The organism is Streptomyces sp. NPDC056231, assembly GCF_048270745.1.
GTDB lineage: Bacteria > Actinomycetota > Actinomycetes > Streptomycetales > Streptomycetaceae > Streptomyces.
Map to the genome: position 1 here is coordinate 1 of NZ_JBLVKW010000031.1, position 57,671 is coordinate 57,671.

The following is a 57,671-nucleotide window of genomic DNA, read 5'->3' on the forward strand; positions in this document are numbered from 1 at the left end:
CCTCCTGGCCACCTGGACCGGCGCCTGCTCGATATGCGGCCAATCCGCACCGACACCAGAACCACACCACAGGACCTAACAAAGCCCTACTAGGGTCGGCCCTATGAAAGCAGACCTGGTCCAGGACTCATGGACTCGCATCGACGCGTGGCTGCGCGAGCACGCGCCCCGCACTTTCGCCACGCTTCGGCCGCCCGCAGGAGACGAGGAGATCGCGGCAGCGCAGGAGGAACTGGGTGTCACCTTTCCTCCGGACCTGGTCGCTTCACTCCTCCGACACAATGGGGCGTTGGAGGGACCTGAGGCTTTCCGGTTCAGCACGGGCGACCGGCTGCTCGGAGTGAGCGGGATCCTCGGGGATACCGGGTTCATGCGCGGCATCGACCAAGGCCTCGGCGGGGAGGCCGAGGGCTACTGGCTTCGCGGCTACGTAAAGTTCGGTTCTTATGACGTGACGTCGGACGGTCTCCTGATGGATTGCCGTACTGGGCGGGACTCCTATGGTGCGATCGGACGGTTCTTCGACGAGACCGGCACCAGTTTCGGGGAGGCCGACTCGCTGGGTGGGTATCTTGCCGAATTGGCCGGCAAGCTTGAGCGCGGCCAGGACGCTGGTGTCGTCACGTTCAACGGCCGGCTGTTCTGGGAGGGGCCTCTGCCTGCCAGGCCGGAGTGCAGTGCCGACGAGCCCCTTCCCGCACCGGATGAGCAGCTGCCAGAGCTGGACCTGTCCCAGAGTCCCACCGACCTCCTCCACGCGAGCTACCTGGACGGACATGAGGAACTCGGTGCACTGATCGCGATCCTGCCGTATGAGCAGGTGGTTGAGGCCGCGCGGAAGCAGCTGCGCAGACTGGCGGTCGAAACGGGCCTGAACAACTACCCGGAGGTCAAGGCAGCCCTGGACGCGTGGGAGCGCGGTGTGGCCCCACCACGGCCGGACCAGACCGAGCCGCTCGCCTTGCGACTCCGCGCGGTGCTCGCGCAGGCCAACACTGGCCGAGACATCACTCGCAGGTGGGCCGCGGAGAAGATAGCCCTCGGGATCTGGGGGTCCCCCTACAGGTCCGTGTGCGAGAGCGCGCAGACCCGGAGTCACTTCACTCTCGACTGGCGTGCGGATCTGCATGCCGACCTGGGCAATCCGCCACTGCCACCGATACCTGACGACCGATTCTGGGGGTCCCTGCGCAACCCCGCCATCGACTCCAGCTGGTACGCAGCTCAGTACACCCAAGATCAGGACTGACCGTTCCTAAAGACTGAGCGGGGGTGAGTCCTGTTGCCAGGACCCATGCTCAGCCGGACGTCCCGAACGGTGTTGGGCGTCCTGGTTCCCCGCGTTCTCGCCACACCCGGCGTCAGCGCATCGTGTGCGTGGTCCGGGGATGCGGGGGCGGGGTTCCTCACGCCCTGGGATACCCGAGTCGGCCTGGACGGTCCGATGCCCCGCACGATCGCTCTGGTCGTGCGGGGGCGGTGCCATCCGTCGCCGGATCGGGTGCCCCAGGGCGCGCCTTCCGATCGCCACCGCTGCCGCGTGATGGCGAGTGGTCTTCCTGGTCTTGCTGGTGAGGGGCTTCTGCCAGTGCTGGGCGCCCCATCTGGAGGTGTAGGCCGGGTCCACGGCGACGACGGTGATACCGAGCTCGACTGCCATTGATACGAGCCGTGCCCGCAGCTTGGACACGGGCATGCCGGAGATCAGCTTGCGGAACCGCTTCCTGTGGCCGTGCTTCTCGCGGGACTTCTCCGCTGCGAAATCCAGGTCTTCGATCGCAATGGACAGGCCGCGCCGTGCGGCCCAGTGCAGGAGGCGGATGATCGCGTGCCGGACCTGGGCGTCGCGGTGGTCCGCGCTGCCGGACAGGTCGTAGTCGAATCGTCGCGGCTGGCCGACCGGGTTGCCGTGCTTGTCCAGCCGCCAGGCCGCCAGGTGGTCGGCGTTGGTGTCCACGCCGATCAGCCCACCAGCGCGGGCCGTCTCCAGCGGAACCGTCTTGACCGGCGGGATCGCCCACGACGCAGTGAGGTACCAGCGCCCGCGAATGGTGTCTTCGTGGATGCGGTAGGCCACAGCCCGGTTCGCCTCGACACGGTCGCGCCACTGTTCGCCCCGGTGCGGAAACGACACTCTCGCGGCGAGCACGTACCGGCCGTGCTGTGCGTTAGCCAGATGCTCCAGCGGCGCGGGCAGCTTGAGGGAGACCTCTCCGGCGGGTGTGACGCGGATGGTTTCGTTGCCGTAGCGCTTCCCGGACTCGCCGTCCGCGGCGAGGAACCGGCGCTCGGCCTCCCAGCGCTGCCGCCACTCCTGCTCGGTCAACTGGGCAGCGGCTAGGTTGCGGCGGTTGTTGATCAGCCGTTTACCGCCGCGCACTACGCGCACCCGCCCGGCCTCGCGGTCGGCCCGCTCGGTGGCCAACCGGTCCTCCAGCACGTGCAGGCGTCGGGTCTTGGCGAACCATTCCTGCGCGGTGCGGTATCCGCCCGGCGCCCGCCCGGTGCCCTTCTCTCCCACAGGCAGCGACAGGCGGTGCGCAATCGTGCGGATACCAGCCTCAAGGCACTGGATGTGAGCAAGCTGGCAGCGCCGGGCCAGCGCCCACTGATCGTGCGTCGCCTTCGTGATGCTGCCCGCCCACCGCGACGACGACCGTCCGGTCAAGGCGCGCTTGCGCTCCGCCCACTGATCGCTGTCGTGGTCGAACGCGGCCGCAGCACGCGTCTTGAGGTCCTTCCCTGCGAGCGAACCGAGCAGGTCACCGACTGCGCGGAGAACCGTCTCATCCTCGGCCGTCAGCTCTTTGAGCCGGTCGCGGATCGCCACGCCCGAAGGTCCGAGAGCGACGAACGGCGGATCGATCGTGCGCAGCTTGGTGTCAACCATGCTCGGCTGCCTCCAGCGCCTTCCGAGCGCGGTTCTTGGCTGAGCGGCGGCCGTACAAGCGAGCACAGAAGGAGGTCAGAACCTCCACCATGTCGTGTACGAGGTCGTCTTCGACCTCGCCATTGTCCAGCACCACCAGACGCCGCCCGCTGGCGGACAGTGCGGCCTCAACCAGTTCGACGTTCATGCGGCCGAGCCGGTCTTTATGCTCCACCACCAGGCAGGTCACGGCAGGATCGGCTAGCAGCCGCTTCGCCTTCGACCGGGAACCGTTCATGCCCGAGCCGATCTCCGACTCCACACGGACGACGCGGTGACCAGACGTTGCAGCCCAACGGGACAGCCGGGCGACCTGACGTTCCAGATCGGTCTTCTGGTCATGGGAAGAGACGCGGGCATACAGACCGATCCCACCGGTCACCTCCGGTGCGGTACTGGCCTCGATGTTCACCAGGATCGTGCGTGGACCAACCCGCTGAGCCGGTACCGGCAGCGTCCCCTCACGGAACCAGCGATACGCGGTCTGCGGATGCACGCCCTGCGTCTTCGCCCATTCCGTCAGATTCACACTCTGACAACGACACTCACCCATACATGGTTACGTTCACTTACCCGACTTCGAAGGCCAGCAGTTGAAGACCCCAGGGGCTCCGGGTCCGCGTGAGCGCTTCATGTGGCGTGTATCGCCAAATGAAGCGCTCAGTCACAGTGATGGACCGTGAAGCGCAACGAGCTGCCCCCGGGCTGTTGATCGAGATGTCTGACGTCTCAATCACGTTGCTCGGAGGTCTCGTTGGTCGCCCATCCTGCCGCACTCGACCTGCCGCATGCACTCGTGGAGTGGGTCACCATGCTGATCGTCACCCGTGAGGGCAACTGCCGCTGCAAGCTCCGTCCGTCTCAACGCGCAATGGTGGCACTGGTGTACCTGCGCGAGCACACCACTTTGGCGAAGATCGCAGCCGGTTTCGGGATTAGCGAGTCCACCGCCCACGCCTACACCAACGCGGTCGTCGATCTGCTCGCCGACCAGGCGCCGGGCCTGCTGAAGACGCTGCGCGAGCACGAACCGGACTTCGTTCTGCTGGACGGCACCCTCGTCGAGTGCGACCGGGTCGGCGATGGCCGGGCCGACTACTCCGCCAAGCACCGGCGGCACGGCGTAAACGTGCAGGTCGTCACCGACCCGGGCGGCCGGCTGCTGTGGCTCTCGCCCGCCCTGCCAGGCCGAGCCCACGACCTGACCGCCGCTCGGACCCACCGAATCATCCGGATTTGCGAGCGCCAGGACGTTGCCATCGTGGCCGATCTCGCTTACCAAGGTGCTGGCCCATGGCTGACGACCGGCATCAAACGCAGACCTCTGCAGGAACTCACCCCCACCGAGAAGAGCCTCAACCAAGCACTGGCCGCAGCACGAGCACCCGTCGAACGCGGCGTCGCGAGGCTGAAGTCCTGGCGAATCTTCCGCAGGTCCCGATGCAGCCCCAACCGCATGACGTCAATCGCCAAGGCCATCCTCACACTGGAGCGGCAACGCTGAAGAAGCTCACTGAGCCACGACCATCTGCCGCGACTCGGCTGCGTGTCGGCCGGCCTGTCGGGGCCACGTCGGCACACACCGCCGCCGCAGCCGACAGGCGGCGATGACGGCCTGGTTGGCGGCGACGGCGTTGTCGACGTCGGCGTTATAGGACAGGACGACCTCGGTGACCCAGTCGACGCCCCACGGCGCGTAGGCCCGGATCGCGGCATCCGGGTCGCCGGTGTCCAGGCGACGGCGTGGGACACGACGGCCGGGTCGACGCGGTCGTGCAGGCCGCTGATCCGGCTCACCCGATGGTGCCGCCCGGCTCGGTGTGTTCCGGCCCGTCCTGTTCCTGATCATTCTTCATGAGGTGACACGGGGCAGAGGGAGGCCAGCCGTCTCCAGGCCGAGGCCGAAGTTGCCGCTGCTGTCTGCAGCGGTCATCTCGTGCGCGCTCTGCGACTCGCATGACGTGTTCACCCAAGACTGCCCACGAGGAGGAAGGATACGAGACCAGCGAAAACAGACAGCATCGCGCTTGCCGCTACTCCGGGCGATCTTCCCAGGAGCCTCGTGAGCCCAATGAACACAAAAAGAGGCCAGAGCGTGTAGTTCACAACCCATATCGCGTGAAATTCGGAACTGGCCAGGCCACCGAGGAACGACCCGCCCAACGCCCCACCTGCAACAATACTCGCCGAGAGCCATCGGATCTCGAGCAGCTTGCGGGTGCGCCCCTGCGCGTGGTTCTTCCGGGACATGCGCTCGCGAACCTCTGCCGCGATTTGCAGAATTGCTCCCAGGAGCCAGGGCAGTGCGTAGATGAACGTGTGTGATTGCATGTCAATCCGTCCTTGCGTTTCTCTACTTGTACCGTTTATGAGACTCTTCGCTGATGCGGCCTCGCATGCAGCTGTTCCCAGCCGGAGGCACGTACGCCCTCCGACCGGGAACAGCATGGCTCACGCCGACCCGTCAGATAAGGAACGGTTGGGTCGGCGAGGTCTGCGAGGTGGCGGCGCGCGACGCCAGCGCCATGGCTCGATCAGGCCGGTCCTGATGGCGTAGCAGGTGAGTTCGCCCCGGTCGCACATGCCCGGTTTCTGCAGCAGGTTGGCGCGATGGCGGTCGACGGTCTTCACGCTGATCACCAGCAGCTCGGCGATGTCTCTCGCTGAGCGGACCTCGGCGAAGAGTTTGAGGATCTCCTCCTCGCGCCCGGTGATCGGCTTCCTCGGCAGGCCCTCGCCGCGCCGGACCTGGTCCGGGTGGTGGCGGATCAGCACGGAGTGCCCGGGAGAGGAACGGGCTCGTCCCGCATCGCCGCTTGCCAGGCGTCCACCAGGTCCCGGTCGGCCATCGACTTCAGGACGTGTCTGCAGGCGCCAACCGTCAGCGCCTGCCGACGTCGTCCCCCGTGAGGATGTCGAGCTTGACTCGTGCGTTTCAGCTTGGCGCGGGTGCGGGGGTAGTCCGCGTGCTCGGGCAGGTCCGGTCAGGCGGCCCGGGTGGGGATCCGGTCGGCGAGGGCAATGACGGTCTTCCGGGTGTCGCGGTAGGAGGACGTCGCGATGACCAGGACAGTCACCAGGTACTAGAGCGGCATGTTGTCCGAGTAGAAGACGCCGCGCTCGCGCAACCGAGCGTTGGCCAGGAGGCCGGCGGCACCACCGGTACCGCGCCACGTGCCGACTCAACAGACACCCGCCGGAGCCCGGGTCACGGGGCTTCAGCCGTCCGAGCCCGCCCACCACGGCACACGGGACAGCAGCGAACACCTAAGATGGCAAAGCCGATGTACAGGGCACCAGGTACCCGCCGCGCACCCGTACCACCGCCCCGAACAGGCACCCGCCCACAGGCGCCCCCACGCCGGAAACCCCGGCCCGATTCCGACGGGCCGGGGTTTCCTTATGACGCAAGCGGTCTGTTACCACTCGCCCCCGTCGCCGCCGTAGCCCTCGTCGCCGCCGTAGCCCTCGTCGCCCCGGCCGCCCCGGTCGCCCCAGTGGTCGCGGACCACCCGGAAGCTGCCCACGACACCGTTGCGGACCATCACGCCGCCGCGGATGTGACGACGGGTGAAGACGCCGTTGCTGGTGCTCCACGGGCCGACCGTCGCGACCGGGGAACCGTTGTCGCAGGTCGCGCCCTGGAAGAACTCAACGGTCCGGCGGCTGTCGTTACGGACGTTGAAGCTCTTGGCACCCAGACCGCTCACCACCGTGATGCAGCCGTCCTCCCCACGGGCGGAGTACGACCGCTCGTTGATGAAGATCCGACCCTCCCGGTGGAAGCGGAATTCCTTCTTGCCACCACGCTCGTTACCGCCGTAGCCGCCGTAGCCGCCTCCCTCGTTCCCCTTGCCGCCACCGCCGTTCCCGTAACCGTTCCCGTTACCGAACCCGTTGCCGTTCCCGAACCCGTTCCCGTTGCCGAACCCGTTCCCGTTCCCGTTGCCGTTCCCGTTCCCGTTCCCGTTCCCGTTCCCGTTCCCGTTGCCGTTGCCCTTCCCGCCGTCACCACTCAGCGGAGCAGCCTGCTGAGCGGACGCAGCAGCCGGAGCCGAGCCGGCAGCCGAGGCATACGTAATGCCAGTAGTAGCCAGAACCGCTGCGCCTACTACGGCAGCGGTCACAGCGACAGTGCGCGTGGTCATGTCACTTCTTCCTGTCTCAGAGACGTCGGCTGGGCAGCCGACCTGAAACGAACGTACTTACAACCCCCTTACCTGTCATATCGGACAGATCCACAGCGCCCCCCCCACAGGGCCGACCGGGTGTAAACACCCCACTCCCCACACCCTTCACAATCAACTGATACACCGTCAAATAACAACAAAATAAGCCCTCCTGGCACACCACTAGCCCACCCGAGCGACAAACCTCCACCCCCTCACCCACCCGGCAGCACCCCACCCCAACCCGCCACCACCCCGAACACCCATCACTCAACCCAGCCAACACATCCTCACCACCCCAACCCCGCCGCACCCGCACCCGCACCGGCACCGGCACCGGCACCGGCACCGGCACCAACCGACGCAACATGGAGCCACTAAGGCGTGTATCGAAAGTGCCTGGTGAGGATGACGGAGAGCCCATTTGTGATCCAGAATGATCGGATGGTCACGCTTGAGACTCCCCGTTTGATCCTGCGTCGCTGGCGCGAGGAAGACGTTGCGCCCATGGCTGCCGTCAATGCCGACCCCGAGGTCATGCGGTGGATCCGTGACGGCAGCGTCCGTGGCGAACAGCAGACTCGCGGTGGGATCCAGGCATGGGAGAGCGAGTGGGAGTCACAGGGCTTCGGCCTGTTCGCCGTAGAGATCCGGTCCACTGGCGAACTGGCCGGGTTCACCGGCCTTTCGGTGCCCGACTTCTTGCCGGAGGTACTGCCGGCGGTTGAGGTCGGCTGGCGGCTGGGACGTTCCCACTGGGGGCAGGGCTTGGCCACCGAGGCAGCTGCGGCCGCTGTACGGTTCGGGTTCGAAGAGCGAGGGCTGGAGCGGATCGTCAGCATCGCCCAAGTGGGCAACGACGCCTCCGAACGGATCATGACCAAACTGGGGATGCATCCGGTCCGTGAGACCGTCAATCCCACCTGCGGTCGGCGAGTACGGGTGTTCGAGTTGTCGTCGGACCAGTACGTCACAACCATTCGTTGATGGCGGCAACGAGGACGGCAGCCTCGTAGCAGAGCGCGAATTTGTCGTACCTGGTGGCCACGGCTCGATGTCACTGGAGGCGATTGATGCCGCACTCGACCGCGTGCCGGGCCTTGTAGTCCTGGGTCGAACTTCGGTGGCCGGCCACCGCTGGACCCGCGCTTCTTGCGGTTGCGGACCTGGTCGGCCTTGTCCGGAATGGTGCAGCGGTCACCGCGACGCCGCAGGTAGGCGCGGTTCTTGCGGGACGCGTACGCCTTGTCCGCCCGCACCCGTCGCGGGCGCACGCGGGGCCTGCCGCACCCCAGTCGGGGCACCTGGATGCGGCCCAGAAGCTGGTGCCCCTCCCAGCAAGCTCTGCCGGGAAGGGCACTGGTTGTCCGTTGATGGGCCGTGGGCACGCCTTGGGGGATCGTGCCGGACGAGCCGCGGGGGGCAAATCGAGCCGCCGCGCCCGAAGCGGGAGCACAGGTCTCGCCACCCGGGCCGGCCTGGGACATCGGAGCGCCGAGGCCGCGCCACCGCAGACGCCCGTGAGAAGATCCCTTCGCCGAGTGCGCTGATACCGACCGTGAATGGTGACGTTGTACGCGACACCCCTGGACAACGACGGTGCCGAGATGCGCCGGCTCGAGCCGTGGCGGGCCGAAGAGTTCCTGGCCCACATCGACCGAGGACGGGAGTTCATCGGGCAGCACAACGCGCTCCCCGACGTCGTCACTGACCTGGATCGAGCCGGGCGTTCCTCCAGGCGTACGCAGACAGGACCGCGCCCTATACCGGCCGACTCCACGGCATCCGGATGGACGGCGAGTTGGTCGGCGCGGTCCTCTTTCGGACTCTGGACGTCGAGCAGGGCACCGCAGAGGCGAGCTGCTGGGGCTGGAGCCGTCGGCGGTGGGCAAGGGCCTGGCGACCCGGGCCGCGCGTGATCACCGATTGAGCGATCGAGGAACAGGGCATCCACCGCGTGGAGTGGTGGGTCTCGGCAGCGAATGAGGTTGGCATCGCTGTGGCCAGGCGGCTCGGGATGACCAAAGACGGCGTGCTGCGGGAGAGCTGTCTTTATTGGGGGAAGCGGCCCGACGAGGAGGTCTGGTCGGTGCTCGCGCCGGAATGGACAGGCAGGCAAGCAGGCGTCTTGAGCTCGTCACGCAAGGGGGACGCAGGCGATGCCGGCAGCTGATCGCGCAGCCAGGGGCGAGGAAGGCTTGATTGGGCTCCCGGTTTGCTCGCGGCGGCAACGAACAAATCGGTGAACGCGACCACCCGGTCACCGACAGTGGAGCTCACGCCGCTGCGACAGCGGCTCGCCCGGCGCCACCGGCATCAACGTGCGAGACGGGCCGGACGAGAAGAATGGCTCCTTCCTGACCATCGCACAGACCGCCGCCTCCGCCATGACCAGCGCCTTCGCACCAGCCCGGCGGCCGACGGATCACCGCAGATCCAGCCGTTCCGGACGCCGCGCGGCCCCTAGGCTCAACTCCAGGCACGGAATGAGCTCGGACGGCTACTCCTCGCGTTCGTACTCAGCCTGCGCCCGCTCCTTGTCGAGTTCGTCCTGGGCGGCGCGGTAAATGTCGTTGACGACCTTGCGGACAGCCTTCACATCGGACCCGGACGAGGCGTCCCGGATGCGGTCGGCCCATTCATCCACGTCATGCAGATTTTCTGATTTCTCACTCATATGACATTTGTACTCTTTTGGGGCTTCGCTTGCCTCCCTTGCCCGTAGATGAAGCGGCAGCGGTGACCGCCATCGACAGACCACGGCGACGTAGACGGTGCCGTGGTTCGGGAAGTCGCGCGGGAGGCATATTCAGGGAACTCCGGTGCAGTTGACGTACAGGATCACATTGAATACGTCGCGTAGTTCGACCGAGCTGGCTGGCCGGTGGATCTGCGGTCGAGTCGGGCTTCCCTCCAGCCCGTCAACGTCGCTTCGATCAAGGCCCATCAGGCTTGTGCGTGGGTACGACCGTGCCGTTCCGGGTGTCTGCTGGGGATTGCCGCCGTATGCCGGAGACCCCGGCCCGATTCCGACGGGCCGGGGTCTCCTTGTGATGCATGCGGCTGTCTTACCACTCGCCCCCGTAGCCCTCATCGCCGCGGCCGCCCCGGTCGTCCCGGTCGCCCCAGTGGTCGCGGACCACGCGGAAGCTGCCCACGACACCATTGCGGACCTTCACGCCGCCGCGGATGTGGCGATGGGTGAAGACATTGTTGCTGGTGCTCCAGGGACCGACCGTCGCGACCGGGGAACCGTTGTCGCAGGTCGCGCCCTGGAAGAACTCAACGGTCCGGCGGCTGTCGTTACGGACGTTGAAGCTCTTGGAGCCCAGACCGCTCACCACCGTGATGCAGCCGTCCTCCCCACGGGCGGAGTACGACCGCTCGTTGATGAAGATCCGGCCCTCCCGGTGGAAGCGGAATTCCTTCTTGCCACCACGCTCGTTACCGCCGTAGCCGCCGTAGCCGCCTCCCTCGTTCCCCTTGCCGCCACCGCCGTTCCCGCCGCCCTCACCACCCAGCGGAGCCGCGTCAGGAGCGGCCTGCTGAACAGCAGGAGCAGCCTGCTGGTAGGACGGGGCAGCCTGGGTGGATCCGGCAGCCGAGGCATAGGTGATGCCAGTGGTGGCGATGACCGCGGCGCCCACTGCGGCAGCGGTCACGGCGACGGTACGCGTCTTCATGTCACTTCTCCCTTGTCTCTGAGGGGCAGCCGGGCAACCGGCCTGCAATGAACGTACTTATGGCGCCTTTAGCTGTCATATCGGACGTATCGCTAGGGGGCCGACCGGGTGTACGAACGACCCCCACCGCACGCCGATCGGCGCATGACACACCGTCAATCCGTATGAAAGTAAGCTTATTTGGTGCATGATTAGGCCTTCTGGGCGACTTGATGACGCCCGATCACCCTCTCGGCAGCATGAACGCCGGATCCCGCACACCCACGCCCCCCCACCACCCTGAACAACCGTCCTCGCCGTCCACCCGCCGCCCCGGCCGCCACACCGACCCACCACACCGTTTCTCGCGGACCAAGAAGGCATCGGCATGTCACGCAGGCCTGCGGTCGCCCCCACGACCCGGGCCGTCGAGCGAAACAGTCACTGGCCCGATCTGGCGGCACAGCTCGGCCAGGCCATCGGCCAGGCGCCTGGCGGATCCATCGCCCGCAAGAGGTCACGTCGCTTCGAACGCGCGTGTCTCTTACATCCCCTCTGCGGCAATGTGCTAGACAACTGCAGTAATCCGGTGCCCCACGCCGGACCCGCGGGACGGCCCTGATACCACGCCGATGGTGTCAGGGCCGTCGACGTTCAGGAGATCGCGGTCACGAAGACCGTGACCTGCCGGGCTGGTGTGATCGAGTCGCTGCAGACAGCACTCGAACGTGGCAACGCTACAGGCGGGGTGCAGTGGGCAGCTGACGAGGCAGTCAGAAGTGGGCGGAGAACGGCGGAGCTGCTGGCTGAGGACGATGTCCATAGGGCGAGGGTGGCGGCTCAGGAGCTGTTGGCGGCGGTGCACCATCGTCGCTGCGGCTGCTGCACCCCTTACTGATACTTGTCGGCTGTTCCCTCGCGGTCCGCCGACACCCCCGGAAACACCCTGGACGGGAAACGGCCCGGAATCCGGGCTCGGATCTGCCGCTGTCGGCCGGTGGGGGGACGATGGACACACTGGAAGGTATACAGGGAAGCCACGGCGGCGAGGCGGTTCGCGCGGGCGGTGTGGGCCTCTGAGGGGAAGGAGGGTCCGGCCGTGACTGAGGCCGACGGCCTGCTCGGCCACACTGACCTGGGGGCGGCTGATCCTTCGGCCACGCCGGGCGGGCTGCTCGATGTGCTGGGTGTGGCTGCGGTCGTCCTGAACGCCGAGGGCCGGATCGCTCTGTGGAGCCCGCAGGCCGAGGAACTGTTCGGCTACACCGCCAGGGAGGCACTGGGCCGCAGCGCGATGTACCTGCTCGTCGAGGAACGGCATCGGGAGCGGGTGAAGTCCCTGTTCGCGCAGGTCATGGCGGGCTGCGGGGCTTGGGCCGGCGTATTTCCGGTGCGCCACAAGGACGGAAGCACCCGGCTGGCCGAATTCCGCAACATGCGTCTTGAGGACGAGCACGGCCGTCTCTACGCGCTGGGCATCGCGTCCGACCACGCCACGCTGCAACGCGTGGAGCGGGATCTGGCCTTGTCTGTGCGATTGGTGTCGCAATCCCCGATGGGTCTTGCGGTCATGGACTCCGACCTGCGGTACGTGCTGGTCAACCCGGCGCTGGAGCGCATCAACGGCCTGCCCGCCAAGCAACACCTGGGCCGGCACGTCGGCGAGGTGCTGTCGTTCCTGGACGCCGACGCCACCAAATCGGCGATGCGGCGCGTACTTGCGGACGGCGTCCCTCGGCTGAACCAGTTCACTACCGGCCGCACCGCGGCCGACCCTGACACGGAGCACGCCTGGCGTGTGTCGTTCTACCGGCTGGAGGACGCTTCCGGGCAGGTGATCGGCCTGGCCACCTCGGTCGTGGACGTCACCGAGCAGCTGCAGGCGGCTGCCGCCGCCGTCCGGACTCGGCGGCGCCTGGCCCTGATCGCCGACGCGTCTGCGCGGATCGGCACCTCCTTCGACCTTGAGGTCACCGCCCGGGAGCTGGCGGACATAGTCGTGCCGGAGTTCGCCGACATTGTCGCCGTCGACGTCCTCGACTCCGTGCTGGGGGGCACGCAACCCTACGTCGCCGGCGACACTGCGTCGTTTCGTGCGCTCGCGGTGAAGACCGCCTACCCCACGTCGGCAGTCCGGGCCGCCGACCCGGTCGGCGAGCTGGCGAGTTACGACGCCACCCGGCTGGTCACCCAGTGCGCGAGATCCGCCCGACCCGTCCTGGTGTCCCGGGTGAGGGAGAGCGACTTTGCCCGTATCGCCCGCGACGCACACGCCGCCACCCTCCTGAATGAGGCGGGCCTGCACTCCTACCTGGCGGTGCCGCTGATCGCCCGCGGTGAGGTCCTCGGCGTCCTGGACCTCAAACGCACTCGCAACCTGCAGCCCTTCGACCACGACGACCAAGTGCTCGCTGTCGAACTCGCCGCCCGTGCGGCGGTATCCATCGACAACGCCCGCTGGTACCAGCGTCAACGCCGCGCCGTGCTCACCCTGCAACGCCACCTGCTGCCCTCCCAGCCCGCCCCCAGGCCCGGGCTGGAGATCGCCTACCGATACCAGCCCGCTGCGGCGGCCGACGAGGCCGGCGGGGACTGGTTCGACGTCATCCCGCTGCACGGTGAGCAGACCGCGCTGGTGGTCGGCGATGTGATGGGCAGCGGCATCAACGCGGCCGCGACCATGGGCCAGCTGCGCATCGCCGCCCGCACCCTGGCCGCACTCGGGCTGGAACCCGATGCTGTCCTCGCTCAGCTCGACGACATCGCCGTGGGTCTGGACAGCGCCATGGCCACCTGCGTCTTCGCCGTCTACGACCCGCACCTCCTGCGCTGCCGCATGGCAACCGCAGGCCATCTGCCTCCTGTGCTGACCCGGCCGGGTCACATGCCGCAATTGCTGGAACTGCCCACCGGAGCCCCTCTGGGTGTCGGCGGCGTCCCCTTCGAGACGGTCGAGTTCCATCTGGGTATCAGCGACGAACTGGTCCTCTACACCGACGGGCTGGTCGAGACCCGCGACGAGGACATCGACGTCCGCCTCCAGGCGCTCACCGACCTGCTCAGCAACCCCCGCCGCCCCCTGGAAGAGACCTGCGACTTCCTGCTGGGCGCACTGCGCCACCGGGACGACCACGACGACGTAGCCCTGCTCATCGCCCGGACCCGGCATCTGCAGTCCGGGCACAAGCCGTGAAGCCGCGGCGCGGCGTCCTGACGATCTCGTCCGGCTGCGAGGCGGCGCAAGCCGAGTCTTGCGCGTCCGGCCTGGTCAGTCCGCCGGCTTTGTGCCGCCGTTCGTCAAGGGCGACCGGGTAGTACTCACGCAGCAGTGAACGGACTTGATTGGCGATCTGCTACCGGTTCCAGGCGGATTCCTGGTGGGCGCGAGCGAGGACAGCGATGGCCTGGGTCAGATCGGTGTCGGCAGGCAGCGGCCGGAGCACCGGCATGTCGGTACGGATGACGTTCGCCAGGACCAGGGCGTCGCCGGGGTCGGACTTCTTGCCGGAACACCGGGTCACTGTAGCGGTAGGCCGCCATCGGGTTGATCGCGAAGACCTGCCGTGCCCCGGTCCTCAGGGTGGCGACGAGCAGGCCGCGGCTGATCTCGATGGCCACCCGGATCGGAGTCGCCGCGCCGTCGCCGTGGTCAGCCGTCTCATACCCACCCTTGGAAGGGAGGACAGGCTCAGGATGAACCGTAGGCCTGAACGGGCCGGATCTTGCTGCCAGCCCACCCACACCACCATGCACCAGCCTGGGACCGCCTCGAGGGTGACGCAGACCGCCGCAAGCGTGTCGTCGCGTGCGGCAGACCGGGGCCGGGAAAAACTGTCTGTCGAGGGAACCCCGCTCTCTGGAAGGGACCGCAAGATGACCACGGACGTTGGCCCGGCTCCCGTTCGGGTTCTTGTATTCGGTGCGGCCCGGCGCGCCGGGTCCACCAACGCGCAGTTGGCCTCGCTGGCGTCGGGCCTGGTCGCCGAGGCCGGTGCCGAGGTCGACATGGCCAGCATGCGGGATTTCGACATGCCGCTGTACGACGGGGATGTGGAGGCCTCCGAGGGGCTGCCCGCGGGTGCCCTGGCCCTGTGTGAGCGGATCAAGCGCTGCGATGCGTTCGTGATCTCGTCTCCCGAGTACAACGGCTCCGTCCCGGGGCTGCTGAAGAACGCCATCGACTGGGTGTCGCGGGTACGGCCGCAGCCGTTCAAGACCAGGCACGCGCTGCTGCTGTCGGCCTCCCCGTCACTGATCGGTGGCAACCGCGGCCTGTGGGCCCTACGGATCCCGCTGGAGCACCTGGGGACGCGGGTCTACCCCGACATGTTCAGCCTGCCCCGCGCGCACGAGGGCTTCACCGAGGACGGCCGGCTCGCCCACCCGGAAGCGCAGGAGCGGCTCACCGAGATCATCTCCGGGTTCATGCAGCTGGTACAGGCCGACGTGCAGTTCGTCTGCCTGCAGCGCCGCTGGTACGAGTTCCCTGGCGACCGCACCGACGCACCAGTCACCCAGCGGGCCGAGGACTGACTTCGGGACTGGCAGCGCCACGCCTCGACGGGGCAAAGGTGCCTGTTCCTCAAGGCGCCGGCCCGCTCGGTGGGCGGGAAGGGCGAGGGTAGGTGTGCTCGGGGTCACTATCTGGCTACGTATCCAGGTTGAAGGCCGTCACGTCGTACTGGTGTGTACAGCCAGTCCACGTGCAAGGAGTCACGAAGAGATGCCTCAGCCCGATCCGTCGTCCCCAGCCGGCGTCCTGCCGCAGCCCATGCTGGAGACCGCCCAAGCCGCGCGCCGTGAGTTTCTGGGCGCTCTGGAACCGCTGCGGGGCGAGTTGTTCCGGTACTGCCGTCGCCTGACCGGCAACGTGTGGGACGCCGAGGACCTGGCCCAGGAGACGCTCGCCCGGGCGTTCACCCGGGCTGCGCAGACCCACCAGCCGGTCGAGCGCCCCATGGCGTGGCTGGTGCGGATCGCGACGAACGCCTATCTCGACCAGGTCCGCCGTCCGGCCCTGCTTCTCGTGGAGCCGTCCGAACGTGCGGCCCCTCCTGTCACCGACCCCGTCGAGGTTCGGGACGCGCTCGCCGAAGTGACCACCCTGCTGGCGCCCCAGGAGCGTGCCGCTGTCGTTCTCAAGGACGTCTTCGACCTGCCGTTGAAGGAGATCGCCGCCATGCTGAGCACCACCGAGGGGGCGGTCAAGGCCGCATTGCACCGTGGCCGTGGACGACTGGCCGACCCTGAGCGGGCCACCGCGCTCGCCCGTCGTGCTGCTCCCGACCGTGACACTCTCGATGCCGTCGCGAAGGCGTTCACCGCGTACGACCTGAATGGACTGACCAGGCTCTTCGTCGAGGACGCCGTCAGCGACGTCATCGGGATGGCCCACGAAGTCGGGCGAGCCCAGATCGCGGCCGGCTCGCTGCACCACACACTGCACCTGGAGGCCTCCGTCCGGTGGCGCGCCGAAGTCCGGGAGCTGGACGGCGACCCACTGATCCTGATGTGGGCCACCCTGACCGACGGCGACGGGACCGAGGCGGTCGAGGACATCCTCCGAGCGGAGACAGCCGGCGGCGGGATCACGCGCCTGCTCTGGTACTACTTCTGCCCGGACGTCCTCGCCGAGGTCGGCGACCGGCTGGGCGTTCCCTACCGAACGCACGGACACGTCCTGTAAGAGCGTCCGCCGGTAGGTGACGGCAGAGCAGGCGCGGCCCCCGATCATGGAGCTCTCAACGCTTCGTGATCACCGAGGGATCCGTGCCTGCTGTCCCATCACGCATTCTCGACCCGATTCAAGCCCAGTTCCTCGCCCTGCTGCCCACCCGTGAAGACCGGCACCCGCTGGGCTGCCACAACCCGCGGATCGACGACGCTGTGGTGTTCGACCGGCTGGCCTGGCATCTGAAGCGCTGGGCCGAGCCCGCCCGAGGGCGAGCAGGGCCGCAGGCGGCAGGCCGTCGCAGGAAGCCGTGCATGTGTGCGGCGGGCGCGTTGCGCGGCTCGTGGGCGTCGATCGCCACCACGTTGCGGCGGGCGCGGCCAAGGAGCAGGGCGGCGTTGAGGCCAGCCGCTCCGGCGCCGACCACCACTATGTCGTGGACCTCGTCGACGTCGCCGTCCTGTCCCCTGCTGTTCCTGTCGTTCGTCGTTTTGATCAAGGGAACAACCTCCTGCCGCGACAGTGCGCGCCTGACACTGGAGCGACAACCCTGGTTGCCATTTCTGGGACGCGAGAGGTGGAATGGGGGTATGGACGAACAATCACCGATCGCCGCCACTCTGGCCCAGGTCGGCTCCCGCCTCAGGCGCATCCGCGCCCAGCGCGGCGTGTCCCTGTCGGCGCTGGCCGAGGTCACTGGCATCTCCAAGAGCACACTGTCGAGACTGGAGTCGGGGCAGCGCCGCCCGAGCCTGGAGCTGTTGCTGCCCATCGCGCAGGCCCACCAGGTACCCCTGGACGAACTCGTCGGGGCGCCGGAGGTCGGCGACCCGCGGATCCGCTCCAAGCCCCGCGTCCACCACGGTCGTACGGTGATTCCGCTGTCGACGCAGCCGGGGCGTTTGCAGGCCTGGAAGTCGGTCATCCCTGCGGAACACAACCAGCCTGATCCGGTCACTCACGAGGGGCACGAGTGGCTGTACGTCCTGTCCGGACGGATGCGGCTCATCCTGGCCGACCACGACCTGGTCATGGGGCCAGGTGAGGCGGCCGAGTTCGACACCCGCCTGCCGCACTGGTTCGGCTCCACGGGCGAATCCCCCGTGGAGGTGCTCAACCTGTTCGGCCCCCAGGGGGAACGCGTGCACGTCCGGGCCAAGCCCCGGTCCCGCGCGGAGCCTTCGGCCTGACCGGGAAGGCCTGCTTCCGGGACCGCCCTTCGGAGGACACGGCGAGCGGCCGGGCGGGCACTGGATCAAGGGTGCGGGACGACGAGGATCAACTCCCGGCTGGTCTCCCAGACACCGACCCCCAACCAGCTCCTCGTCCCATTCCCTCTGGTCACACAACGGTCTGGCCTCGCGCCGGACCGGGCGAGGCCAGACCCTGAAACGTTCTCAGTGACCTTCTAGGCGGTACAGAAGCGGGCGGTGTGGACAGTGGTGGCGGTGAGGTAGAAGGCGTCTGGGCGCCAGAGGATGCCGGTGGGGGCGTCAGCATGCAGGAGGGCATCCAGGGCCGCGCGGTCCTCGTCGTTCAAGTGCTCGCCGAACTGGTCGCGTTGCCGGGCGAGACGGGTGCGCAGGTACTCGCGAGCCGGGAGTGCGAGTGGGGCCGGCAGGTCGGTGAGAAAGGTGCGCGTGCCGGTGGGGACGAGACCGGCCCGGGCCAGCATGGCGGGCCAGTCCTCGACCTCGTCGACGAAGCCCGGGAGTTCGGCGCGCATGGTGGTGAAGCCGTCCTCACTGCCGGCGTCCAGGCGGGCCTGGAGTCCGGGGCGGCCCACGCCGATGTCACGGGGGAGGAAGCGTACGGGCAGGCCGCGTCCGGCCACGGCGAGCAGCCCGCCGGGGCGCAGGGGGGCGGCGAGGGCTGTCAATGCCGCCTGCTGGTCGCCGAGATGATGGACGGTGTTGGCGGACCAGATCAGATCGGCCGTGCCGATCCTGCCGAACTCGCCGGGGAGGTCGGCCTGTTGGGTGGTGATACGACCGGACGAACGCGTGCGGGCCCGCTCCAGCAGGGCAGGAGACTGATCGACGGCGACCACCTCGGCGTCCGGGAAGGCGTCGGCAAGCAGGCTGGCGACTACGCCCGGCCCACTGCCGACGTCGAGTACACGCCTCACGTCGGCGCCGCCCAGCAGATCGCGCAGCCAGTTCGCGGCCCGGGTGAGCGCGGGAGTGTGCAGTTCGGCCTCGCGTTCCAGATGGGAGCAGAGAGCGTCCCAGTCGATGTCGTGGGCGTGCTCATGGGTATGGCGGCGAACGTGGTGGTGCATGAGGTACTCCGATCCGGAGGAGGTGGCTGAGGTCTGTCCGGCAGATCGAGGCGCACGAAACCGGAGGTCGGCTGTCGGCGCAGGTGAGCGAGGTCTGGTACGCCCATCTGGGCGCCACACACGATGTCCTGATCCTGATGCGAGTCCGTGGTTCCTCCAGTCCCAGAAGTGCGGACGGCGGGCATCACGCACTCAACCCGCGACCTCCGTCGCGCCGGAATGCGTGACGCCCGCCGGGGCTCAGCGAAGGAAGGGGCCGAGATTTCTTTCCAGGAGAGGTTGGGGTACGGCACCCGTCCACGCCTTCACAGGGGCGCCGTCGGCGTAGACCACGAAAGCGGGGATCGAGGAGACTCCGTGCCGGTCCGCCAGTCCGGGCTCCTCATCGACGTTGATCTTGACGACGTCCAGAACGCCCGCACGCTCGGCAGCCACCTCTTCGACGATGGGAGTGACCCTGATACACGGCCCGCACCAAGGTGCCCAGAACTGGATCAGGACGGGCCGTTTCGCTTGCAGTACGCGGACGGGAAACGTCTGCTCGGTGACACTGTCCACGGGACCCCTGCGCTTTGCTGCCATGGTGAAACTCTCCTTGTCGATGTGTTCGTCAACGAGTACCCCGACGCCAGGGACGATCTGACTGCGGAGATCGACGCACGGCCCCTGGAACAGGCTCGTTCGACCAGCTGGACGGCCGGGCTCCTCGTGGGGGCAGTACGGGCTGCCACGACGGCATCGCCCATGGCCTGCCGGGCCGTCATGTCAGGGCAGCCGTGGCGCGGTGCCGTGCGGCGGCGTGCTCCACGTCCTCGTGGAGCAGGTCGGTGTTGATGGCGAACGCGGCGGTGGAGCCCATGCCGGCGGCGGCGATGACCTGGGCGCGTGGGTCGACGACATTTCCGACAGCCCATACCCCGGGCACGCTGGTGCGGCCGGTCCGGTCCGTCACCACCCAGCCCTGGTCGTCCTTGGCGCAGCCGAGCAGAGCCAGGAGGTCGTCGCGCGGTGCGGGCCGGGGAAACAGGAAAACTGCGGTCCGGGGAATCACCCTGCCGTCGGTGAGCTCGATGCCGCGCAGGCGGTCGTCGTCGACGACGAGCCGCACGGCCCTGCCCTCCACGATCCTCACGCCGAACGCCTCCAGTTGTTCCCGCTCCTGCGGGGAGAGTTCGATGGCGTGCGTGAGGAGGATGATGTCCTCGCTCCACTGACGGAGCAGCAGAGCTTGGTGCACAGCCCCCGGGTGTGTGCCGAGGACGGCAAGGGGCTGGTCACGGACCTCGTAGGCATGGCAGTACGGGCAGTGCAGAAGGTCCTTGCCCCAACGCTCCCGGACGCCGGGGAGGTCGGGCAGTTCGTCGCGCAGCCCGGTGGCGACCAGAAGACGGCGGGCCCCGATCACGGGGCCGCCCTCCAGGCGCACGTCGTAGCCGGGCTCGATATGTTCCACCCGGCCTCGGACGATATCGACTCCGTAGCGGTCGATCTCGGCCCGCCCCAGGTCGAGCAGGGTCGCCGGGGGCAGGCCATCACGGGACAGGAAACCGTGCATGTGCGCGGCAGGTGCGTTACGCGGCTCGCCGGCATCGATCACCACCACCCTGCGGCGGGCCCGCCCCAGCAGGAGCGCGGCACTCAGGCCGGATGCTCCGGCACCGATCACCACCACGTCATGGACCTCGTCACCAGTCGGCGCCGCGCCGTCGTGCGTATTCACCGTCGTCTTGATCACTACGATCACCTCCGGCCCCCAAAGTGCTCCACCGCCGCATCACGAGCAACTTCTGTTGCCATTTCCGGGACGGTCGGATCGAAAGGGGCTCAGGGGCGAGCAATATCCCGTCGCCGCCACACTCGCCCAGGCCGGCGCGCGGCGCCGCCGGATCCGCACGCAGCGTTGGCGTCCGGCTACTTCCCGGCCCCGAGCCGGGAGCGGCCCTCCCGGCCGTGCTCCTGGTCGGCCTGGCCCGGCCGGGAACGGTGCAGCATCCCGGCCGATTCACCGCGCGTCAGCGGCATCGACCGCATGCCGCCCGCCTCCGGGGGCACTTCAGCCGGCCGATGGCAGTCGGGCCGTCAGACGCCGGTACCGCCCCGCTCTTCCGAGAACTCTGTCAGTCGAGCAGAGCGGTGGCCGTATTGATGAGTTCCGCGTCGGCTTCATCGGTGCGGTGGGCGGCGATGCCGGACCGGAAGAGGGATGCCCCTTCGATCAGCACGGTGAAAACCCTTGCCCGCGCCCGGCAGACAGCGTCGGAGAGGGTTGGGTTGCAGGCGCGGATAAGCCCGGCCACGTGCTCCTGGTAATCGCTGTAAAAGGTGCGCATGACCGCCGCGACGGCTTCGTCACGGCCCGCCAGAGCCCACAACTCGGCGTAGACCCGAACGAGTCGCGGATCATCGTGCTCGGCCAGAAGCTGACGAATCAGCCCCTCCGTGTCCGGCGGGGTGTGCGCGGCCGCGTCGGTGAACAATGGGGCCAGTCTGTCGAGGGAACGGTCCAGGGTGCGGCGCAGGACGGCGGCGATCAACTCCGTGCGGGAGGGGAAGTAATACTGCACGTGCCCCAGACGGGTCTGTGCCGTGGCCGCCACTGCCCGCATGGTCAGGTCACCGTGCCCGGACTCGAAGAGGATCTTCTCGGCGGCGTCCAGAAGCGCGGCACGCCGCTGGGCGCCCTTGGCCGTGGCGGGCGTGCGCCTGTCCTGTTCCGAGGATCGATCGCTCATGCCGCTCTGCCCTCCGCCTGTTCGTCGCGCACGGCCCTGCGCACAACCAGGTCGACGCCCTGCGCTGCGAGGTCCGACGGCACGCTCTGCGGACTCGGGAACTGTTCGGGGAAGACCACGCCGCTCGGTGCGGGGGCACCGTCTTCGCCGCGTACCCTACGCAGCCCCATCAGGGCGCCCAGTGCGGTCAGATGCGCCTGCCCGGCCTGATCGGTCACAGTCGCGGAGAGGGTGTCTCCCTCGTGAGTGACGTCGATGCGGAGTTGGGCCGTGCCGCCCTCGCCCGGTGCGTACAGCAGTCCGCGGCGCGCGCCGGTGAAGCGCTCGCCGCGGCCCCAGCGGAAGAACCCGAGCCGCTTGGCGGCCAGCAGAGCTGCCGTGGATGCGGGCGAACTGAATCCGATCCGGGTTGTCGCGGTCCGGGCGGCGAGGGTGAGAGGAAGGGTGAACTGCTCGGGGGTGTCGATCCTGGCGACTCGGGTGAGCGACTCCCCGATACGGACGCGGCGGACGTCGCTCAGCGGCATGACCGTGCGCCGCTGCCCGTCCCGCACCACCTCGTAGTCCAGTCCGAGGCGGTCCATGAATTCCACCGAGTCCGCGCCCGCCCGGTCGGCGAGGTCCCAGCGAATGGCCACGTCGACCGTGTCCGCACCGCCGAGCCGGTCGCCGAGGAAGGCGGCGACGAGGCTGGTCACACCGCCCATCCACGCGGAGGACAGCAGTACCGGCGCGGTCGGGCCTGCCAGTGCCGCGATGGTGGCCGCGCGCTGCAACCGCGTGGTCCAGCGCGTGACGTCCACGAACGGAACCCCGCCGCCGATCGCGGCGCACAGGACCCGGTCGTCCGGATCGTTCACGACGCTGACAACCGCACTGACCCGCGCCCGGAAAGGTGCCGGGTCCGCCAGGTCCCAGGTGCGCAGTTCCGCGCCCGTCTCATCCGCCAGTCGCTGTCCGCGCCGCACGGTCCGCCCCGTGAGCACCAGCGGCCATGACGGGGCCGCCATCCGTGCCAGCTCCGCGCCGACCGTGCCGTATCCGCCGACCAGGAGCACAGGTCCGTCGGCGTCAAAGGAGAGTTCGTCGTTCATGGAATCGAATATAGGTCAGGTGACCAAAAAATGCTGCGCGAGGGTGCGCCCAGGCGTCAGGGCGGCCGAGGATCCCCGTGCAACTACCGCAGTCCCGCGAGACGCTTCAGGGGTTGTGCAGCCCTCCGGATCCAGCCGGTCACCCGTCTCGTCGCGCAGCCGGGTCAGATGCCCGACGCGCGCCGCGCTCTCCGCGCGGCACCTCCATCGGCATCGCCACACTGCTTCTGGCGACCGGCGTCCCGGTCTCCGGGCAGCACGAAGCTCAGGCGTCGATGCCCCGTCGCGTGAGATCGGCTGCGATGCCGTCCAGGACACCGGCAAGACCTGAGGCGAACAAGGCATCGAGGTCCCAGGGTTCGGCGCCCGCGCGCATCGCACGGGCGAGCCGGGGATACGCCCCGGGTTCGTACAGCGGGTCCTGTACCTGGCCTGAGGCTTTCGTCCCCTGCTTCGCCGCGCTCTTCGACTGCCGCTCCGCCTCCGCATCGCTGACGAGGATCAGCGCCACGCCTTGCACGTAGGAGGCGAACATGAACATGTACCGGAAGGCGTCGGCGGGTTCAAGGTCGAGCCCGTCGAACGAGGAGAAGGCGCTTTCGCTGTCCGCCGCGAGAGCCGGGCTGAAATACGCGCGGGTCGTCACCATGACCCTCGGCAGGATCCACGGGTGGCGGTGGTAAAGCTCCCAGTCGCGGTACGCGGCGCGTTCGAGGCCGTGACGCCAGTTCCGCGGCGGTGAGTCGGGCAGCGGCACGTCGGTCATCGCGGCTTCCACCATCAGGGTCACCAGATCGTCCTTGGACGCCACATGCCGGTACAGGGACATCGTGCCGGTGCCCAGCTCCATGGCGACCCGGCGCATCGACAGCGCGTCGAGCCCCTCCGCGTCCGCGACGACGATCCCGGCCCGCACGATGCGCTCGACGGTGAGATGTCGCGCGCCGTCGTCGCTCTCCGGGGCGCCGGCCGGCGTTTCCGCCCTGCGCGCCCGATAGGCCCTCGCCTGGCACGCACGGGAACAGTAGAGCCTCGGCCGCCCCCGGTCTGCGGGCTCCAGCACCCTTCCGCACGACGCACATGCCAGCTGCACAGACATCAACGAACTCCTTTTCGTCACACCTCAGTGGTGTGTCGAAATTCTAGCCCGCCGACACGAGCGCATGCACAGCCCAAGATAAATAGGCACGTCAAAAAGCCATTGTTTCGCTTCGGCGTGCGTGCGTACTCTGCACGCGTCGTTGCGTACAAAGTACGCATCCGGGTGGCTGAGTCCATCCGGACCTGCACAGCCCAGGAGAGGGCATGACTGAAGAAAAGAAAAAAGCCGGAGCCGGGGAGTGGGTCGGTCTCGCCGTCCTGGTGCTGCCCTGCCTACTGGCGTCCATGGACATGTCCGTCATGTTCATCACGCTCCCGTCCCTGTCGGCCGACCTGGGTCCGAGCAGTTCCGAGCAACTATGGATCATGGACGCCTACGGCTTCCTCCTCGCCGGCCTGCTCATCACGATGGGGACACTCGGTGACCGCTTCGGGCGGCGGAGGGTGCTGCTCACGGGCGCCGCGGCCTTCGGCGCCGCCTCGGTCCTGGCGGCCTGCTCGACCAGCCCCGAGACACTCATCGCGGCCCGCGTGCTCCTGGGCATTGCCGGAGCCACGCTGGCCCCCTCCACCCTTTCCCTGATCCGGAGCATGTTCCACGACACCGCACAGCGGGCCACCGCAGTCGGCATCTGGACAGCGGGCTTCGCGGGCGGCGCCGTGCTCGGCCCGATCATCGGCGGGCTGCTCCTGGAGCACTTCTGGTGGGGATCGGTCTTCCTGGTCAACGTGCCGGTGATGGTCCTGCTGCTGATCCTCGGCCCGCTCCTGCTCACCGAACACCGCGACCCCGAGCCGGGCCGGTTCGACCTGCTCGGCGCGGCCATGTCCCTCGTGGCCGTGCTCGGCGTCATCTACGGCATCAAGGCACTGGCGGAACACGGCTTCGGGTGGATCCCCCTGACGTGCTGTGCCGCCGGACTCGCTGTGGGAGCGGCATTCCTCCGCCGCCAGCACGGGGCCGCGAACCCGGTGATCGACATGATGCTGTTCCGCACGCGCCGGTTCAACGTGCCCCTGCTCATCGACGCGCTGGCGACGTTCGGACTGGTCGGCTTCAGCCTGTTCAACTGGCAGTTCATGCAACTCGTCCTGGGCATGGGCCCGTTGGAGTCGGCCCTATGGTCCTTGCCCACCTTCCTCGTGATGCCGCTGGGTATCGCGCTGGCCACCGCGCTCGCCCCCCGCATCGGTAAACACAATGTGATCGCCGCCGGGCTGCTCGTGGCGACTGCCGGCTACGTCATGCTCGCCCTGCTCCAGGCCGATTCGGGAATCGTCCACCTCGTCAGCGGCATGACCGTCGTCTCGATCGGCATCGGCGCCGCCTCCGCAGTCGTCACCGAGGTGATCCTGTCCGCCGCACCACCGGAGCGGGCCGGGGCGGCCTCAGCCCTGGCCGAGACCTCTGCCGAGTTCGGCGGGGCGCTGGGCATCGCGCTCCTGGGCAGCATCGGCACCGCTGTCTACCGTTCGGAACTGGCGGTCAGCGCTCCTGACGGCCTGACGTCCAAGGAGCTGGAGGCGGCCAGGAGCACACTCGGCGGCGCCGTCGAGACCGCCGCTGCCCTCCCGAGGGGCACCGCCGAATCCCTGCGGAACGCGGCCTTCGACGCCTTCGCCCGAGAGGCCAGGATCGCCTCGGTGGTCAGTGCCGTCCTGATGACGGGCGCGGCAGTCCTCATCGCGACCCTGCTCCGCACCGCACGCAAACGACCCGGGCCCAAGGCTCCCCAATCCGCAGCGGAGCACCATGACGGGGACCGGGCGGGGGACCTGCACTCCCGGGCAACTTCGTCCTGAGCCCGGAGGGTGAGCCGTACGCCGGTGGAGACAGGGCTGGTGGTGGAGGTGCCGGCCAGGACGGGCCACTCAGCCCGTTCCGGCCATACGTACAGCACATAGAGGTTCACGCCCGTTGGCGCAGGTGGTCGATGTGGGCAAGCACGTCGTTCACGTGCGGTCGCACCTGCGCCTTCAATCCCTCGCTCCAGACTTCGTCCTGATAGTGGCAGGTGAGGTACAAGTGCCTGGCGTGCTCCAGGACGGGGCGGTGTTTCGGGGGTAGGTGGGCCATGGCCCAGTCGGCGGCAGCGTCCTTGGTTTTGATCTCGCCCGTGGCGAGGGTGGTCCAGATGCGGGCGAGGGTCAGCAGGACGTTGCGGGTGTCGTCGTCCAGGTCGGCGAGAAGTTCGGGGATTCCTTCAACGCTCGCCGGCACGAGATCGGTGTGCGGCACCGGGTCCAGGAGCTCGGCGGGAGGCGGCCCGGTCAGGGGGTGGTCGCCTGCCAGGACCACCGTGAGAACCAAGGCCAGATCCGGCATCGGGCCGGGCCGCGGAGGCCTGCCCGTCTCGAATTCGTCGCGCAGCCACTCTCCGTAGAGGAAGTCTCCGATCGGCGGGGTCCGCCAGGGGCGGACCTCGGACTGGACTACGACAGTGAGTTCAACCGGCCGGACGGTGTGCGTGAGGCCGGAGATCTCCAACAAGCCCTCGAGAAGCGCCCGCCGCTTCCGCTCGTCAAGACTCCGCCGCGTGACGGCCAGGATGTCCAGGTCGCTGGCCGGGGCAAGACCCCCGAGCACGGCGGAGCCGTGGAGATACGTCCCCAGGAGCTCCGGCCCCACGACGTCGCGGACGAGGCCGACGGTCTGTTCCAGCTGATCCATCACGTCAGTGTCGGACACGCCCGTCGGACCGACAACCGCCACCCCACCACAGTCGCCCGCCGGCACCGGCATGCAGCCGCCCCGTCAGGGCGGCCGCATGCGGGCCGGGCAGTGGGTGGCAAGGCGGTGTCAGCCCTGGTCAGCCCTGTTTCACACGGCCGAGGACCTCGACCTCGGCCATGTTGAGTTCCACAGGATTCTTACCGGCGAGCCACACCCGTACATAACGCCCCCGGGCGTTGGTGTCGATGGTGGTGGGGCTGCCGGCCTGGGCGGTCTCGTGCTGGCTCCAGACGTCCGGCTTGCCGAGCTGGTCCGCGAGCGTGCCGGAGAAGGGCTGGTCGGAGACCAGGACGTAGTAGTCCTTCGTCCTGTCGGCGCAGCAGTCCGTCCGGTTGTAGATCTTGATCTTCTCGAGGTCGGCGCTGGTGCCGAGGTCCACCTGCCACCACGGCTGTGCTTCCCGGCCACTGGTGGTGGAGAAGTTGAAGCGGTCGCCGTCGACGGCCTTGTCGGCACTGAACGGAAAGGCGCCGCCCCAGTCGTAGTCGGAGATCTGGGTCGCCTTCTTGCCCCTGGCGAGTTCACGCAGGGGCGGCAGGCCCATCGACTCGTCGTGGAGGATCTCCACGCGTGCGACGAAGTCCTCGACGAACGGATCGCCGATCTTCACCGGGCCGTGCTGGTGGTGCTCGGCCGGGTCGACCATGATCTGCGATGCCTCTGCGGCGAGGGAGTCCATGGCCTTGCGTTCACTGGCCGCCTCGGCCGTCTTGCCGGCGTCGATCGCGGCGAGCGCGTTCAGGCCGTGCTCCATTGCCCGGCCCCACAGTTCCGTGGCGTCCAGCCAGCGGGAGGCGTCGGAGAGGAACAGCTTGTCGGGGACGCCCTCGCGGATGACGGCCGGTGCCTGCGTCACCGCGCGGACGGAGGGGCGGAAACCGTTGATCGCGGATCGCTCATCGGTTCCGTACGCCTTCCAGAACCGCTCCAGCTCGGCACTGAACAGCGGGGCCTGGGGCTGCCAGAGTTCGGAGCCGAAGGTCGGGGCCGCGTGGTTGAGGTCGACGAACACCTGCACCGCGTCGGCCGTACGCGCGTCACCCGCGGCGAGGTGGAGGGCGGCCTGGCGCCCGGAGCGGTCGCGGTCGTAGCCCCGGTCGTTCCACGAGAAGTCCGACATCGTGAAGACCGCGAGCTTGCTGGCGGCCTCCTGGTTCATCGGATTGGAGACGATGCCGCTGAGGTGGTCGGACAGTCCCGACTCACGCTTGTCGTACGGCGCCAGCAGCAGTCGCCCGGCGGTCCGACCGAAGTCGTTGACCGGGTAGTTGTCCCACACGAAGACCTTGCGGCCGAAGAGTTCGGCGGCCTTGGACGCCTGGGCGTTGGTGATCTCCCGCGGCACCACGTCCGTCCCGGTCCACATCACCTGAACCTCGGGGGCGAGCGTGGCACGGAGTTCCTGCTTGTACGCGGTGTCGGTCAGGTCGCCGTACTCCGTGGGCACCATCTGCAGCGGGTTGGCCCCGGGCCGCTCGGCGATGAAGTCGTGCTGCACCGTGTTCAGCAGGCTCACCTGGGCGCGGGCCGCCGCGCCGCGGCCAGGCGCGCCGAACTTCCGCGCGTCCGCGTCGCAGTTCCAGCGGGTATAGCTGATGTCGTCCAGGGGGATGGAGAACGACCGTACGCCTGCGTCGTACATCGCCTGCATCTTGTCGGTCAGCGCCTTGGTGTCGGCGTCGTCGGAATAGCAGATGGATGCGCCGGGTGAGACGGCGAAGGTGAAGCGGACGTGGTCGGCCCGGGCGCGGTCGATCAGTTCGCTCAGTTCGGCGAGCTTGGCCTGCGGGTAGGGATCGCGCCACTTGTCCCGGTGGTAGGGGTCGTCCTTCGGTGCGTAGACGTAGGTGTTGGACTTCATCTCGCCGAGGAAGTCCATGTGGTCCAGGCGCTCTTGTGCGGTCCACGGCGGGCCGTAGAAGCCCTCGATGGTGCCGCGCAGCGGCATCGACGGGTAGTCGCTGACCTGAGTGCCCGCCACCTTCCAGTCGTCGCCCACGCGCTGGAAGAGCTGGCGCAGCGTCTGCACGGCGTAGAACTGGCCCGTGGTGTCCGTGCCCCCCAGGGCGATCTCGGGATGCGACTGCCGGCCCGTGACCCGCAGGGCGTAGCCCTCGGCGTGGCCGGGCACGGCGGTGTCACCGAGCGCCTTGGCAATGTCCGGGCGGTCGGCCGGCCCCAGCCTGACGGTGAGCAGTCCGTCGGACGCCGGCGGGACGCTGTCGGGGGAAACGTTGTCGACACGCGCGGCGCCATGCTTCCTCAGCTCGCGGACGAGGCGGTCGCGGGCGGCGGCGTCCGTCTGCGCGTCCGCGACGACGAGTACCCGGCCAGTGACGGCCGCGTCGTTGCCCGAGCGGGAGATGGACTGCGGTATCGGGGAGACGGTCGGCAGGGGGCGGGTGCCCGCCGGGGCCGCGCGCGCTCCCGTGGTTTCCGCTGCCTGTGCTCCAACTCCGGGGGTGAGCACCCCGAGCGTCATACAGCCGGCTATGGCTATCACGCCGAAGGCTGTTCTACGCCTTCTCATCAGACCCTCCATGTGGTCTAGACCACTTTTGACCTTAAGAGGCTACTGGTCCCACTCGGTTCACTGTCAAGACATTCGACCCGTCGACTGCTGCAGGGGCTCGCGCCGCACCTCGGGCAACAGGGGCCGACCGGGGAGAAACCGGGCGTCCCGGCTCAGCCACGCCCGCCGGTCGCGGGTGCTGTTCCCACCCGGGCCACGGCCTCGTCCCGGAACGCCTCCAGGGTGGCGAACGGACGGGGCGAGCCACACGTCTGCTTCCCGGTCACCTCGCGCGCGTACTTGCGGCCGACGTCGAGCAGTAACGAACGCTCGGTCAGGTACGACCAGTCGACGATCCGTCCGGCGGCTTCGCCTTCACCTACGTCCACATGCTCGACTTCAAACTGATGCCCAGGCCGAAGAACATCAGCTCAGCGAAGCGGTACCGGCTGGCCGCCGGGGAGGCCACTCGTGCAGATCCCAGCCACGTCGGCTACTGGCCCGAGGTGGTGAGGGAGCCAGGGGAAGACCTACCGCCTGCCCTCAGCGCTGCGACCGCGGACACGGGGTCGTCCGCGTAGAAGCGGAAGGCGCGGGCCTCGGCATGCTTGCCAAGGACGCGTAGGTACCGCACCGGCTCGGTGAGCTCGACGGTGACCGTCGTCATGCCGGCCACAGCCACGTCGGCCATGCCACTCTCATCCGGGGCGGCCAGTTTGCCATCCGGAAAATTCCGGTCCAGACGGACCGAGGCTATGCGGTCGACCGGGATGCGGATGTCCAGCAGAGCGCCATAGCGCAGGCGCAGCGAGCCATCGGCCCCGATCACATGCGGGCGTACCACGCAGGACGCATGCAGGGCGAGAAGGAAGTAGCAGCCCCAGATGTCGAGGACGAGCATGGCGCCGTGCACCACCGGCCAGGGGATCAGGTAAGCGAGGGCGACCGTCTCGACGATGCAGACGAAGAGCAAGCCGTACATGGTCGCCGCCTGGCCCGGCGCGTACGGAACGGGGTGGTCGCCACCGCGTACGCCGTGCGAGCCGCGGCGGGCTACCCAGCGCAAGAAGCTGGTCGCGAGGGTGATCTCGTGGCTGATCAGCTTGCGCACGGATGCCGGGACGCTGTCAGCGATCGCGGCCAGGAATGCGGAGTGACGGTGGACACCCTCGCGGCGGTGCCGCCGGTAGTCGAAGAGAAGCAGTGCGGTCACCCCGGCCAAGAACGCAAGCACCGCCAGTTCCACCGCCAGCCATGCGGCCGGGGCTACTCGCATCCCGCCAACCACACATATGAAGACCAGGAGTTCGCATGGTGCGAGCGCAGCGAAGCCCCAGCGCAGTGCCTTTCGCAGCGCCTTCACCCGGCACGCTCCCTGAGCAGCTCGATGGCGCGGCGCACGGCTGCCGCCTGGGCAGGAGTGAATTCCGCGAAGAGGGCGTCCGCGAAACCGCGCTCCTCGCCCGATCCACCCTTGCCGTCCGCAGGGATCATCGCCTGCGCCGCCTCGTCCGGGATGCTCTCGACGATGGCCCGGGCGGTCTCCTCCACACGTGGGTCGTCCTCGGCTGCCTCGGCCAGTGCGTCCATCTGGTCGTACACCGCGTAAGCACGCCGCATGGCCTCGGCGTCGGCACTCAGACTCTGCCCCATGGCGTAGAGCCAGCTGCGGTCGCCGCCCGGCGAACCGGTCTCCAGCAGTGCCAGCAGCTCCCGCTCCTTGGCCGCCATCGCAGGCTCCGGTCCTGGCAACCGCGCTGATGCGCGGGCCATGTCGTCGAAGAGGGCGGCGAGCTCGGGAGAGACCGGGGCCTCGACGGGCAACCGCCCGGTCTGCCCGGCCTGCTCGAGCAGTTGGGCCAGGCGGACGCGGCGCTGCCGGATGGACGCCTCCTGGCGGGCCAGGTCGGCGTCCAGCTCGGCAAGGATTTCGACAAGATCTTTGCCCTCGTCGTCCGCCAGAACGTCCTTCACTTCCTCCAGGCTCAGGCCGAGCTCGGTCAGACGGCGGATGCGGGCCAGTTCGACGGCGTCGCGCAGCGTGTACTCGCGGTATCCGTTGGGCTGACGCGGCGGCTCAGGCAGCAGCCCGATGCGGTGGTAGTGCCGTACGGCGCGGGTGGTGATGCCGACGACGCCGGCGAGCTCTCCGATTCGCATGACACCAGTAGAAACGTTGTCGCTGCGACAAGGTCAAGCGGTTCCATTCACGGCAGCAGACGACCTTGGCAGTACAAGGCAGGGTGATTGGAGCTCACTAGCCTAGGCTGCGGCGATGGAACGCGTAACCGACGTGCCCGAGAGCTTTGCCCAGTCTGCAGATCGGGACCAGGCGAACAATTACGACAGTTTCGCCGAGGCATACTCGGCGGAGAACGAGAACAACCTCGTGAATGCTTACTACGAGCGGCCCGCAATGTTGGCCCTCGCCGGATATGTAGTCGGTCGTCAGATCCTGGACGCGGGTTGCGGCTCGGGCCCCCTGACCGCTGCACTTCGCGACCGCGGTGCCGTCGTCACTGGCATCGATGCCAGCGCGGGGATGGTGGAGTTGGCCAGGCGGCGGCTCGGTGACAACGTGGCCCTGTGCGTGGCGGACCTGAGGTACCGCCTGCCGTTCGCCGACGGTGCGTTCGACGACGTGGTCGCATCGCTAGTGCTGCACTATCTGGAGGACTGGGGGCCGACGCTAGCCGAGTTGCGGCGAGTACTCAGGCCCGGCGGTCGGCTGATTGTGTCAGTGGACCACCCTTTCGTGGCCTACACGCATCAGGATCCTCGGCCCAACTACTTCGCGACCACCAGCTATGGCATCGACTGGACGTTCAACGGACAGTCCGTTCCAATGAGGCTCTGGCGCAAGCCAATGCACGCCATGGCCGAATCCTTCACCACCGCCGGATTCCGATTTTCCGCCATCAGTGAACCGCAGCCAGACCCGGCCGCGCGTGAGCTGTTCCCGGACGGCTTCCATGACCTTTCGAGCCAACCCTGTTTCCTCTTCTTCGTCCTTGAGGCACCGTCGTCGGCTATCGGCACGCCCTAGTGCCGCATTAGGCAACGTTCGCCCTGTTCACGACCTCGCGGAGGCGTTCGTCGGCGGCGTGCTTGTTCCGCCAGTTGATGTGACGGCGAATCATGCTGCCCTGCTCCTCGTGGCTGATGTGGTCGGTGCCGTCGAGCGCGAAGTAACGCAAGGCGGTGAACTGGGCCTCGATCCGGTTGAGCCAGGAACTGTTGGTCGGGGTGTAGGCGATCTCCACGTTGTTGGCCGCCACCCACGTCGCGACCCGCTGGCATCGCTTCGTCGTCAGGTGTGGTGAATCTGCGCTCCCTGCACCTGATGGACGGACCCGGTCCGGGCTGGTGACCGTCACCTCGGCGATCTTCCCTGCTGGCATGCCCTGTGCGGGTGACAGCAGCATCTGGGCCCGCCGTCAGGTCACCTTCGAGCCGGCACCTCTGCGGATGATCCGCAGCAACCGTCTGCCCTCATCGTCATCAATCTCCCCCACCCACACACGCTCAACCACGGACAAGCAGCCTGACCGATGCACCCGACCCGCGCCAGGCCCCCGGGCAAGTCAGACAGCAGCACGCTTCCGCAACCAGGCTGCCTCTGTGGTAGTGAGATTCGGGTCGGCCAGCTTGGCTTGGACCGCCTCTTGGACCCGCGGAGTGGGATCAGCTCCACAGCCGCCCTGGATGGCTCGCAAAAGCAGGCCCCGACCCAAACGAGCGGCGAGACCGGGGACATCGGCGCTGCCAACGGTCACAATGGTCATCGCCACATCGGCAGCGGGATCACCAGCGCCCGCATTGCTCCAGTCGATCACCACGGGGCCGCGCCCGGTCAAAATGACGTTACCCGGATGCAAGTCCAAGTGCAGCACACGGTCATCACCTGTAGTACCGAACCGCTGAGGCAGCCATGCTGGGGCCGACAGCCCATGGAGCCGATCTAGGAGGCCGCCCAACATCCGACCGAGGTCGCGCAACCGCCACGGGTGCTGCGCCAACGCCTCCAGCATCGTCGGTCCGGTCAGCCGCTCAAGAACCATGCCTGTATCGGTGACCTCGTACACCTTCGGCACCGGATACCCACACTCGGCCAGATGGGCCATCAAGCGCGGCTCCAGGTCGGTTTGCCGTCCATCGTGCCGATAGCGTCGCAGAACCCTGGACTCATCCAGGGCAAACACATCAGCGTCCCGCCCCTGTGCGATCAACTCCATGTCGAGCAGTCTGTCTTGGCGACTCATCACCTGCCAACAGGGCGAACGTTGACTGCTACGGCACTGGCCAGTCGCAAATCACGAGCGGAGCCAGAGTCGGATCAAGGCGACGATGACGGTGCCGTGAAAGATGTAGGCGCATTTGTCGAACCTCGTGGCCACGGCTCGGAAGTTCTTCAGGGCGTTGATTGTCCGCTCTACTTCGATCCTGCGCTTGTAGATCCGCTTGTTGAAGCCGACGGGTCGGCCGCCCTTGCTGCCACGGGTCGTCGGTTGGCCCGCTGGTTCTTCGGCTCGGGGATGGTGTGCTTGATCTGGCGTCGTCTCAAGTAGCGCCGGTCGCGGCGGGACGAGTACGCCTTCGGGAAGAAGCTCAAAGACCTGCACGAGCAACGACGTCGTGGCCGAAGGACGCGGCGAGCGCCCGCGCGATCAGGTCGGGCAGCTTCGACCGCCCGTCGTCATCGGCCCAGCGCGTCAGCGCTGTATGCATCGCGGCCAGGCAGGCGCCGGTCGCCGCCTGTGCGCGGAACGCGGCCTCGGGATCGGTCGCGTCGTCCCCGAGAGCATCGACAACAGCCTGTTGCAGCGCGTACTGACCGTCCAGGTGCCGGGCCCGCAGCGCGGGCGTCGAGACCATGAGCCGGAGGCAGTCCAGCAAGAACCGCTCGTTCGCCGCCGGTTCGCCCCCGTCGCCGCCGGTCAATGCCGTGGCCGCCTCGACGAGTGCGCCGCCGACGCGGTGCACCAGGGGGTGGGTCGGGGACGACGCGGCGACCCGCTCGGCGATGAGCAATGCAGGCTGGTCCACAAGGACGAGGTCCTCCTTGGTGGGGAAGTGCCGGTACACGGTCATTGCCGAGACTCGGGCGGCATCGGCGACGTCGGCCACCGTCACGGCGTCGTAGCCGCGGTCGGTGAACAGTCGTACCGCGTGCGCCTGGATCGCGCGCCGCGTCTCGGATCGCTGCCGCTCTCGCAGGGTCGGTTTCCGCTCATTCATATGGTAGACACTATCTCAATGTTAGTTACTAACAGATGGGGTGGCGGCATGAATGGTCTGGCCGGCAGGACGGCTCTGGTGACAGGTGCGTCGCGCGGCATCGGGCAGGCGATCGCAGCCCGGCTCGCGACTGAAGGCGCCACAGTCATCGTGCACTTCGGCACGGACGAGAGCGGGGCTGCGGCGACAGTCGAGGGGATAGAACGCGCCGGTGGGACCGCCCTCGCCGTCCAAGCTGAACTGGGCGTGGACGGCGATGTCGAGACGCTCTTCGCCGGGGTCGAGGCCGGCTTGGCCGGTCGGCCGCTCGACATCCTCGTCAACAACGCGGCAGCCTCGCCGGCCGGCCCGCTCGGCGCGACGACGCGGGCGGAGTTCGACCACCTGTTCGCGGTGAACGTGCGAGCGCCGTACTTCATCATCGAGCACGCGCTGCCCCTGCTGCGCGACGGCGGCCGGGTCATCACGATCTCGTCGGTGGCGACCCGGATGGCCAATCCGGCCCAGACTTCCTTCGCCATGACGAAGGCCGCGGTCGAGACGATGAGCAGAACCCTCGCCACCAACTGGGTCCGCGAGGGATCACGGTGAACGCGGTCGCTCCCGGAGCCACCAGGACGGCGGCCAACGGAGCCGTTTTCGACGTGCCGGGCCTCTCTGAACAGATCGCCGGTATGACGGCGCTCGACCGGCTGGGCGGTCCCGACGATGTCGCCGACGTGGTCGCCTTCCTCGCCTCCGACGCCGCCCGCTGGATCACCGGTCAGATCGTCGATGCGAGCGGGGGCCTGTTCCTCGGCCCACGCGTCTGACCAACGAGGGCGACGCGACGGCCAAAGAGGACTGCACCGAACTCAAGCCCCGGCAGGCCCCGCGTCGTCCTCATCAGGTCGGTGCTCCCAGTCGGCTGCTCGTTGGGTCGGGTGGCAGGTGTCCGGTCTTGCGGGAGGGGGTGACGCGGTGGGCGGGATGCGGAAGTTGGCCGTGCCCTTCGTGGTGCCCGGGCCTTGCGGGGTGGCGATCCGGGTCCGACTGGGGCACCTCACCCCCCCACGACGAGGAAGTCCTGCGCGCGGTCGGCGAGCACCAGGGTGCGCTGGCTTCCGGTGATCTCAAGGCTCGCGGTGCGGACGGTCTGGAGCACGGTGCGGACACGTGGGCGTCGCGTAAGCGGGAGCTGACGGCATTGTCGTCGTCGCGGATCGCGGGTGCGATCACCAAGGCCACGCATGATCAGTGGGCGCTCGCGCGCCGTTGCCAGGCGGCGCACATCCAGACACTGGCGGCCGGGATCAGGACGCTGCATCCACCTCGACGTGGACCGTGGCCGTTGGTACCTCACCGCGTCCTGGCAGCGCCCCGTCGTGAAGACCATCCCGTTGGAAGCCGCTCGCGCCCGGGGCATGATCGGTGTCGACACGAACGCCGATCACTTCGCCGCCTACCGGCTCGACCGGCACGGCAACCCCATCGGAGACCCGCGCCGCTTCGGCTTCGACCTGTCCGGGACCGCCAGTCACCGCGATGCACAGATCCGCCACGCGCTGACCCGCCTGATCAACTGGGCCAGGCAGGTCGGTGTCGCCGCGATCGGCATCGAAGACCTCGACTTCGCCGCCGAGAAGACCCGGGAGAAGCATGGCCGCAGGAAGCGGTTCCGGCAGCTCATCTCCGGCATCCCGACCGGGAAACTCAAGGCCCGGCTCGTCTCCATGGCCGCCGAACACGGCCTGAGCATTGTCGCGGTCGATCCCGCCTACACCTCCCAGTGGGGTGCGCAGCACTGGCAGAAACCGCTGGCCACCCCGCACCGCACCATGTCCCGTCACGATGCCGCAGGTATCGCGATCGGACGACGCGCCCTCGGGCACCCGGTCCGGGATGGGGTATCCCCTGCTCGAACGGAGTTGAGAGCTTGGGGAAGGACGGCACCGCCCCCGCACGACCGGAGTGATCGTGCGGGGCATCGGACCGTCCAGGCCGGACCAGGCACCCGGGGGCGCGAGGGAACCCGCCCACCCACAACGGACCATGCCCCAGGAGGCGTGCCGCCGAACGGGACGCGAAAGCGGGAACCCAGCGCATCCAACACCGTTCGGGATGCGCCCAGTACGCAGCAGTGGGTCCAGGACTCACTCACGCACACTGGCTAGGAACGGTTGTTGTCATGGAGATTACTGCTTCAGCCCAGTGTGATCCGGGCGGTCACCGGCAGGTGGTCGCTGCCGGTGGGTGACAGGGTGCGGATGTGACCGACGGTCGCCGAGCGGGCCATGACCTGGTCGATCCGGGCCACGGGGAAGGCGGCGGGGAAGCTGAAGGCGAAGCCCCGCTCCGCTGTGTTCATCCGGGAGGTCAGCGGGGCCAGCCCACGGTCGTCGACGGTGCCGTTGAGATCGCCGAGCAGGAAGACCGTTTTGAGTTTCTCGGCGGCGATGGCCTTGCCCAGCAGGTTGGCGCTCTCGTCCCGCCGTGAGGAGGCGAGGCCGCTCGCCCGGACACGGACCGAGGGCAGATGCGCGACGTACACCGCGATATCGCCGTGCGGCGTGTGGGCCACGGTGCGCAGCCCGCGACTCCAGGTCTCCGCGATCTGCTGAGGTTTTATGTCCACCAGCCGGGCACCGGTCAGCGGATGCTTGGACCAGAGTCCGACGGTGCCCCGAACGACGTGGTACGGGTAGTTCACGGCGAGGGTCTGCGCGTACATCGCCAGCGCCGGGGGCTCGAGCTCCTCCAGCGCGATGAGATCGGGCTCGGCGCCGACCAGGGCGCGGGCCGTACCCACCGGGTCGGTGTTCTCGTCACTGACGTTGTGCTGCACCACGACCAGGTCGTGCGGGCCGTGCTCCGTCCCGAGCAGCCCGCCGAAGAGGTGGGTCCAGGCCGCCACCGGCAGCAGCAGCGCCACCAGCGCGGTTGCTGAACGGCGCAGCAAGGCCAGGACGAGCAGCACCACGACCGCCAGGCCGAGCCACGGAAGGAAGGCTTCCAGCAGACTGCCCAGGCGGCCCACGGAGTTGGGCACCGCCCGGTGGAAGACCATGAGCCCGGCCGTCAGCACCGCGAGCACGGCGGGCACCCGCCCCCGTCGCCAGGCCGACCGGCGCCACGGGTCCCGTTTCGTGCTCCCGCCCGCACCCCACGGCCCAAATCGGCGTCGCGTCCACCGGGCCACTGCTGCCTCTCCGTCCACCATGGCCTCCCATCTGCTTGATCTTGCTGCCCAAGACGGGTCACCAGGTGAATTCGGTTCCGGCAGCCCCGCTCCCGCCGCACCGTGGTACGCCGCGGCCGCCGCCTGATTCAGCATGTCCTGGCCGTTTCCGTTCTCGGGCGCCGCTGACGGACAAGGCCCTCTGCACGGAGATGGTCGAGCAGGTCGGCAAGGAGCCGAGAAACCGCCTTCCGGCCAGCCGCCAAATCGAACCGCAGCTGCTCGGAGCAGACGGCGTGATCCCCTGCTCCCCTGCTCGAACAGCCTTGTCGAACGGCGCTGTCAGTGGCGCGCGGTAGCTTCGGGATTGTTCGAGATCACGGAGCGATAGGGGTGAATTCGTGGGTGTCAGGCATGCGTTGAGCGTCGTCCTGGTCGACGTCAACGACGAGGTGGTGTCGGCCTGGCGGTCCGCGTTCGCGGACACGCCGGAAGTCGAGATCAGGCGGGGTTCCCTTCTCGATGTGGACGCCGACGCCTGGGTCTCCCCCACCAACGAGCGTGGCCGGATGGACGGTGGGGTTGACGCCGTCGTCAAGCGGTACCTCGGTGCGGGCATCCAGGTGCGGGTGCAGCGGGCGATCCGCGACCGGTTCGGCGGACGGCTGCCGGTGGGCAGCGCGGTGTGCGTCCCGTCCGGGGCGGACGTACCTCGGTACCTGATCTCGACGCCCACCATGCGCCAGTCGTCGCAGAACGTCAGCGACACGATGAACGTGGCTCTGGCCTGCGCGGCCGCCTTCCAGGCGGTGCACCTGCAGAACCGGGCGAAGCCAGGCAGCATCCGGTCGGTGGCCCTCGTCGGGATGGGAGCGCAGACCGGGCAGGTGCCTGCGAAGGTGTGCGCCAACCTGATGTGGACGGGTTACACCCTCTTCCACGACCACGGTTTCGCGGACTACGACGAGTTGCGGGCCGCCGTACTGGGGCAGCTCGACGACATCGAGGGAGCGGGGTCCGCACGGCGGGTCCGGATCAACGTGCCGCAGCGGCCTTCCTTTCGTCACTGACCCGAAGACCTCGCAGGCCGGTGCCGCCCAGGGCGCGGACACCGGCGACGACCCTGCCGCATCTGTTCAGCGTGCCGGGGCGCCCGTGGAGGCGTCCGGTTCGAGTATCGGGAGTTCCACCCTCGTGAGTGATGTCGACGTGACGGCCGCGGGCGATGCCGGTTCCCCGGCCGGGGAACCGCTGGGACTGGCCGACCTGTTCACCGGTGGCGGCGAGCCGTGGCTGCCGCTGCTCGGACCGGTGATCGAGGCACAGCCGGGAGCCGCCGACTTCATCGGCCCGAAGCGCAGCCCAGAGGTCGTTCCGGTGCGCGAGCTGACGTTCCAGGCGTTGAAGCCGCATCCGCCGGAGAAGTGGAAGGTGGTCGTCTTCGGACAGAACCCCTATCCGCGGGCGGAGAGCGCGACCGGCATCGCGATGTTCGACAACACCTTCAACGACTGGAAGGACAGCCAGTTCGGCCGGGTCGTCAGCATCCGCTGCCTCATCAAGGCGGCCGCGATGTGGAAGTACGGGATCGTCAAGAAGACCCCGATCGCCGACGTCCGCGCCCTGCTGAAGAAGGAGGACACGGTTCAGCCGCCCGGGTGGTTCCAGGCGATGCTCACCCAGGGTGTGCTGCTGCTGAACGCGTCCCTCACGGCGAGCGCGGACGGGGCGATGGCGACCGATCGGCACACGTCGTTCTGGCGCCCCGTGGCCGAGCAGATCGTCGAGGAGATCCTCCGGGCGAAGCAGGACGCGGTGGAGGAGGACGACCGGGGGGTGGTATTCGCCTGGTGGGGCGCGCACGCCCGGAGTCTGAAGAAGGTCGTCCAGCGGCTGGAGAAGAAGTACCCGGGGGTGCAGGTCCGTCACCTGGATCACGCCAATCCGGCCGCGCAGGGGGATCTGTTCTGCGAGGGCGACCACTTCGCCCAGGTAAACGATGCCCTGGCGGCGGTGGGGGCCGAGCCGGTCGACTGGCTGCCACGGAAGGGCTGGGACCAGGGGACGGGCGGGGCCGGCGGGCCGGAGGACGGTGGTGTCGCGCAGCGGATGGGGGCGTTCATCGCGTCCACGATGGAGTTGCACCAGCTGTATCTGGAGCGGCTCACCAGTGTCAAGGACGAGGGCCTCTTCCTGCCGCCCGTCACGGGGGTGTTCGACACGCCGCTGATGGACTTCAGGAAGGCCGTCGAGCCGGTCTCGCGGGTGCTCGCGCACCTGGATCGGCATATCGATCTGTCGAGCCGTTTCGGGGAGACGAAGGCCGTGGAGGCGGCATCCGCGGGCGTGCTGTCCGGGGAGGCCCTGGGCGCCTTGTCGGCCGACGCGATCTCGGCCCTCTACCTATACACGTGCGAGTCGGGCTTCTACCGCGAGATCAACGCCGTGCTGCGCTCGCCGGACCGCGAGCGCGTGGTGCCGTACCTGCCGTACCTGCGGTTGCTGTTCTCGGCGATGGAGGCGTTGCCGGCGCAGACGCGGCCGCTGTGGCGTGGTGTGGCGCTGGATCTGCGGTCCCAGTACCCGCTGGGGCGGACGGTGACGTGGTGGGGCGTGTCGTCGTGCACGTCCGAGCTGGGTGTGGCCCGCGCGTTCCTGGGCGGGCGTGGCCGGCGGACGCTGTTCGAGGTGACGCCCGCGCGGGCGGTGGGGATCCGGCGGTTCTCCGCGTTCACGGGTGAGGAGGAGTACATCCTCGCGCCGGGGACGCAGCTGAAGGTGACGGAGGTGAAGGCCGAGCGTGGGGGTCTGTGTACCGTGCGGCTGACCGAGCTGGAGGGGGCCGGCCTGGTGTCGTGACGTCCCCGGGCCGGACATACGAGCACCCCAGGGCGGCCTGAGCCGCGCCGTGGCAGAGGACTGGAAAAGCCGTACCTCGACTTTCGCTCTGACCTGGACGGAGCTCGAAGTACTGCGCAACGGATGACCATCTCCCGGGGGTTGTTCGGGTCCCGCCCCTGGCTCTGCCCGACGCTGACCAGCCACCTGAGCTTCACCACCGCCGGTTCAGCGGCGGCCGAAGGGCCACCAGCTCCGACGTGTCCGGCGGAGGGGCGGGACGGCCGGTCGTGGTGACAGAGGCGGGCATGCCGGGGGCTTCGGCTCGGCGGGTGGCGTCGTATCCGGTAGGGCCGAACCGGGCGGGGGCGTCGGCGTCGGCGGACCGGGGGATGGCTCGATCGACGGTGCCGCCGGCGCCGCGGACCGCAGGGGCGCTGAGCTGCTGTTTCAGGTTCTTACCGAGCGCGAGGAGAAGAACAGCGTCGCTATCGCTTCGAACGAAAGTTTCAGCGGATGGACGAAGACCTTCACCGATCCGCGACTCTGCGCGGCCATCGTCGACCGGCTGGCCTGCAACGGCGCCATCATCCAGACCGGCACCGACTCATACCGCCTCGCCCACACCAAAGCCCAGGCCGAACGCGCCGACGCGAGCTGACGCTGCGTTCAGAACACGTTCCGTCAGTCCCTTTGAGCCCTCGGTGCGGTTCAGGAGGTGCTGCATCCCGTCCGGGGTCGCCTCTCCGGCCCACTCAGCGGTGGTCCAGCAGTTCTTGCGGGGCAGATCCGGGAGCAGGCCGAGCACCAACCGCCGTATCCGGCGGCGGGGTTCAACCCGGCTGAATCGGCCCGCGATCCGGTCCATCAGGCCCTCGAATGCCTCCTGCCAGCGGGCAGGGTCTACCCTGTGACCCACGGCCGCCGAATGATCGTTTGCCTTCACAGACCGATGATCAACGGTGGCCGTACCTGTCGGTGAACCAGGAGCAGCCAATGACCTCGCCCGGCCCCGTCACCCGCGACCTGCTCGAAACCTTTGACGACGTACGTTCCAGAACCTTCGCCCGCCTTGACGGCCTCACCGACGCCGAATACCTCTGGGAACCCGTCGCCTCGTGCATGACACTCCGGGCGGATGGGGACGGTGTGTTCCGTGCCGACCCGCGGCCCACAGGCGATGCCCGACCGGCGCCGTTCACGACGATCGCCTGGCGTATCTGGCACATCGGGGCCGACTGCATGCGCGGCTACGGCCGCTTCTTCGAGGACGAATCCCAGAGCGGCGACCGGCATCTGTGGCCGGGCACAGCGACCGAGGGCGTCCAGATGCTGGCCAACGACTGGTCCCGCTTCCGGACCCGGGTCGAGTCCCTCGGCGATGACCGCCTCCTCCAGCCCATGGGCTCCCGCGCTGGCGTTTACGGTCACGAGAGCTACCTACTGCTGGCCCTCCACGCCTTGGACGAAGCCGCTCACCACGGTGCCGAACTCGGCGTCCTTCGCGATCTTTACCTTCACGGCTTCACCGCAGAGCAACGGACGCACGGCGACGTAGCCAGCACGGCACCGTGACTCCTGCCACCGTTCCTGACCAGTGTGCGTGAGTGAATCCTGGACCCACTGCTGCGTACTGGGCGCATCCCGAACGGTGTTGGATGCGCTGGGTTCCCGCTTTCGCGTCCCGCTCGGTGACGGCCCTCCAGGGGGCCGGTCCGTTGCGGGTGGGCGGGTTCCCTCACGCCCCCGGGCGCCTGGTCCGGCCTGGACGGTCCGATGCCCCGCACGATCACTCCGGTCGTGCGGGGGCGGTGCCGTCCTTCCCCAAGCTCTCAACTCCGTTCGAGCAGGGGATACCCCATCCCGGACCGGGTGCCCGAGAGCGCGTCGTCCGATCGCGATGCCGGCGGCATCGTGACGGGACATGGTGCGGCGGGGAGTGACCAGCGGTTTCTGCCAGTGCTGCGCACCCCACATGCTGGTGTAGGCGGGATCGACCGCGACAATGCTCAGGCCCTGTTCGGCGGCCATCGATACCAGCCGGGCCTTGAGTTTCCCGGTCGGGATGCCGGAGATGAGCTGCCGGAACCGTTTCCTGCGGCCGTGCTTCTCCCGGGTCTTCTCCGTGGTGAAATCGAGGTCTTCGATACCGATCGCGGCGACACCGACACGCACCGCCCAGTTGATCAGGCGGGTCAGCACGTGGCGGATCTGTGCATCGCGGTGACCGGCCGAACCGGACAGGTCGTAGAAGAACCGCCGGGGCCCGCCGACGGGGTTGCCGTGCCGGTCGAGCCGGTAGGCGGCGAAGTGATCGGCATTGGTATCGACACCGATCACGCCCCGGGCGCGGGCGGCCTCCAACGGGATGGTCTTCACGACGGGGCGCTGCCACGAGGCCGTGAGATACCAGCGACCCCGCCCCGTATCGAGGTGGATGCGATAGGCCACAGCGCGGTTTGCGGCGATGCGGTCGGCCCACTCCACGCCCCGGTGCGCGAAGCCGATGCGGGGGGTGAGGATGTACCGGCCGTGCGGGGCGTTGGCCAGGTGCGCGAGCGGGGCAGGCAGCTTGATGCTGACCTCGCCGTCCGGGGTGACGCGGATCGTCTCGTTCCCGAACCGCTTCCCCGACTCACCATCCGCCCCGATGAACCAGCGCTCCGCCTCCCACCGTTGCCGCCACTGGCCTTCGGTGAGCTGGGCCTGGGCGAGGTGGTGCCGGGTGTTCAGGAGACGTCTGCCACCCCGCACCACCCGCACCCGCCCGGCCTGCCACTCCGCGACAGCAGCAGCATGCCGATCTTCCAGCATCGCGAGACGGCGGGACTTGCAAAACCACTCGCTCTTCGACCGGTAGCCACCCACCGCCCGCTTCGTTCCGGGCGCACCGATCGGGAGGGACAGGCGGTGCCGCAGCATGTTGATCCCGGCTGCCAGCTTCTGGATATGCGCCGCCTGGCAACGGCGTGCGAGCGCCCACTGATCATGCGTGGCCTTGGTGATCGCACCCGCGATCCGCGACGACGACTCCTTCGTCAGGTCCCGCTTACGCGCCGCCCACGTGTCCGCACTGTGCTCCAGACCGTCCGCACAGCGAGCCTTGAGATCACGGGAGGCCAACGCACCCTGATGCTCACCGACCGCACACAGCACCCTCTCGTCCTGGAAAGTGAGGTGCCCCAGACGGTCCCGGACCGCCACCCCGCAAGGCCCGGGCACCACGAAGGACACGGCCAACCCCCGCACACCACCACGCACTTCAGCTCAGCAACCGACAGCAGCTCACAACCCTCCTGACGCACAGCCAAGCAGCAAGATCATCAGGCCGCGGCTGTCGCTGGATCCGATGTACATGCCGGGGCGCTTGCGTACGGCCTCCAGTCCCTCGAGCACCATCAGGTGCCGCGCGGTGTAGTCGGAGCGGTCCTGCGGGCAGCTGCCAGCGGCCGGGACGGGGAATGTGCTCACGCAGTGGTCTCCTGGGCAACAGAAGGTAGTAGCGGGGCTTCGGGGCGGGCATCCCGAGGTGCGGGAGGCCAGTGCCCAGGTGCCCAGGGTCAGATGTCGAGGAAGCGGACGTCCTTGGCGTTGCGCTGGATGAAGTGGCGGCGGGCTTCGACGTCCTCGCCCATCAGGACGGAGAAGAGGTCGTCGGCGACGGCTGCGTCGTCGAGGGTGACCTGGCCCAGGACCCGGTGGTCAGGGTCCATGGTGGTGACGCGCAGTTCCTCGGCGTTCATCTCGCCCAGACCCTTGAAGCGCTGGATGGAGTCGTCCTTGATCCGGCGGCCGTCCTGCCGGCCCCGTTCGAGGAGCGTGTTGCGTTCGCGGTCGGAGTAGGCGTATTCGACGTGGTCCCGGTTCCACTTGATCTTGTACAGCGGGGGGCGGGAGAGATAGACGTGGCCCTCCTCGATCAGTGGGCGCATGAAGCGGAACAGGAAGGTCAGCAGCAGGGTGTTGATGTGCTGGCCGTCGACGTCGGCGTCCGCCATCAGGATGATCTTGTGGTAGCGGAGCTTGGCGATGTCGAAGTCCTCGTGCACGCCCGTGCCGAACGCGGAGACGATCGCCTGGATCTCCTGGTTGTGCAGGATTTTGTCGATCCGGGCCTTCTCCACGTTGAGGATCTTGCCGCGGATCGGGAGGATCGCCTGGTACTGCGGGTTGCGGCCGGATTTGGCCGAACCGCCGGCGGAGTCTCCTTCGACGATGAAGATCTCCGACATTGCCGGGTCGTTCGACTGACAGTCGGACAGCTTGCCCGGCAGCGCCGCCGTTTCCAGCAGGCCCTTGCGGCGGGTCAGGTCGCGCGCCTTGCGGGCCGCGGCTCGGACCGTGGCCGCCTGGAAGGCCTTGCGCACGATGTCCGCGGCCTCGTTCGGATTGCGGTCGAACCAGTCGGTCAGGTGCTCGTGGACGACCTTCTGCACGAAGGTGCGCGCCTCGGTGTTGCCGAGTTTGGTCTTGGTCTGGCCTTCGAACTGCGGCTCGCCGAGCTTGACCGAGATGATCGCGGTCAGGCCCTCGCGGATGTCCTCGCCGGAGAGGTTGGCGTCCTTTTCCCGCAGCAACTTCTTCTCCCGCGCGTAGCGGTTGACCACGGTGGTCAGGGCCGTGCGGAAGCCCTCCTCGTGGGTGCCGCCCTCATGGGTGTGAATGGCGTTGGCGTAGGAGTACACGCTGTCGGCGTACTGGCCATTCCACTGCAGGGCGACCTCTGCCGACAGCAGCCGTTCCATGTCCTCGGCGGCAATAGTGATGACCGAGGGATGGACCGGCTCGCCCTTGCGGGCATTGAGGTAGGCGACGAAGTCGGTGATGCCGCCGTCGTAGCGGTAGGAGACCGTCTTCGCTGCCGGGTCCGAGTCGGCTTCGTCGGCCGCGGCCGTCGCGAGCGCGGAGGGCCGTTCGTCGGTCAGGGTCAGGGTGAGCCCGCGGTTGAGGAAGGCCATCTCCTGAAAACGTCTGGCCAGCGTCTCGAAGGAGTATTCAGTGGTCTCGAAGATGCTGCCGTCTGCCCAGAACGTCAGCGAGGTGCCTGTCCGGGAGGTGGCCTCGTGGCGGCCCAGTGGGGCGGTGGGGGCACCGTTCCTGTAGTCCTGTGTCCACCGGTGGCCGTCGGTCCAGATCTCCGCCGACAGCCGGGTCGACAGCGCGTTGACCACCGACAGACCCACACCGTGCAGACCGCCGGAGACCGCATACCCGCCGCCCCCGAACTTCCCGCCCGCGTGCAGCACGGTCAGCACCACTTCGACGGCCGGCCGCTTCTCCACCGGGTGCATCCCCACCGGAATGCCGCGGCCGTTGTCGACCACCCGCACGCCACCGTCGGCCAGGATCGTCACGTCGATCCGGTCGGCCACCCCCGCAAGTGCCTCGTCCACGGAGTTGTCCACGAGCTCCTGCACCAGGTGATGGAGCCCCCGCTCTCCCGTGGAGCCGATGTACATCCCGGGCCGCTTGCGCACGGCGTCCAGGCCGTCCAGAACAGTGATCGCGTTGGCGTCATACGAGGCCGCCCCTACATGGCCAGGCTGCTGGGATCCGGGGGTGTCGGTGACGGTGCGAGTGTCGTAAGTGGTCACAGAGGCTCTCTTTCGGGCATGGCAGACCGCACTCCCGCACCACGGTGCGAGAGCGGCCGGACAGCTGACGGAGACAGGGCACGGCAGCCCAGACAGGGCCCCGAATCTCACCGAGCTCGGGGCCATTGACTGCCGGAACACTGTTCAGGATACCCAAGATGCCCCTTATTGACGGGGCGAGAACACCTCCATGCGTCACCGTGCGGCCCTTACTCCACCCAGACCAATCCCCCCTGCGTTGACCCATTGAAAATGCGACAGAGAGCCATTCAGGGGCTTCTTTGGCGCCTCGCTGCGTAGGGCCCAGGCACTCTTTCTTTCGTGACCCTCCGCGGTCACCAGTCGCGCTGCGTCAGGCCGCCGGCCCCCGGTCTCCCGTCAGGTCCGACGTTGGCGATCTTGATGACAGTTGTCCCCCTTATCTGTCAACGAGAGTCTTCAGTTGCAGCGAGCAGGGCCTGCGCCCCGTCGGGAACACGACCCGGCCACTGGAACACGAGCCTCGCGGAGGGCTTGTCGAGCACATCACCGGTCGGCAGCTGCTCGTCGGGTGTTCCGGCCGGGTGGACGGTCATCGGCGGGTAGCCGCTCTCGCGCACCTTCTGGTCCCAGGTCCGCACGCACTCGGCGAAGCGCTCCGCCAGCTCGTCGGCGGCCGGGCCGTAGGAGTGGATGAAGAACTCGGTCAGGCGGTCGGCCGGATCCGAGGCGTCCTTGACCTTGCGGTAGGTCAGGTAGGCGAGGGAGCCGTCCGCCACCATCGCGGCCGCGTCCTGCTGCGTCACCAGCGTGGACCCCTGCGGGGCGGCCAGGCGGCAGAACCTCGGCAGCGTGGTCGCGGCATAGACCTGCAAGGTCTCGAAATTGAAAACGCCTCGGACGACGAGGCTGGTGGTGACCTCGTGCCGGGGCCCGCGCAGCGCCTCCTCGAGCCCGGTGGTTTCGCCAGGAGCACCGTCTTCCCACCGCACGGTGACCTCACCGTCGACCAGAGGGACTGCGGGAGCGGTGCGGGCGGCGGCGCCGCGGTCCCGCACGAAGCCGCAGTACGTCCAGTGCATGGTGTGCAGCACGTCACCGCGGCGGACCAGGGTGAGGGAGCGGGTGAAGCCGCCCATCTCCAGCGGCACCACCAACCTTGCCCCCTCGGCGAGTTGCTCCCGTCAGGACGGGGCGATGTCCGACGCATTGTGGGTGATCATCACCCCCTCGAACCCCCGAGCGGGGACGTGGCCGGGTGCTCCCAGACCACCATCGCCGAGGACGACAGCCACCCGGCCGCTGCCGGCTTCCGCACACAGCCGCTGCGTGCGGTGCACCACGTAGGGGTCGACGTCCACGGTCACCACGCGCCCGCGCGGTCCGAGGACGTGCGCCAGGAGCTCCGCGTTGTACCCGCCGGATCCGACCTCCAGCACGGTCATCCCCGGCTCCAGCCGGAGTTGCTCGATCATGTTGGCCTGGAGCCAGGCTGCCGAGACGGAGCTGAGCGCGGTCTCGGCGGAATCCCGGACCGTCACCACGGCGAGGTCGTCCTGGTAGGCCGTTTCCAGCGGGGCCTCGGGAACGAACCGGTGCCGGGGGACCTCGCGCAGTGCGGCCTGGACTCGCGTGGAGGGAGCCCAGCCCTTCTCGATCACGATGTTCGCCATCCGCTCGCGCAGCAGCGCGGCCTCGGCCGGCTCCCCGGGCACCGGCGGGACGGCGGTGGAGCAGGTGTAGGAGTGGATGGGCGGCAGACCCGGCAGTACCCCGGGCCACACCGCGGTGAGGGCCTGGGTACTGGGCGCGAAGATCTTCCCGAGGGTGTCCAGGGTGTGCAGGTCGTGCCACTCCCAGCGCACGAAGCGGTGCGGCTCGGGCAGACCGAGTTCACCGCTCCAGGTGGTGACGCGGACCACGGCGGTGATGCGGCGCACGTCGAGGCGGTCGTCGTGGAGCACGGTGATGACGTGAGCATCCTCCACACGCGCCGTCAGGCCGGTCTCCTCCGCCAACTCCCGCACCGCGGCCGCCGGTGCGGCTTCGCCTGTCTCGATGCGTCCTGCCGGCAGCTCCCACATGCCTCGGGTCGAGCGGCCCAGCAGGACCCGGCCGAACGCGTCGGTGACCACCACTGCGGCACCGAAGACGGCCTGCGGCTCGGGCCGCAGTTTCTCCTCCGCATTGAACGACGTGGCCGGCCCGCGCAAGGCCAGCACCGCCAGACCCTGCGTGTCGAACCACTCAACATGATCGAACCCGTCGGTGAGCGCCGCCAGTTCGTTCTCGTCCACCGCGATATGGCGCCGCTCTTCCGCGGTGTGTTCCACGACCGGCGTGATGACAACGAGCACCCCGCCCTCGCGCAGCCGCGCGGTCAGACGGCGCAGGACGCGGGCACGATCGCGGATGAACGCGATGGACAGCCGCAGCACGACCAGGTCGTAACCGTCCTCGGCGAGGTCGGCCAGGTCGTCGTGCTCCACGTCCAGGCATTGCCAGCGCACGCCCTCCACTCCGGCGTGCTCCGCGCGGGCCCGCTCCAGCGCGCCCTCGGCGACGTCCACGCCGTCGACGGTGTACCCGAGGGAGGCGAGGTGGACGGCCGTCTCGCCGGTTCCGCAGCCGGCGTCGAGCGCGCGGCCGTCCTCGGGCGCCGGGGCGTGCTCGACGAGCAGGCCCTTCTCCTCGTCCCCGAGCCGCCGGAAGCCTCGCCCACCGGTGTAGTGCTCGGACCAGTCGGTCCGGGTGATTCCCACAGCTCGCTCCTCGTTCGTGAAAGGCGGGGTGGTGCGGTCAGGGCAGTTCGACGGGGCCGTAGTGGGCGGCCGGCTGCTTGGTCTGCAGCGCGCAACAGCGGTCGTCGTACGACCATTGCCGCCACTCGGTCACGTAGTTGATCAACCCGGCGGCGGACAGCGCGCCGCCCAACGGGACCCGGTTCGTGCGGGCCCGGTCGCCGAGTCCGGGCGATCCGGTGTAGCAGGCGCCCTTGGCGCCGGCGTCAGCCGAGGCGCTAACTCATCCGTGCACCGCCGGATCCACTCCTCGCTCAAGGGCTTGGAGAGGACGTGCTCGGAGCGCATCCGGATGATGGCCTCGGTGTCAGCGGGTGTTGACGCGGGGGCCGACGGTCGTCCGGCTGCGTCCTCCGGTTCGGCCGCGGCGGTGGGTGCGGTGTCGGCGTTCACCAGGCTTCTCCGGTCGATGAGCGGGGTGTGTGGTGCTCGGCGCGCAGCCGGGCCAGCGTCCGTCGGCTGCGTTCGACCAGTTCGGGATCGTCGTGGGCGGCGCCGTATGCGATCCCGCTCACGGAATCGAGGGCCATGTCGATGACCAGCCGGGCCTCCTCGGCACCGGTCAGGGATCTGCCGTACCCGGCCAGAAACGCGTCGAACAGGTCGGGGCGGCCGTCCCAGGCATCGGACAGGCGGACCAGATCCCGTACGGCCGGCCCGGGCTCACTGCGCTCGAGGTCGATCACCGCCACCAAATTTTCGGAATCGTCCGCTCCGCCCGCCGCCTCGTCGCCGAAGGCGGCCTCGGCGGAGTAGAGGATGTTGCGGAGCTGGAAATCCCCGTGGGTCTCCACCCACTCCAGCGGCTGCAGATCCTCGGCCTTCCAGACAAGCTCGCGGACGAACTCCTCATCGCCCGGCTTCAGATGATGCCGCGCCGCCGCCAGATGCCGGTCGGCCTTGGCGACAGCCGGGCCGCTGCCGGCCGGAGCCGTACAGGTAGGAGAGGACTGGTGGATGCGGCGAGCCAGCGCCCCTATCTGCTGGAAGACCGCCCTCTCCTGCTGCGGGGCAAGGACAACGCCGTGCAGCGGGCGGCCCGGCACCGCGGTGAGCACCACCGCCCTCAGCGTCTCGTCGGCGGCCACCAGCTGGGGCGCGGCCGCGCCCAGCGCCGACGCCCATGTCCGCAGCCCCCGCACTTCCCTGCCGTGGAACCGTTCGCTTGGGTGGACCTTCACGTACCAGGTGCCGCCCTGGGCGCCGTGGGCCCGCCACACGCGGCTGTTCTCGCGCGCCCACGACGTATCCGTCCACGCGGTGATCCGGCCGACCGCCCGCTCCGCGAACTCCACGACGGCAGCGTCGGGGTGGCCGGCGACCGACCTGCTGGTCACGTCCGGGACGAGGCGCAGACGGTCGGCGCCGGGGACGAAGGCGATGGGGTCGCCGGGCAGTTGGAAGTGCACGGCAAGGCGCGCGCCTGCCGTGTAGGCGTCCAGGCCTGCACGGCAGTACGCCACCATCCCGGCGGGCAGAGCGTCCAGGGATGCCCAGTCCATCGCGTCACAGACGTCCGGCTCCGCGATCCGGGGCTCGCCCTGCCACTGTCGGACCTCGAAGAAGTAGCCGGTGCGACTGGAGTTCCCAGGGCTGCGGTGGTGCACGGTCACGGCGGCTCGCACGTCGGCCGGGTCGATGACGACTCCGGTCTCCTCCCGCGCCTCGCGCACCAGGGCGGCGACGACGTCCTCGTGCGGACCGTCCAGATGCCCCGACGGTAAGTGCCACAGACCCGCGGCGTACACCTGGCCGGCCCGCCGCGACAGCAGAACCCCCGGCCCTGCGGCGGTCTCCCGGCGCAGGATCAGGTGCACGTCCACCGGCTCGGTGTGCCGCTGCCCGCCGCTCACCGCGCACCACCCGGACACCGGGCGAGCAGGACCAAGGGCTCGTCGGGATAAGTCACGTGGATACTCCCTCGTCGAGCGGGCGGGGGGGGTGGGAAGGTGCCAAGACAGTCGGCCGCACGCCGATACGGCCCGCTGGCCATCGTCCGCCTCGAAGACAAGGCGGTAGCGGCTGGGGCTGCCGGCTGACCGCCACCGGCCGGCCAGGTCTTGGAGTTCCTTCCAGATGTCGCGCGGACCGTGGGTGGTGACGTCCCAGCGACTGCGCCCCGCCGACTCCACCCGCACCCACGACCCGCAGCCGGTCGCGCCGATCACCAGGTGCTCGGCACCGAAGTCGCACACCAGCCCGCCGAGGAGGTGGTCCGCTGCCAGCCACAGGCCCCGGTCGGTGTCATCCGGTGGCGCCACCATGCTCCGCCGGGTCCAGGTGCCCGGCCCGGTGGCGATGCGCTGCCGGAACGCCTCACTGAGCCAGATCCGCTCCATGCTGTGCCCGGCCCGGTGGGCGAACTCCACCGCGCGCAGCTCCGCCGTGATCTGCCCGTCGGTGGTGCGCTCGACGACTGCAAGGGCAGGCCACGACGGGGACGCGCTGGTGACGTGGGCCAGCAGCCGACCCCCGGGGGCAAGCTGCTCGACGAGCGCCGCTGGCACGCGCTCCACCGTGTACGACACGAAGATACGGTCGAACGGCGCCTGCGCGGGACACCCCTCGTCCCCGGACCCGCACACGGCCTCCGGCCGGAAGCCGAGGTCGGCCAGCCGGGCCGCGTCGGTGAGGTGCCGGTCCCGGTCGAGGGTGACAACCCCCTGGTCGCCGCAGATCTGACAGGCCACCGCGGCGGTCACCCCCGCGCCCGTCCCGGCGTCCAGCACACGCTGACCGGAGCGCAGATCCAGTTCCTCCAGCAGCGCGGAAGTCAGGCCCAGCACCGTCGACATCGACGTGATCGACGCCCCCGACCGCGTCCCGCGCACCCGGCCCAGCAGGGGCTCCCCATCGTGCTGAACGAGCACATTGGCCCTGCCGTACAGCAGCCCGAGCAACTCGGGGCGGTCCTGCGGCGCCGACCAGTCCAGCAGGTCCCACCGCGGCGGCTCCTCGCCCGGTGCGCTGCGCCGTACGTACGCCTGTGGCATCAGCACCTCGCGGGGCAGCGCCAGCAGAGCGTCGCGCACCGGTCCGGGCAGCAGCCCGTCCTTCTTCGCCAGCTCGGCGACCATCGTCGCCCGCGCGTCGGCCGGATCCACCGCGGTATCGGCAGACGGGTCGCTGTCGGCCGGCCGGCCTGCTCGCCCTGTTGTCCGGCCGGCCGTGGCTGGGCTCGTGTCCAGGGTGCTCATCGTCCGGCCCACCCCATCTGCGAGTACAGGCGCCCGGCGAGCACCCCGTCGATCGCCTGGCGGGTGTAGGGCACGACGGCGGACGGGAGATCCTTCGGGTTCCACCACCGCCACTCCACGCATCGGTTGGGCTCCAGGACGGCCGGGGTGCCGGACCAGGTGCGGGCCCGGAAGACGAGGCCGATGCGCGGGCGAGCGGACGGTGAGTCCACGAGGTGCACGAGCTCGACGTCGCCGGGCTCGATGATCAGCCCCGCCTCCTCCTGGGCTTCTCGCACCAGGCAGCTGATCGCCTCCTCCCTCTCGCAGTGCCCGGCCAGGAAGTGCCAAGTGGCGGGAGCGAACGTGGAGTCGGGGTGTCGCAGACCGAGGAGGATCCGGCCGTGGTTGTCCTCCAGGTAGAAGTGGACACCGACGATGTGGAGCTCGGTCCCCTCCGGCGCCTCGTCCCGCAGCAGCCGGGCGCTGGCCGGCGGGCTGCTGGTGGCGGGATGCTCGGCGGCGTGCCGGCGGAGCAGGTCACCGAGACCGGGACTGAGACTGCTCGACTCAACGGACCACTCACATCTTCGAGTTGATGCCGCAGACATGGAGGGCGACGCCGGACAGCGTCGCCCTCCTCGGTGGGTCTGCCGCGCGTTCTCCCTCAGACGTCGTCTCCAGCCGTGCCGGAGGAGAGAAGCTGGCAGCTGTCGAAGTTCATGCACCCGCAGGCGAGGCAGTCGGCCACGGCATTCCGCAGAGCCTGCGTCTCCTGGATGAGCTGATCCAGCTCCGGAATCTTGCGCTCGGCGAGCGCACGCCACTGCCGGGTGGCGCCCCGGTCGGGGGCGGTGTCCAGCAATTGGCTGATTTCGGCCAGCGTGAACTTGGCTCGCTGCGCCATTTTGATCAGAGCGATCCGCCGCACCGTACTTGCCGGATAGACGCGTCGGCCTCCGACTCGCCGGGCGGACGGGAGCAAGCCGATGCTCTCGTAGTAACGCAAGGCCGAGGGCCGTATCCGTGCCTGCCGCGCGAGGTCGCCGATACCCAGCTCCCGCACTGAACCCCCTTGACTTCAAGTGAGCTTGAACCATCAGTCTGACCGCGTGACTCTCCCACCCACAACTCGTCTGCTGCCGCGGACCTATCAACCGCTGTTCTCCCATCTCGAGTTCCGGCGGCTCCTGCCGGCACTGGTGGCCTCAGATATCGGTGACGGAATGAGCATGGTCGCCGTTGCTTGGCTGGCCGTTCTGATCGCCCCGCCCGGTCAGTCCGGCCTGGTCGTCGGAGCGGCCGTTGCTGCGTACGCACTTCCTGGAGCTGTCGGCGCGATGGTCTTCGGCCGTTGGCTGCGTCGCCTGCCTGCCCAGCGCCTGCTGGCCGCCGACGGGTGGCTGCGCGCGTCACTGCTCGGTTGTGTTCCCTTGGCCTGGGCCGCGGGAGTGTTGCACCCGGTTCCGTACGTCGTCCTACTGGCGGGGTCGTCGGTCCTGCATGCCTGGGGAAGCGCGGGAAAGTACTCCTTGCTCGCCCAGATGCTGCCGCCCAATCAGCGGCTGGCCGCGAACGCTCTGGTGAGTGCCAGCGCATCGGCGTCTGTCGTCATCGGTCCCGCACTCGCCGGATTCCTGGCGACAGCCAGGAATCCGGCCTGGATCATCGGCCTCGACGCCCTGTCGTTCGCCGTCCTTGCCCTCCAGGCCGGGCGGCTGGGCAGCACGGCCAAAGCCGTGACAACGGCTGGGCCGATCGACACCGGCCGATCGGCCGCCGGTCTACACTTGTTGCGCCGACAGCCCGAACTTCTCGGCGTTCTCGCACTCACGTGGTTCTTCAACTTCCTCTACGGACCCGTCGAGGTCGCGCTGCCTCTACATGTCACCGATGATCTCCACTCGGGCGGGGGTCTTCTCGGTCTGTACTGGACCCTGTTCGGGGTGGGTGCCGTTGTCGGCGGCCTGACTGCAGGCGCCTTGCGCAAGCTCCCGCTCTGGCCGGTGACTCTGGGCATCGTGGCAGGCTGGGGCCTGATGCTCCTGCCCTTCGGACTGGGCGGGCCTGTCACCGTTTCCCTCGTCTGCTTCGCTGTGGGCGGCGTGATCTACGGACCCTTCACAGCACTGTCTTTCACGCTCTTCCAGGACCGCACGCCGACGGCCTGGCTGACCACGGTCCTGGCCGCTCGAGGTGCCGCTCTTCTCACCGCCTCCCCAGTGGGCACCGCGCTCGGCGGCCCCCTCGTCGCAGCCATGGGGCCCCGGCAGGTGCTCGCTGCTTCGGGAGGCGCGACGCTCGCGCTTGCCGTCGTCGCCATCGTGGTGAGGCTCTGGGGCAAGCACCGGGCGGATTTGAGAGTCGATTTAGAAACGGCTCTCCACTGTGGTCCAGCGCGGGCTTCGCCCCGCAGGTGGATCGTCCTTGGACCACGGCACCCAGGCTGTGTTCCGGCGACGCTGCCTGGCCATCGCCCAGGGAGTCACGGCCCGTCCACTTGCACCACATGTGTTGCATTCGCTACGGTGCGTGCAACTACTTTCTGAGCTGCGAAGATGACGGCGATCCGGGCCAGTCGTGCACAGAACCCCCACAGAAGCCCAGATGCCTTCACGCTGGTCCCGCAGGTGGAGCAGATATCTGCCGTGGCCGTCATGGATCAGAGCGGAGGCGTTGACGGGCTCCGGCCGCCCGTCAAGGCCCTGGTCTCGGGCGTCCAGGAGCTTGGCACGCAAGGTCGGGGACCTGACGTCGGCGAACTGAAGCCACCGGACGCCGTCAACCTCCTCGTCCTGCAACGTGAGCTGCGGGTGCTGCTCGGGCACGAGGTAGAAGACGAAGCGGAAATCGAAGTGCTGGTGTGCGCCTTCTCCCTTGGCGGGGTTGGCGTCGATGTCGTGGACGTCGATGTCGATCGAAGCGCCGAGGAACTGCGGAGTCAGGCACAGGTCGCCCGGCCGGATGCCGGTCTCCTCGCACACTTCCCGCAGGGCCGCGGCCAGGAGGGTCCGGTCGTCCTCGACGTGGCCGCCGGGAACGAGGAGCAGCCCCGCGACCTTGTGGCCGACGTGCAGAACGCGTTGTTCCCGGTCGATGACCGCCGCGCTGCAGGTGACGTGACCGGGGAGCGTGGTACGGCTGACCGGGTCGTCGGAGCCGACCAGGCGGGACAGCAGCCCGGCAAGGGACTCCCGCTCGTGCGGGTGCCGGGCCAGGTACGCCTCGGCAGCTGCGCGGAGATGGGAACGGGTGAGCGGCACGTCATCACCTCGAAAAGGCGTAGGAGGGGCGGGGACGTCCACCACCGTGGACGCGGCCATTTTGGCAGGGCGCGCCAGGGGCAGGGGTGGGGTGCATGGCGTGTCCTCCGTCTGGGCGCCGGTGTGGCACTGATGCTCAAAAAACGCACTGGGCCTGGTCCCGTCACGGCCCGATCGGAGGGCATCTGGTGAACGTGAGTTCTCATGCCGAGGGCAGGGCGTGCGGGCTTTGGGTGGCCGCGGCTCAAACTCGTTCGATCAGGGCGGTTCACCCCTTCAGGGGGTTGCGGACAGCACGGACCGGGCCGCGGCGGCGGATGCCGGCGGCCTTGTGGCGGTTGTTCAGATCAGGACGTGCGGGACGGTGCCAGGTGTTGAGGACGGCGAAGGCGACAGAGTGGAAGCGACAGCCGTTGACCTGGAGGGCGAGGGAGTAGGAACCCGGTGACACCTTCCACCGTGCGGTCGAGCGCAGCGGGTGGACCTGCGCCCGCTGCGTGATCCGGGCGCGTCCGAGGACGAGCAACGTACGCGGACCCACGCGACCGTGCGGCAGCGGATCAAGGGGTGCCGGCGCGTACGGCGGTGGTCGCCAGAGTGGTGTAGTGCATCGTGAAGCGGCCACCCAGAGCGTCGACAGCATGGCCGACCGCGCCCAGTATCTCGGCCGGCTGATCGGGGCGGAGTTGGGTGAGGCCACCGGTAGTGGGGAGCAGGTCCAGCCATTGGTCGCGCGTGTAGGACTGCTCCCAGTCGAATCGCCACTGTTCCGGGTCGTCGAACTGCCCGGTCTCGCGGATCTTGTCGGCGATCTTCGCGTACCCCGCTTGGTACATGTCCAGCGGACGTCGCGCCGGCTGATTGCTGAACGGGGAGTCGGGCGCCACTCGACGGTAAGCAGCCGCGAACGGCTCGGCCAGCTCGGCAGGCTGCTCGAATACGTGCCCGAAGATCGCCAGGCGCCCGTTCGGACGCAGCACCTGGGCCGCCTTCACGGCGCCGGCGACCGGGTCCACCCAGTGCCACGACTGGGCGGCGATCAATGCGTCGAACATTCGGCCAGCCGGCTCCCAGGCTTCGAAGGTTGCCACCTCGACCTGCAGGCCGCGGGCTTGCGCGAAGTCGGCCATCCGTGCATCCGGCTCGACACCGAGCACCGCGCAACCGGCGGCCTGGAATTGACGGGCCGCGATGCCCGTGCCGCAGCCGACGTCGAGCACGTCAGCCCCCGGGCTCCCGGCGACGACACGCGCCACCAGGCCCTCGGGGTAGCCCGGTCGAGCCTGGTCGTAGCGTTGCGCATCCGTGCCGAAAGACTCGGCCATCTGTCGAGATGGATGCAGTTGCGCTGGCTCTGGTTGCTCTCGCGGTAGAGTGGGCACGCGTTCACTTTAGTGGGCAAGCGCCCACATGCCAACGGATGCCAGGAACCTGGCGCACGAGAGGATCTGTAAGTGCCGACCGGGGTACACCTTCGCGATGCGCGGCAGCAACTGTTCGACGCAGCCGAACGCGTACTGCTGCGGGATGGCCCGAACGGGCTGACCAGCCGGGCCGTCACCGACGAGGCAGGTTGCGCCAAAGGCGTCCTGCACCGGCACTTCACCGACTTCGACGCCTTCCTCACCTACCTCGTGCTCGACCGGGCCGCGCAGCTCGAGACGCAAGCGCATGCGCTGCGCGAGACCGTCGGCACCGGCACCGTGGCCGACAACCTCACCGGCGCGCTGACCACCCTGTTCGGACCGGTTCCCGTGGCGATCATCCCGCTCATCACTTTCCGGGACGAGTTGCGCGCGCGGCTGCGGCAGGCCATGCCCGGAGGCGGCATCGCGATCCTCGCCCAGGTCACGACCGCGGTCTCCGCTTACCTGTCCGACGAGCGCGCAATGGGGCGTATCGCGGCCGACGCCGACATCGACTCGCTCACCCTCTCCTTGGTCGGAGGCGGGCATCTCCTGTTCGCGGACCGCGACCCCGACCCACCGACCACGGCAACCGTCAACAAACTGGTGACCACGGTGCTCGCGGACGTCGTGCAGCGGCGGCCACGCTGAACCTGACGTGCCCCAGGCATCGCTGCGGGAGTCAAGCGCTGGACCCGGCTTCTGCGTGATGGCGGCCCACGCAGCCTGCCCCGGCAGCAAGCCACGGTCCGGCTCTACCTCAACCGGGCCCGCCCAGCGCTGCTGGAGTGGTCGTCGCTACGACCACCTGCGGGAGGTGACCCGTGAAGACCTACTGGCCCACACCAAGACACTGCACGGCGTGGCGGGCGAGGATCATTCATCACTTACCGGCGTCCACCACAGGGCGACGGCCGTCGATGCGGCCGCGGCCCGGCCGTAATTCGCTTGCCCTGGCCACGGGTCAACGCTGCACTGTGGCCAGACACCACGAGTCGTGGTGCCGGTATCCCGAGGAGGCAGCAGCAGCAATGCAGATCCGCTCCACGACCGACAACGATCTCGACGTCTTCGTCGACACAGTCCATGCCGCGTTCGGGCGCTTCCCGGAAACCCCGATAGGGGGCGGCGGGCTCTGGTGGTCGGCGCTCGAAATGGACCGCTGCATGCTCGCCCTGACGGCGGACGAGCGGCCCGTCGGCACCGCCGCCACGCACTCCTTCGAGCTCACCCTGCCCGGTGAGACCCTCGTCCCGGCCGCCGGGGTGACCGCCGTCGGCGTGCTGCCCTCGCACCGGCGCCAGGGCGTGCTCAGCGCGATGATGTGGCATCAG

44 protein-coding genes and 13 pseudogenes (1 of these 57 running past the window's edge) are annotated in these 57,671 nt (G+C 68.6%); 20 read left to right on the top strand and 37 right to left on the bottom strand.

The window, feature by feature from the left end; all coding sequences use genetic code 11:
- Positions 1-103: 103 nt before the first annotated feature.
- A complete protein-coding gene (locus ACNPQM_RS22995) occupies positions 104-1,249 on the top strand; it encodes an SMI1/KNR4 family protein (protein WP_418085540.1) in 1,146 nt (381 codons plus the stop codon).
- A gap of 6 nt (positions 1,250-1,255) precedes the next feature.
- Here the strand turns inward: ACNPQM_RS22995 and ACNPQM_RS23000 are convergent, their stop codons facing one another.
- Entirely contained in the window at positions 1,256-2,890 is a 1,635-nt protein-coding gene (locus tag ACNPQM_RS23000) for an IS200/IS605 family accessory protein TnpB-related protein (protein WP_418085541.1), read from the bottom strand.
- Entirely contained in the window at positions 2,883-3,458 is a 576-nt protein-coding gene (locus ACNPQM_RS23005) for an IS607 family transposase (protein ID WP_418085542.1), read from the bottom strand. The genes ACNPQM_RS23000 and ACNPQM_RS23005 overlap by 8 nt, the downstream gene beginning before the upstream one ends.
- A 225-nt stretch (positions 3,459-3,683) precedes the next feature.
- Here ACNPQM_RS23005 and ACNPQM_RS23010 point away from each other — a divergent pair, with 225 nt between their 5' ends.
- The gene (locus ACNPQM_RS23010) at positions 3,684-4,433 is read left to right on the top strand and encodes a transposase (protein WP_418085543.1); all 750 of its coding nucleotides are present in this window, start codon (positions 3,684-3,686) and stop codon (positions 4,431-4,433) included.
- 6 nt (positions 4,434-4,439) lie between these two features.
- Here ACNPQM_RS23010 and ACNPQM_RS23015 read toward each other — a convergent pair whose 3' ends face one another.
- The 3 genes and pseudogenes from ACNPQM_RS23015 to ACNPQM_RS23025 form a co-directional block, all read right to left on the bottom strand.
- A complete protein-coding gene (locus ACNPQM_RS23015) occupies positions 4,440-4,778 on the bottom strand; it encodes a hypothetical protein (protein ID WP_418085544.1) in 339 nt (112 codons plus the stop codon).
- Positions 4,779-5,455: 677 nt separating this feature from the next.
- A pseudogene (locus tag ACNPQM_RS23020) lies at positions 5,456-5,820 on the bottom strand (response regulator transcription factor); the annotation flags it as partial.
- A gap of 528 nt (positions 5,821-6,348) precedes the next feature.
- Positions 6,349-7,077 (bottom strand): hypothetical protein, encoded by a 729-nt coding sequence (locus ACNPQM_RS23025; protein ID WP_418085545.1) that lies wholly within the window; start codon positions 7,075-7,077, stop codon positions 6,349-6,351.
- Between the two features lie 465 nt (positions 7,078-7,542).
- Between ACNPQM_RS23025 and ACNPQM_RS23030 the strand changes: the two genes are divergently transcribed.
- Together ACNPQM_RS23030 and ACNPQM_RS23035 are read left to right on the top strand one after the other, a co-directional pair.
- Positions 7,543-8,085, top strand: coding sequence for a GNAT family N-acetyltransferase (locus ACNPQM_RS23030; protein WP_418085599.1), 543 nt, complete (start codon positions 7,543-7,545; stop codon positions 8,083-8,085).
- Positions 8,086-8,669: 584 nt separating this feature from the next.
- A pseudogene (locus tag ACNPQM_RS23035) lies at positions 8,670-9,271 on the top strand (GNAT family N-acetyltransferase).
- Between the two features lie 327 nt (positions 9,272-9,598).
- Here ACNPQM_RS23035 and ACNPQM_RS23040 read toward each other — a convergent pair.
- Both ACNPQM_RS23040 and ACNPQM_RS23045 read right to left on the bottom strand, forming a co-directional pair.
- Entirely contained in the window at positions 9,599-9,775 is a 177-nt protein-coding gene (locus ACNPQM_RS23040) for a hypothetical protein (protein ID WP_418085546.1), read from the bottom strand.
- A 391-nt stretch (positions 9,776-10,166) separates the two neighbouring features.
- On the bottom strand, positions 10,167-10,781 hold the full coding sequence (locus ACNPQM_RS23045; RefSeq protein WP_418085547.1) for a hypothetical protein: 615 nt from the start codon (positions 10,779-10,781) through the stop codon (positions 10,167-10,169).
- Positions 10,782-11,859: 1,078 nt separating this feature from the next.
- Between ACNPQM_RS23045 and ACNPQM_RS23050 the strand changes: the two genes are divergently transcribed.
- Positions 11,860-13,953 (top strand): SpoIIE family protein phosphatase, encoded by a 2,094-nt coding sequence (locus ACNPQM_RS23050; RefSeq protein WP_418085548.1) that lies wholly within the window; start codon positions 11,860-11,862, stop codon positions 13,951-13,953.
- A 31-nt stretch (positions 13,954-13,984) separates the two neighbouring features.
- On the opposite strand, the pseudogene ACNPQM_RS23055 reads toward ACNPQM_RS23050, so the two are convergent.
- Positions 13,985-14,414: pseudogene (locus ACNPQM_RS23055) on the bottom strand (IS110 family transposase); the annotation flags it as partial.
- 219 nt (positions 14,415-14,633) lie between these two features.
- Here ACNPQM_RS23055 and ACNPQM_RS23060 point away from each other — a divergent pair.
- The 3 genes and pseudogenes from ACNPQM_RS23060 to ACNPQM_RS23070 all read left to right on the top strand — a co-directional run.
- Complete coding sequence (locus ACNPQM_RS23060; RefSeq protein ID WP_358862231.1) at positions 14,634-15,293, top strand: NADPH-dependent FMN reductase; 660 nt, start codon at positions 14,634-14,636, stop codon at positions 15,291-15,293.
- Positions 15,294-15,483: 190 nt separating this feature from the next.
- The gene (locus tag ACNPQM_RS23065; protein WP_418085549.1) at positions 15,484-16,446 is read left to right on the top strand and encodes a sigma-70 family RNA polymerase sigma factor; all 963 of its coding nucleotides are present in this window, start codon (positions 15,484-15,486) and stop codon (positions 16,444-16,446) included.
- Positions 16,447-16,529: 83 nt separating this feature from the next.
- Positions 16,530-16,664, top strand: a pseudogene (locus tag ACNPQM_RS23070) (IS5/IS1182 family transposase); the annotation flags it as partial.
- 25 nt (positions 16,665-16,689) lie between these two features.
- Here the strand turns inward: ACNPQM_RS23070 and ACNPQM_RS23075 are convergent.
- Positions 16,690-16,864: pseudogene (locus ACNPQM_RS23075) on the bottom strand (NAD(P)-binding protein); the annotation flags it as partial.
- Positions 16,865-17,021: 157 nt separating this feature from the next.
- Here ACNPQM_RS23075 and ACNPQM_RS23080 point away from each other — a divergent pair.
- Positions 17,022-17,621 carry a helix-turn-helix domain-containing protein gene (locus ACNPQM_RS23080; protein WP_358862229.1) on the top strand — a complete coding sequence of 200 codons (600 nt, stop codon included), beginning with the start codon at positions 17,022-17,024 and terminating at the stop codon, positions 17,619-17,621.
- 218 nt (positions 17,622-17,839) lie between these two features.
- On the opposite strand, the gene ACNPQM_RS23085 is transcribed toward ACNPQM_RS23080, so the two are convergent.
- The 6 genes from ACNPQM_RS23085 to ACNPQM_RS23110 all read right to left on the bottom strand — a co-directional run bounded on the left by ACNPQM_RS23085 (position 17,840) and on the right by ACNPQM_RS23110 (position 23,637).
- Entirely contained in the window at positions 17,840-18,712 is an 873-nt protein-coding gene (locus ACNPQM_RS23085) for a class I SAM-dependent methyltransferase (RefSeq protein ID WP_418085550.1), read from the bottom strand.
- 240 nt (positions 18,713-18,952) lie between these two features.
- Positions 18,953-19,294: a thioredoxin family protein gene (locus ACNPQM_RS23090; RefSeq protein ID WP_418085551.1), complete on the bottom strand. Its 342-nt coding sequence runs from the start codon at positions 19,292-19,294 to the stop codon at positions 18,953-18,955.
- Positions 19,295-19,472: 178 nt separating this feature from the next.
- A complete protein-coding gene (locus ACNPQM_RS23095) occupies positions 19,473-20,447 on the bottom strand; it encodes an NAD(P)/FAD-dependent oxidoreductase (protein ID WP_418085552.1) in 975 nt (324 codons plus the stop codon).
- Between the two features lie 382 nt (positions 20,448-20,829).
- Positions 20,830-21,444 carry a TetR/AcrR family transcriptional regulator gene (locus ACNPQM_RS23100; RefSeq protein WP_358862225.1) on the bottom strand — a complete coding sequence of 205 codons (615 nt, stop codon included), beginning with the start codon at positions 21,442-21,444 and terminating at the stop codon, positions 20,830-20,832.
- Positions 21,441-22,538 carry a saccharopine dehydrogenase gene (locus ACNPQM_RS23105; RefSeq protein ID WP_418085553.1) on the bottom strand — a complete coding sequence of 366 codons (1,098 nt, stop codon included), beginning with the start codon at positions 22,536-22,538 and terminating at the stop codon, positions 21,441-21,443. Before ACNPQM_RS23105 ends, ACNPQM_RS23100 begins: the two co-directional genes overlap by 4 nt.
- Before the next feature lie 265 nt (positions 22,539-22,803).
- Complete coding sequence (locus ACNPQM_RS23110) at positions 22,804-23,637, bottom strand: TetR/AcrR family transcriptional regulator (protein ID WP_418085554.1); 834 nt, start codon at positions 23,635-23,637, stop codon at positions 22,804-22,806.
- Positions 23,638-23,843: 206 nt separating this feature from the next.
- On the opposite strand from ACNPQM_RS23110, the gene ACNPQM_RS23115 reads away from it, so the two are divergent.
- A complete protein-coding gene (locus tag ACNPQM_RS23115) occupies positions 23,844-25,442 on the top strand; it encodes an MFS transporter (protein ID WP_418085555.1) in 1,599 nt (532 codons plus the stop codon).
- A 106-nt stretch (positions 25,443-25,548) separates the two neighbouring features.
- Here the strand turns inward: ACNPQM_RS23115 and ACNPQM_RS23120 are convergent, their stop codons facing one another.
- The 5 genes from ACNPQM_RS23120 to ACNPQM_RS23140 all read right to left on the bottom strand — a co-directional run bounded on the left by ACNPQM_RS23120 (position 25,549) and on the right by ACNPQM_RS23140 (position 31,045).
- Positions 25,549-26,310: an aminoglycoside adenylyltransferase family protein gene (locus ACNPQM_RS23120; RefSeq protein WP_418085556.1), complete on the bottom strand. Its 762-nt coding sequence runs from the start codon at positions 26,308-26,310 to the stop codon at positions 25,549-25,551.
- Between the two features lie 139 nt (positions 26,311-26,449).
- The gene (locus tag ACNPQM_RS23125; protein WP_418085557.1) at positions 26,450-28,903 is read right to left on the bottom strand and encodes a beta-N-acetylglucosaminidase domain-containing protein; all 2,454 of its coding nucleotides are present in this window, start codon (positions 28,901-28,903) and stop codon (positions 26,450-26,452) included.
- A 155-nt stretch (positions 28,904-29,058) separates the two neighbouring features.
- Positions 29,059-29,274: a hypothetical protein gene (locus ACNPQM_RS23130; RefSeq protein ID WP_418085558.1), complete on the bottom strand. Its 216-nt coding sequence runs from the start codon at positions 29,272-29,274 to the stop codon at positions 29,059-29,061.
- A 104-nt stretch (positions 29,275-29,378) separates the two neighbouring features.
- The gene (locus ACNPQM_RS23135) at positions 29,379-30,248 is read right to left on the bottom strand and encodes a hypothetical protein (protein ID WP_418085559.1); all 870 of its coding nucleotides are present in this window, start codon (positions 30,246-30,248) and stop codon (positions 29,379-29,381) included.
- The gene (locus ACNPQM_RS23140) at positions 30,245-31,045 is read right to left on the bottom strand and encodes a MerR family transcriptional regulator (RefSeq protein WP_418085560.1); all 801 of its coding nucleotides are present in this window, start codon (positions 31,043-31,045) and stop codon (positions 30,245-30,247) included. The genes ACNPQM_RS23135 and ACNPQM_RS23140 overlap by 4 nt, the downstream gene beginning before the upstream one ends.
- 115 nt (positions 31,046-31,160) lie before the next feature.
- On the opposite strand from ACNPQM_RS23140, the gene ACNPQM_RS23145 reads away from it, so the two are divergent.
- A complete protein-coding gene (locus ACNPQM_RS23145; RefSeq protein WP_418085561.1) occupies positions 31,161-31,931 on the top strand; it encodes a class I SAM-dependent methyltransferase in 771 nt (256 codons plus the stop codon).
- A 7-nt stretch (positions 31,932-31,938) separates the two neighbouring features.
- Here ACNPQM_RS23145 and ACNPQM_RS23150 read toward each other — a convergent pair.
- The 4 genes and pseudogenes from ACNPQM_RS23150 to ACNPQM_RS23165 form a co-directional block, all read right to left on the bottom strand.
- Positions 31,939-32,208, bottom strand: a pseudogene (locus ACNPQM_RS23150) (transposase); the annotation flags it as partial.
- Between the two features lie 261 nt (positions 32,209-32,469).
- Complete coding sequence (locus tag ACNPQM_RS23155) at positions 32,470-33,120, bottom strand: phosphotransferase (protein WP_418085562.1); 651 nt, start codon at positions 33,118-33,120, stop codon at positions 32,470-32,472.
- Between the two features lie 78 nt (positions 33,121-33,198).
- Positions 33,199-33,482 (bottom strand): annotated as a pseudogene (locus ACNPQM_RS23160) (IS5/IS1182 family transposase); the annotation flags it as partial.
- Between the two features lie 11 nt (positions 33,483-33,493).
- Positions 33,494-34,123, bottom strand: coding sequence for a TetR/AcrR family transcriptional regulator (locus ACNPQM_RS23165; protein WP_418085563.1), 630 nt, complete (start codon positions 34,121-34,123; stop codon positions 33,494-33,496).
- Positions 34,124-34,171: 48 nt separating this feature from the next.
- Between ACNPQM_RS23165 and ACNPQM_RS23170 the strand changes: the two are divergent.
- Positions 34,172-34,935, top strand: a pseudogene (locus ACNPQM_RS23170) (SDR family NAD(P)-dependent oxidoreductase).
- 148 nt (positions 34,936-35,083) lie between these two features.
- Positions 35,084-36,276, top strand: a pseudogene (locus ACNPQM_RS23175) (hypothetical protein).
- A 29-nt stretch (positions 36,277-36,305) separates the two neighbouring features.
- On the opposite strand, the gene ACNPQM_RS23180 reads toward ACNPQM_RS23175, so the two are convergent.
- The gene (locus ACNPQM_RS23180) at positions 36,306-37,205 is read right to left on the bottom strand and encodes an endonuclease/exonuclease/phosphatase family protein (RefSeq protein ID WP_418085564.1); all 900 of its coding nucleotides are present in this window, start codon (positions 37,203-37,205) and stop codon (positions 36,306-36,308) included.
- A gap of 476 nt (positions 37,206-37,681) precedes the next feature.
- Here ACNPQM_RS23180 and ACNPQM_RS23185 point away from each other — a divergent pair, with 476 nt between their 5' ends.
- The 3 genes and pseudogenes from ACNPQM_RS23185 to ACNPQM_RS23195 all read left to right on the top strand — a co-directional run.
- Positions 37,682-38,350, top strand: a complete 669-nt coding sequence (locus ACNPQM_RS23185) for a macro domain-containing protein (RefSeq protein ID WP_418085565.1) — start codon at positions 37,682-37,684, stop codon at positions 38,348-38,350.
- Positions 38,351-38,474: 124 nt separating this feature from the next.
- Positions 38,475-40,139, top strand: coding sequence for an ADP-ribosyltransferase domain-containing protein (locus ACNPQM_RS23190; RefSeq protein ID WP_418085566.1), 1,665 nt, complete (start codon positions 38,475-38,477; stop codon positions 40,137-40,139).
- 403 nt (positions 40,140-40,542) lie between these two features.
- Positions 40,543-40,779: pseudogene (locus tag ACNPQM_RS23195) on the top strand (ATP-binding protein); the annotation flags it as partial.
- Between the two features lie 39 nt (positions 40,780-40,818).
- Here the strand turns inward: ACNPQM_RS23195 and ACNPQM_RS23200 are convergent.
- Positions 40,819-41,037: pseudogene (locus ACNPQM_RS23200) on the bottom strand (IS701 family transposase); the annotation flags it as partial.
- A 77-nt stretch (positions 41,038-41,114) separates the two neighbouring features.
- Between ACNPQM_RS23200 and ACNPQM_RS23205 the strand changes: the two are divergent.
- Positions 41,115-41,549, top strand: a pseudogene (locus tag ACNPQM_RS23205) (DinB family protein); the annotation flags it as partial.
- 9 nt (positions 41,550-41,558) lie between these two features.
- Here ACNPQM_RS23205 and ACNPQM_RS23210 read toward each other — a convergent pair.
- The 8 genes from ACNPQM_RS23210 to ACNPQM_RS23245 form a co-directional block, all read right to left on the bottom strand.
- The gene (locus tag ACNPQM_RS23210) at positions 41,559-43,352 is read right to left on the bottom strand and encodes an IS200/IS605 family accessory protein TnpB-related protein (RefSeq protein WP_418085567.1); all 1,794 of its coding nucleotides are present in this window, start codon (positions 43,350-43,352) and stop codon (positions 41,559-41,561) included.
- 51 nt (positions 43,353-43,403) lie between these two features.
- Positions 43,404-43,589, bottom strand: a complete 186-nt coding sequence (locus tag ACNPQM_RS23215; protein ID WP_418085601.1) for a hypothetical protein — start codon at positions 43,587-43,589, stop codon at positions 43,404-43,406.
- An 89-nt stretch (positions 43,590-43,678) separates the two neighbouring features.
- Complete coding sequence (gyrB, locus tag ACNPQM_RS23220; RefSeq protein ID WP_418085568.1) at positions 43,679-45,712, bottom strand: DNA topoisomerase (ATP-hydrolyzing) subunit B; 2,034 nt, start codon at positions 45,710-45,712, stop codon at positions 43,679-43,681.
- A gap of 425 nt (positions 45,713-46,137) precedes the next feature.
- Positions 46,138-46,848, bottom strand: a complete 711-nt coding sequence (locus ACNPQM_RS23225) for a hypothetical protein (protein ID WP_418085569.1) — start codon at positions 46,846-46,848, stop codon at positions 46,138-46,140.
- Between the two features lie 27 nt (positions 46,849-46,875).
- Positions 46,876-48,453 carry a methyltransferase gene (locus tag ACNPQM_RS23230; protein ID WP_418085570.1) on the bottom strand — a complete coding sequence of 526 codons (1,578 nt, stop codon included), beginning with the start codon at positions 48,451-48,453 and terminating at the stop codon, positions 46,876-46,878.
- Positions 48,454-48,881: 428 nt separating this feature from the next.
- A complete protein-coding gene (locus ACNPQM_RS23235; protein ID WP_418085571.1) occupies positions 48,882-51,689 on the bottom strand; it encodes a phosphotransferase in 2,808 nt (935 codons plus the stop codon).
- Positions 51,686-52,279, bottom strand: coding sequence for an NUDIX domain-containing protein (locus ACNPQM_RS23240; RefSeq protein ID WP_418085572.1), 594 nt, complete (start codon positions 52,277-52,279; stop codon positions 51,686-51,688). The genes ACNPQM_RS23235 and ACNPQM_RS23240 overlap by 4 nt, the downstream gene beginning before the upstream one ends.
- Positions 52,280-52,335: 56 nt before the next feature.
- Positions 52,336-52,734, bottom strand: a complete 399-nt coding sequence (locus tag ACNPQM_RS23245) for a MerR family transcriptional regulator (protein WP_418085573.1) — start codon at positions 52,732-52,734, stop codon at positions 52,336-52,338.
- A gap of 46 nt (positions 52,735-52,780) precedes the next feature.
- Between ACNPQM_RS23245 and ACNPQM_RS23250 the strand changes: the two genes are divergently transcribed.
- Positions 52,781-54,217 (top strand): MFS transporter, encoded by a 1,437-nt coding sequence (locus ACNPQM_RS23250; RefSeq protein ID WP_418085574.1) that lies wholly within the window; start codon positions 52,781-52,783, stop codon positions 54,215-54,217.
- A 252-nt stretch (positions 54,218-54,469) separates the two neighbouring features.
- On the opposite strand, the pseudogene ACNPQM_RS23255 reads toward ACNPQM_RS23250, so the two are convergent.
- The 3 genes and pseudogenes from ACNPQM_RS23255 to ACNPQM_RS23265 all read right to left on the bottom strand — a co-directional run.
- A pseudogene (locus ACNPQM_RS23255) lies at positions 54,470-54,991 on the bottom strand (NUDIX hydrolase); the annotation flags it as partial.
- A 208-nt stretch (positions 54,992-55,199) separates the two neighbouring features.
- On the bottom strand, positions 55,200-55,472 hold the full coding sequence (locus tag ACNPQM_RS23260) for a hypothetical protein (protein ID WP_418085575.1): 273 nt from the start codon (positions 55,470-55,472) through the stop codon (positions 55,200-55,202).
- A gap of 19 nt (positions 55,473-55,491) precedes the next feature.
- Positions 55,492-56,313 (bottom strand): class I SAM-dependent methyltransferase, encoded by an 822-nt coding sequence (locus ACNPQM_RS23265; protein WP_418085576.1) that lies wholly within the window; start codon positions 56,311-56,313, stop codon positions 55,492-55,494.
- A gap of 72 nt (positions 56,314-56,385) precedes the next feature.
- Here ACNPQM_RS23265 and ACNPQM_RS23270 point away from each other — a divergent pair, with 72 nt between their 5' ends.
- Together ACNPQM_RS23270 and ACNPQM_RS23275 are read left to right on the top strand one after the other, a co-directional pair.
- Positions 56,386-56,988, top strand: a complete 603-nt coding sequence (locus tag ACNPQM_RS23270; protein WP_418085577.1) for a TetR/AcrR family transcriptional regulator — start codon at positions 56,386-56,388, stop codon at positions 56,986-56,988.
- A 380-nt stretch (positions 56,989-57,368) separates the two neighbouring features.
- A protein-coding gene (locus tag ACNPQM_RS23275; protein WP_418085578.1) for a GNAT family N-acetyltransferase crosses the window boundary here: on the top strand, positions 57,369-57,671 show its start. 930 nt of this gene lie beyond the right edge of the window; the window shows 303 of its 1,233 coding nt (coding positions 1-303); it begins with the start codon at positions 57,369-57,371; the stop codon falls past the right edge of the window.

Bases quoted from the DNA above. Each gene is read 5' to 3' on its own strand.
- ACNPQM_RS22995 (WP_418085540.1), top strand. From the start codon at position 104: ATGAAAGCAGACCTGGTCCAGGACTCATGGACTCGCATCGACGCGTGG.
- ACNPQM_RS23000 (WP_418085541.1), bottom strand. From the start codon at position 2,890: ATGGTTGACACCAAGCTGCGCACGATCGATCCGCCGTTCGTCGCTCTC.
- ACNPQM_RS23015 (WP_418085544.1), bottom strand. From the start codon at position 4,778: ATGATCAGGAACAGGACGGGCCGGAACACACCGAGCCGGGCGGCACCA.
- ACNPQM_RS23025 (WP_418085545.1), bottom strand. From the start codon at position 7,077: ATGACCACGCGCACTGTCGCTGTGACCGCTGCCGTAGTAGGCGCAGCG.
- ACNPQM_RS23030 (WP_418085599.1), top strand. From the start codon at position 7,543: ATGGTCACGCTTGAGACTCCCCGTTTGATCCTGCGTCGCTGGCGCGAG.
- ACNPQM_RS23040 (WP_418085546.1), bottom strand. From the start codon at position 9,775: ATGAGTGAGAAATCAGAAAATCTGCATGACGTGGATGAATGGGCCGAC.
- ACNPQM_RS23045 (WP_418085547.1), bottom strand. From the start codon at position 10,781: ATGAAGACGCGTACCGTCGCCGTGACCGCTGCCGCAGTGGGCGCCGCG.
- ACNPQM_RS23060 (WP_358862231.1), top strand. From the start codon at position 14,634: ATGACCACGGACGTTGGCCCGGCTCCCGTTCGGGTTCTTGTATTCGGT.
- ACNPQM_RS23065 (WP_418085549.1), top strand. From the start codon at position 15,484: ATGCCTCAGCCCGATCCGTCGTCCCCAGCCGGCGTCCTGCCGCAGCCC.
- ACNPQM_RS23080 (WP_358862229.1), top strand. From the start codon at position 17,022: ATGGACGAACAATCACCGATCGCCGCCACTCTGGCCCAGGTCGGCTCC.
- ACNPQM_RS23085 (WP_418085550.1), bottom strand. From the start codon at position 18,712: ATGCACCACCACGTTCGCCGCCATACCCATGAGCACGCCCACGACATC.
- ACNPQM_RS23090 (WP_418085551.1), bottom strand. From the start codon at position 19,294: ATGGCAGCAAAGCGCAGGGGTCCCGTGGACAGTGTCACCGAGCAGACG.
- ACNPQM_RS23100 (WP_358862225.1), bottom strand. From the start codon at position 21,444: ATGAGCGATCGATCCTCGGAACAGGACAGGCGCACGCCCGCCACGGCC.
- ACNPQM_RS23105 (WP_418085553.1), bottom strand. From the start codon at position 22,538: ATGAACGACGAACTCTCCTTTGACGCCGACGGACCTGTGCTCCTGGTC.
- ACNPQM_RS23110 (WP_418085554.1), bottom strand. From the start codon at position 23,637: ATGTCTGTGCAGCTGGCATGTGCGTCGTGCGGAAGGGTGCTGGAGCCC.
- ACNPQM_RS23115 (WP_418085555.1), top strand. From the start codon at position 23,844: ATGACTGAAGAAAAGAAAAAAGCCGGAGCCGGGGAGTGGGTCGGTCTC.
- ACNPQM_RS23120 (WP_418085556.1), bottom strand. From the start codon at position 26,310: ATGGATCAGCTGGAACAGACCGTCGGCCTCGTCCGCGACGTCGTGGGG.
- ACNPQM_RS23125 (WP_418085557.1), bottom strand. From the start codon at position 28,903: ATGAGAAGGCGTAGAACAGCCTTCGGCGTGATAGCCATAGCCGGCTGT.
- ACNPQM_RS23140 (WP_418085560.1), bottom strand. From the start codon at position 31,045: ATGCGAATCGGAGAGCTCGCCGGCGTCGTCGGCATCACCACCCGCGCC.
- ACNPQM_RS23145 (WP_418085561.1), top strand. From the start codon at position 31,161: ATGGAACGCGTAACCGACGTGCCCGAGAGCTTTGCCCAGTCTGCAGAT.
- ACNPQM_RS23155 (WP_418085562.1), bottom strand. From the start codon at position 33,120: ATGGAGTTGATCGCACAGGGGCGGGACGCTGATGTGTTTGCCCTGGAT.
- ACNPQM_RS23165 (WP_418085563.1), bottom strand. From the start codon at position 34,123: ATGAATGAGCGGAAACCGACCCTGCGAGAGCGGCAGCGATCCGAGACG.
- ACNPQM_RS23235 (WP_418085571.1), bottom strand. From the start codon at position 51,689: ATGAGCACCCTGGACACGAGCCCAGCCACGGCCGGCCGGACAACAGGG.
- ACNPQM_RS23240 (WP_418085572.1), bottom strand. From the start codon at position 52,279: ATGTCTGCGGCATCAACTCGAAGATGTGAGTGGTCCGTTGAGTCGAGC.